At 62.9% G+C, this 53,280-nt stretch carries 64 protein-coding genes and 2 pseudogenes (1 of these 66 only partly in view); 39 read left to right on the forward strand and 27 right to left on the reverse strand.

Features of this window, described 5'->3' with window-relative positions:
- The first annotated feature begins 10 nt into the window (after positions 1-10).
- Positions 11-208, forward strand: a complete 198-nt coding sequence (locus NKH17_RS00560) for a hypothetical protein (RefSeq protein ID WP_352897853.1) — start codon at positions 11-13, stop codon at positions 206-208.
- Between the two features lies 1 nt (position 209).
- Positions 210-806: a response regulator gene (locus NKH17_RS00565; RefSeq protein ID WP_352897855.1), complete on the forward strand. Its 597-nt coding sequence runs from the start codon at positions 210-212 to the stop codon at positions 804-806.
- 29 nt (positions 807-835) lie between these two features.
- Here NKH17_RS00565 and NKH17_RS00570 read toward each other — a convergent pair whose 3' ends face one another.
- Positions 836-1,108, reverse strand: coding sequence for a hypothetical protein (locus NKH17_RS00570; RefSeq protein WP_352505415.1), 273 nt, complete (start codon positions 1,106-1,108; stop codon positions 836-838).
- A gap of 256 nt (positions 1,109-1,364) precedes the next feature.
- Between NKH17_RS00570 and NKH17_RS00575 the strand changes: the two genes are divergently transcribed.
- The 8 genes from NKH17_RS00575 to NKH17_RS00610 are packed head-to-tail and all read left to right on the forward strand — an operon-like array spanning position 1,365 to position 10,321.
- A complete protein-coding gene (locus tag NKH17_RS00575) occupies positions 1,365-2,471 on the forward strand; it encodes an NAD-dependent epimerase/dehydratase family protein (RefSeq protein ID WP_352897857.1) in 1,107 nt (368 codons plus the stop codon).
- Positions 2,468-3,547 carry an NAD-dependent epimerase/dehydratase family protein gene (locus NKH17_RS00580; protein WP_352897859.1) on the forward strand — a complete coding sequence of 360 codons (1,080 nt, stop codon included), beginning with the start codon at positions 2,468-2,470 and terminating at the stop codon, positions 3,545-3,547. Before NKH17_RS00575 ends, NKH17_RS00580 begins: the two co-directional genes overlap by 4 nt.
- Positions 3,544-4,836, forward strand: a complete 1,293-nt coding sequence (locus NKH17_RS00585; RefSeq protein WP_352897861.1) for a TIGR04295 family B12-binding domain-containing radical SAM protein — start codon at positions 3,544-3,546, stop codon at positions 4,834-4,836. Before NKH17_RS00580 ends, NKH17_RS00585 begins: the two co-directional genes overlap by 4 nt.
- Positions 4,821-5,921 carry a glycosyltransferase family 4 protein gene (locus tag NKH17_RS00590; protein WP_352897863.1) on the forward strand — a complete coding sequence of 367 codons (1,101 nt, stop codon included), beginning with the start codon at positions 4,821-4,823 and terminating at the stop codon, positions 5,919-5,921. The genes NKH17_RS00585 and NKH17_RS00590 overlap by 16 nt, the downstream gene beginning before the upstream one ends.
- Before the next feature lie 2 nt (positions 5,922-5,923).
- On the forward strand, positions 5,924-7,054 hold the full coding sequence (locus NKH17_RS00595; protein WP_352476467.1) for a CgeB family protein: 1,131 nt from the start codon (positions 5,924-5,926) through the stop codon (positions 7,052-7,054).
- A complete protein-coding gene (locus NKH17_RS00600; protein ID WP_352688586.1) occupies positions 7,051-8,145 on the forward strand; it encodes a CgeB family protein in 1,095 nt (364 codons plus the stop codon). Before NKH17_RS00595 ends, NKH17_RS00600 begins: the two co-directional genes overlap by 4 nt.
- Positions 8,142-9,251 carry a CgeB family protein gene (locus tag NKH17_RS00605; RefSeq protein WP_352476465.1) on the forward strand — a complete coding sequence of 370 codons (1,110 nt, stop codon included), beginning with the start codon at positions 8,142-8,144 and terminating at the stop codon, positions 9,249-9,251. Before NKH17_RS00600 ends, NKH17_RS00605 begins: the two co-directional genes overlap by 4 nt.
- Before the next feature lie 23 nt (positions 9,252-9,274).
- A complete protein-coding gene (locus NKH17_RS00610) occupies positions 9,275-10,321 on the forward strand; it encodes a UDP-glucuronic acid decarboxylase family protein (RefSeq protein ID WP_352476464.1) in 1,047 nt (348 codons plus the stop codon).
- A gap of 243 nt (positions 10,322-10,564) precedes the next feature.
- Here the strand turns inward: NKH17_RS00610 and NKH17_RS00615 are convergent, their stop codons facing one another.
- A complete protein-coding gene (locus NKH17_RS00615) occupies positions 10,565-12,397 on the reverse strand; it encodes a hypothetical protein (RefSeq protein WP_352476463.1) in 1,833 nt (610 codons plus the stop codon).
- Positions 12,398-12,557: 160 nt separating this feature from the next.
- Here NKH17_RS00615 and NKH17_RS00620 point away from each other — a divergent pair, with 160 nt between their 5' ends.
- From NKH17_RS00620 to NKH17_RS00665, 10 genes and pseudogenes are all read left to right on the forward strand, one after another.
- Positions 12,558-13,661, forward strand: coding sequence for an inositol-3-phosphate synthase (locus tag NKH17_RS00620; protein WP_352476462.1), 1,104 nt, complete (start codon positions 12,558-12,560; stop codon positions 13,659-13,661).
- Positions 13,658-14,254 (forward strand): histidine phosphatase family protein, encoded by a 597-nt coding sequence (locus NKH17_RS00625; RefSeq protein ID WP_352897866.1) that lies wholly within the window; start codon positions 13,658-13,660, stop codon positions 14,252-14,254. The genes NKH17_RS00620 and NKH17_RS00625 overlap by 4 nt, the downstream gene beginning before the upstream one ends.
- Positions 14,255-14,269: 15 nt before the next feature.
- Entirely contained in the window at positions 14,270-15,373 is a 1,104-nt protein-coding gene (locus tag NKH17_RS00630) for a CgeB family protein (protein ID WP_352897868.1), read from the forward strand.
- Positions 15,373-16,173, forward strand: coding sequence for a nucleotidyltransferase family protein (locus NKH17_RS00635; RefSeq protein WP_352505429.1), 801 nt, complete (start codon positions 15,373-15,375; stop codon positions 16,171-16,173). Before NKH17_RS00630 ends, NKH17_RS00635 begins: the two co-directional genes overlap by 1 nt.
- Positions 16,174-16,175: 2 nt before the next feature.
- Entirely contained in the window at positions 16,176-16,937 is a 762-nt protein-coding gene (locus tag NKH17_RS00640; protein WP_352505430.1) for a TIGR04290 family methyltransferase, read from the forward strand.
- Positions 16,930-17,862, forward strand: a complete 933-nt coding sequence (locus tag NKH17_RS00645; RefSeq protein WP_352505431.1) for a glycoside hydrolase 5 family protein — start codon at positions 16,930-16,932, stop codon at positions 17,860-17,862. The genes NKH17_RS00640 and NKH17_RS00645 overlap by 8 nt, the downstream gene beginning before the upstream one ends.
- A 20-nt stretch (positions 17,863-17,882) precedes the next feature.
- Complete coding sequence (locus tag NKH17_RS00650; protein WP_352897871.1) at positions 17,883-18,947, forward strand: glycosyltransferase family 4 protein; 1,065 nt, start codon at positions 17,883-17,885, stop codon at positions 18,945-18,947.
- A gap of 7 nt (positions 18,948-18,954) precedes the next feature.
- The gene (locus tag NKH17_RS00655; RefSeq protein ID WP_352897873.1) at positions 18,955-19,944 is read left to right on the forward strand and encodes a GNAT family N-acetyltransferase; all 990 of its coding nucleotides are present in this window, start codon (positions 18,955-18,957) and stop codon (positions 19,942-19,944) included.
- Positions 19,945-20,003: 59 nt separating this feature from the next.
- Positions 20,004-20,738 (forward strand): annotated as a pseudogene (locus NKH17_RS00660) (class I SAM-dependent methyltransferase); the annotation flags it as partial.
- Positions 20,739-20,930: 192 nt separating this feature from the next.
- A complete protein-coding gene (locus NKH17_RS00665) occupies positions 20,931-21,149 on the forward strand; it encodes a hypothetical protein (protein WP_023676213.1) in 219 nt (72 codons plus the stop codon).
- Between the two features lie 367 nt (positions 21,150-21,516).
- Here the strand turns inward: NKH17_RS00665 and NKH17_RS00670 are convergent, their stop codons facing one another.
- Positions 21,517-22,101, reverse strand: coding sequence for a sigma-70 family RNA polymerase sigma factor (locus NKH17_RS00670; RefSeq protein ID WP_254818908.1), 585 nt, complete (start codon positions 22,099-22,101; stop codon positions 21,517-21,519).
- Between the two features lie 296 nt (positions 22,102-22,397).
- Between NKH17_RS00670 and NKH17_RS00675 the strand changes: the two genes are divergently transcribed.
- The 3 genes from NKH17_RS00675 (at position 22,398) to NKH17_RS00685 (ending at position 23,396) form a co-directional block, all read left to right on the forward strand.
- Entirely contained in the window at positions 22,398-22,601 is a 204-nt protein-coding gene (locus NKH17_RS00675) for a hypothetical protein (RefSeq protein WP_254818814.1), read from the forward strand.
- A 118-nt stretch (positions 22,602-22,719) separates the two neighbouring features.
- Positions 22,720-23,067, forward strand: coding sequence for a DUF982 domain-containing protein (locus NKH17_RS00680; RefSeq protein ID WP_254818815.1), 348 nt, complete (start codon positions 22,720-22,722; stop codon positions 23,065-23,067).
- A 32-nt stretch (positions 23,068-23,099) separates the two neighbouring features.
- A complete protein-coding gene (locus NKH17_RS00685) occupies positions 23,100-23,396 on the forward strand; it encodes a DUF982 domain-containing protein (RefSeq protein ID WP_352897875.1) in 297 nt (98 codons plus the stop codon).
- Positions 23,397-23,427: 31 nt separating this feature from the next.
- On the opposite strand, the gene NKH17_RS00690 is transcribed toward NKH17_RS00685, so the two are convergent.
- From NKH17_RS00690 to NKH17_RS00700, 3 genes are all read right to left on the reverse strand, one after another.
- Positions 23,428-24,024 carry a hypothetical protein gene (locus NKH17_RS00690; protein ID WP_352897877.1) on the reverse strand — a complete coding sequence of 199 codons (597 nt, stop codon included), beginning with the start codon at positions 24,022-24,024 and terminating at the stop codon, positions 23,428-23,430.
- A complete protein-coding gene (locus NKH17_RS00695) occupies positions 24,008-24,643 on the reverse strand; it encodes a LysE family translocator (RefSeq protein ID WP_352897879.1) in 636 nt (211 codons plus the stop codon). Before NKH17_RS00695 ends, NKH17_RS00690 begins: the two co-directional genes overlap by 17 nt.
- A gap of 280 nt (positions 24,644-24,923) precedes the next feature.
- Positions 24,924-25,754: an SIR2 family NAD-dependent protein deacylase gene (locus tag NKH17_RS00700; protein ID WP_254818819.1), complete on the reverse strand. Its 831-nt coding sequence runs from the start codon at positions 25,752-25,754 to the stop codon at positions 24,924-24,926.
- 214 nt (positions 25,755-25,968) lie between these two features.
- Between NKH17_RS00700 and NKH17_RS00705 the strand changes: the two genes are divergently transcribed.
- From NKH17_RS00705 to NKH17_RS00750, 10 genes are all read left to right on the forward strand, one after another.
- On the forward strand, positions 25,969-26,748 hold the full coding sequence (locus NKH17_RS00705) for a heme-binding protein (RefSeq protein ID WP_352897883.1): 780 nt from the start codon (positions 25,969-25,971) through the stop codon (positions 26,746-26,748).
- A 104-nt stretch (positions 26,749-26,852) separates the two neighbouring features.
- Entirely contained in the window at positions 26,853-28,610 is a 1,758-nt protein-coding gene (locus NKH17_RS00710) for a methanol/ethanol family PQQ-dependent dehydrogenase (RefSeq protein ID WP_352476766.1), read from the forward strand.
- A complete protein-coding gene (locus NKH17_RS00715) occupies positions 28,591-29,460 on the forward strand; it encodes a substrate-binding domain-containing protein (protein ID WP_352645207.1) in 870 nt (289 codons plus the stop codon). Before NKH17_RS00710 ends, NKH17_RS00715 begins: the two co-directional genes overlap by 20 nt.
- Positions 29,457-29,990, forward strand: coding sequence for a c-type cytochrome (locus NKH17_RS00720; protein ID WP_254818823.1), 534 nt, complete (start codon positions 29,457-29,459; stop codon positions 29,988-29,990). The genes NKH17_RS00715 and NKH17_RS00720 overlap by 4 nt, the downstream gene beginning before the upstream one ends.
- A gap of 38 nt (positions 29,991-30,028) precedes the next feature.
- On the forward strand, positions 30,029-31,003 hold the full coding sequence (coxB, locus tag NKH17_RS00725) for a cytochrome c oxidase subunit II (protein WP_352645205.1): 975 nt from the start codon (positions 30,029-30,031) through the stop codon (positions 31,001-31,003).
- Positions 31,000-32,976, forward strand: a complete 1,977-nt coding sequence (ctaD, locus tag NKH17_RS00730) for a cytochrome c oxidase subunit I (RefSeq protein WP_352897885.1) — start codon at positions 31,000-31,002, stop codon at positions 32,974-32,976. Before coxB ends, ctaD begins: the two co-directional genes overlap by 4 nt.
- Positions 32,973-33,578, forward strand: coding sequence for a cytochrome c oxidase subunit 3 (locus tag NKH17_RS00735; RefSeq protein WP_352897887.1), 606 nt, complete (start codon positions 32,973-32,975; stop codon positions 33,576-33,578). The genes ctaD and NKH17_RS00735 overlap by 4 nt, the downstream gene beginning before the upstream one ends.
- Before the next feature lies 1 nt (position 33,579).
- Positions 33,580-33,921 (forward strand): hypothetical protein, encoded by a 342-nt coding sequence (locus tag NKH17_RS00740; RefSeq protein WP_352612694.1) that lies wholly within the window; start codon positions 33,580-33,582, stop codon positions 33,919-33,921.
- On the forward strand, positions 33,918-34,802 hold the full coding sequence (locus tag NKH17_RS00745) for a cytochrome c oxidase assembly protein (RefSeq protein WP_352969871.1): 885 nt from the start codon (positions 33,918-33,920) through the stop codon (positions 34,800-34,802). Before NKH17_RS00740 ends, NKH17_RS00745 begins: the two co-directional genes overlap by 4 nt.
- On the forward strand, positions 34,783-35,352 hold the full coding sequence (locus NKH17_RS00750) for a c-type cytochrome (protein WP_352897893.1): 570 nt from the start codon (positions 34,783-34,785) through the stop codon (positions 35,350-35,352). The genes NKH17_RS00745 and NKH17_RS00750 overlap by 20 nt, the downstream gene beginning before the upstream one ends.
- A 537-nt stretch (positions 35,353-35,889) precedes the next feature.
- Here the strand turns inward: NKH17_RS00750 and NKH17_RS00755 are convergent.
- The 9 genes from NKH17_RS00755 to NKH17_RS00795 all read right to left on the reverse strand — a co-directional run bounded on the left by NKH17_RS00755 (position 35,890) and on the right by NKH17_RS00795 (position 42,308).
- A complete protein-coding gene (locus NKH17_RS00755) occupies positions 35,890-36,816 on the reverse strand; it encodes a hypothetical protein (RefSeq protein ID WP_352969874.1) in 927 nt (308 codons plus the stop codon).
- Positions 36,813-37,208: a phage holin family protein gene (locus NKH17_RS00760; RefSeq protein WP_254818831.1), complete on the reverse strand. Its 396-nt coding sequence runs from the start codon at positions 37,206-37,208 to the stop codon at positions 36,813-36,815. Before NKH17_RS00760 ends, NKH17_RS00755 begins: the two co-directional genes overlap by 4 nt.
- Complete coding sequence (locus NKH17_RS00765; protein WP_352737253.1) at positions 37,205-37,933, reverse strand: WXG100 family type VII secretion target; 729 nt, start codon at positions 37,931-37,933, stop codon at positions 37,205-37,207. Before NKH17_RS00765 ends, NKH17_RS00760 begins: the two co-directional genes overlap by 4 nt.
- 269 nt (positions 37,934-38,202) lie before the next feature.
- Positions 38,203-38,676, reverse strand: coding sequence for a DUF2269 family protein (locus tag NKH17_RS00770; RefSeq protein ID WP_352897898.1), 474 nt, complete (start codon positions 38,674-38,676; stop codon positions 38,203-38,205).
- Positions 38,676-39,962, reverse strand: coding sequence for an SDR family oxidoreductase (locus tag NKH17_RS00775; RefSeq protein ID WP_352897900.1), 1,287 nt, complete (start codon positions 39,960-39,962; stop codon positions 38,676-38,678). Before NKH17_RS00775 ends, NKH17_RS00770 begins: the two co-directional genes overlap by 1 nt.
- Before the next feature lie 33 nt (positions 39,963-39,995).
- Positions 39,996-40,337 carry a hypothetical protein gene (locus NKH17_RS00780; protein ID WP_352969878.1) on the reverse strand — a complete coding sequence of 114 codons (342 nt, stop codon included), beginning with the start codon at positions 40,335-40,337 and terminating at the stop codon, positions 39,996-39,998.
- Positions 40,334-40,696, reverse strand: coding sequence for a hypothetical protein (locus NKH17_RS00785; RefSeq protein ID WP_352475750.1), 363 nt, complete (start codon positions 40,694-40,696; stop codon positions 40,334-40,336). The genes NKH17_RS00780 and NKH17_RS00785 overlap by 4 nt, the downstream gene beginning before the upstream one ends.
- Positions 40,696-41,916: an NRAMP family divalent metal transporter gene (locus NKH17_RS00790; protein WP_352897903.1), complete on the reverse strand. Its 1,221-nt coding sequence runs from the start codon at positions 41,914-41,916 to the stop codon at positions 40,696-40,698. Before NKH17_RS00790 ends, NKH17_RS00785 begins: the two co-directional genes overlap by 1 nt.
- Positions 41,913-42,308, reverse strand: coding sequence for a hypothetical protein (locus NKH17_RS00795; RefSeq protein WP_352897904.1), 396 nt, complete (start codon positions 42,306-42,308; stop codon positions 41,913-41,915). The genes NKH17_RS00790 and NKH17_RS00795 overlap by 4 nt, the downstream gene beginning before the upstream one ends.
- Before the next feature lie 223 nt (positions 42,309-42,531).
- Here NKH17_RS00795 and NKH17_RS00800 point away from each other — a divergent pair, with 223 nt between their 5' ends.
- From NKH17_RS00800 to NKH17_RS00810, 3 genes are read left to right on the forward strand one after another with little or no spacing between them, the layout of a single operon-like run.
- A complete protein-coding gene (locus tag NKH17_RS00800; RefSeq protein WP_254818839.1) occupies positions 42,532-42,744 on the forward strand; it encodes a DUF2934 domain-containing protein in 213 nt (70 codons plus the stop codon).
- A 6-nt stretch (positions 42,745-42,750) separates the two neighbouring features.
- Positions 42,751-42,885 (forward strand): hypothetical protein, encoded by a 135-nt coding sequence (locus NKH17_RS00805; RefSeq protein ID WP_352688544.1) that lies wholly within the window; start codon positions 42,751-42,753, stop codon positions 42,883-42,885.
- Positions 42,886-42,893: 8 nt separating this feature from the next.
- Positions 42,894-43,082: a hypothetical protein gene (locus tag NKH17_RS00810; RefSeq protein WP_352688542.1), complete on the forward strand. Its 189-nt coding sequence runs from the start codon at positions 42,894-42,896 to the stop codon at positions 43,080-43,082.
- Positions 43,083-43,141: 59 nt separating this feature from the next.
- Here NKH17_RS00810 and NKH17_RS00815 read toward each other — a convergent pair whose 3' ends face one another.
- From NKH17_RS00815 to NKH17_RS00840, 6 genes and pseudogenes are all read right to left on the reverse strand, one after another.
- Complete coding sequence (locus NKH17_RS00815; RefSeq protein WP_352897907.1) at positions 43,142-43,912, reverse strand: GntR family transcriptional regulator; 771 nt, start codon at positions 43,910-43,912, stop codon at positions 43,142-43,144.
- Positions 43,913-43,984: 72 nt separating this feature from the next.
- Complete coding sequence (locus NKH17_RS00820; protein WP_352737263.1) at positions 43,985-44,767, reverse strand: SDR family NAD(P)-dependent oxidoreductase; 783 nt, start codon at positions 44,765-44,767, stop codon at positions 43,985-43,987.
- A 96-nt stretch (positions 44,768-44,863) separates the two neighbouring features.
- Entirely contained in the window at positions 44,864-45,778 is a 915-nt protein-coding gene (locus NKH17_RS00825) for a PfkB family carbohydrate kinase (RefSeq protein ID WP_352737264.1), read from the reverse strand.
- A pseudogene (gene uxuA / locus NKH17_RS00830) lies at positions 45,775-46,970 on the reverse strand (mannonate dehydratase). Before uxuA ends, NKH17_RS00825 begins: the two are co-directional and overlap by 4 nt.
- A gap of 152 nt (positions 46,971-47,122) precedes the next feature.
- Positions 47,123-47,782, reverse strand: coding sequence for a ThuA domain-containing protein (locus NKH17_RS00835; RefSeq protein ID WP_352475758.1), 660 nt, complete (start codon positions 47,780-47,782; stop codon positions 47,123-47,125).
- Between the two features lie 11 nt (positions 47,783-47,793).
- Positions 47,794-48,891 carry a Gfo/Idh/MocA family protein gene (locus tag NKH17_RS00840; RefSeq protein WP_352897911.1) on the reverse strand — a complete coding sequence of 366 codons (1,098 nt, stop codon included), beginning with the start codon at positions 48,889-48,891 and terminating at the stop codon, positions 47,794-47,796.
- Between the two features lie 264 nt (positions 48,892-49,155).
- On the opposite strand from NKH17_RS00840, the gene NKH17_RS00845 reads away from it, so the two are divergent.
- Positions 49,156-50,064 (forward strand): dihydrodipicolinate synthase family protein, encoded by a 909-nt coding sequence (locus tag NKH17_RS00845; RefSeq protein WP_352897913.1) that lies wholly within the window; start codon positions 49,156-49,158, stop codon positions 50,062-50,064.
- On the opposite strand, the gene NKH17_RS00850 is transcribed toward NKH17_RS00845, so the two are convergent.
- The 6 genes from NKH17_RS00850 to NKH17_RS00875 all read right to left on the reverse strand — a co-directional run bounded on the left by NKH17_RS00850 (position 50,065) and on the right by NKH17_RS00875 (position 52,542).
- Entirely contained in the window at positions 50,065-50,445 is a 381-nt protein-coding gene (locus tag NKH17_RS00850; RefSeq protein ID WP_352897915.1) for a DUF1801 domain-containing protein, read from the reverse strand.
- Positions 50,446-50,553: 108 nt separating this feature from the next.
- Positions 50,554-51,024 (reverse strand): DUF1801 domain-containing protein, encoded by a 471-nt coding sequence (locus tag NKH17_RS00855; RefSeq protein WP_352897917.1) that lies wholly within the window; start codon positions 51,022-51,024, stop codon positions 50,554-50,556.
- Between the two features lie 4 nt (positions 51,025-51,028).
- Positions 51,029-51,259 (reverse strand): hypothetical protein, encoded by a 231-nt coding sequence (locus NKH17_RS00860; RefSeq protein WP_352645168.1) that lies wholly within the window; start codon positions 51,257-51,259, stop codon positions 51,029-51,031.
- An 85-nt stretch (positions 51,260-51,344) separates the two neighbouring features.
- Entirely contained in the window at positions 51,345-51,737 is a 393-nt protein-coding gene (locus NKH17_RS00865) for a VOC family protein (RefSeq protein ID WP_352897919.1), read from the reverse strand.
- A gap of 74 nt (positions 51,738-51,811) precedes the next feature.
- On the reverse strand, positions 51,812-52,222 hold the full coding sequence (locus tag NKH17_RS00870; protein ID WP_352897921.1) for an SRPBCC family protein: 411 nt from the start codon (positions 52,220-52,222) through the stop codon (positions 51,812-51,814).
- On the reverse strand, positions 52,219-52,542 hold the full coding sequence (locus tag NKH17_RS00875; RefSeq protein WP_352897923.1) for an ArsR/SmtB family transcription factor: 324 nt from the start codon (positions 52,540-52,542) through the stop codon (positions 52,219-52,221). Before NKH17_RS00875 ends, NKH17_RS00870 begins: the two co-directional genes overlap by 4 nt.
- A gap of 193 nt (positions 52,543-52,735) precedes the next feature.
- Between NKH17_RS00875 and NKH17_RS00880 the strand changes: the two genes are divergently transcribed.
- On the forward strand, positions 52,736-52,978 hold the full coding sequence (locus NKH17_RS00880; protein ID WP_352897925.1) for a type II toxin-antitoxin system Phd/YefM family antitoxin: 243 nt from the start codon (positions 52,736-52,738) through the stop codon (positions 52,976-52,978).
- Positions 52,978-53,280, forward strand: the 5' portion of a protein-coding gene (locus NKH17_RS00885) for a type II toxin-antitoxin system VapC family toxin (protein WP_352897927.1). The gene runs 123 nt beyond the window's last position; only the first 303 of its 426 coding nucleotides appear in the window; its start codon is at positions 52,978-52,980; its stop codon lies beyond the right edge, outside the window. Before NKH17_RS00880 ends, NKH17_RS00885 begins: the two co-directional genes overlap by 1 nt.

Genomic DNA, 53,280 nt, shown 5'->3' on the forward strand with positions numbered 1-53,280 from the left:
GGCGGTTCCAATGGCAAAACGACCACCTGAGACAAAGCCGGCAAAACAAATCTCGTTACGCTCGCCGGATCTGGCCAAGGTCCCGGTATCCGAAGAAATCCCGCCTCGCCTGCTCGCGCTCGCGGAACGGTTGGAAGAGGCCATGGCCCGCCAATTTGGACAAGTCCGCGCCGATAGCCGTAAATCCCGCAGGAAGAAGGAACAATGAGGTGCGCGACCTGCAAGGCTTGCATATTCTGATCGTCGAGGACGAATGGATGCTGGCGGGCGATCTTGCACGTTATTTCAGCAAGATGGGCGCCGTCGTGCTCGGCCCGGTGGCGACAGTCGAACAGGCATCGAAACATACCGATGAGGCGGAAGCCGCGATCCTGGACATCAATCTCAACGGACGACGGGTATTCCCGATCGCGGACGAACTGATGCGCCGCGGCGTGCCGTTCGTATTTTTCAGCGGTGACGAAGACATCATCATTCCGGAACGGCTTCGCCACGCCAGCAGCCTGAGAAAGTGCTCGGACGGCCAAGCCGTCTTCGACGCTCTTTTCCCGCCCGAGACGTCAGCATCGAAAGAGGGCCAGGTGCCGGAGCCGTCCGATGACGTATTCTCGCTTCTGCCGAAGCTCAGGCTCGCGGCACGTCTGCTGCTGGGAGACGTGGACGCTTCCGACCGGCTGGTCGAGCGGACGCTCGAGCAGGCGATCGGCGAGATCGACAGGAGACGATCCGGCTCCTCCACCGAGGACTGGCTCAACGGCATCATGCGAAACATCGTCAGGGCACGTGGAGCGAACCTGCTGCACTGACCGCGGCAGTTGCCGGCAATCAGACGAGGTCAGCCTTTCCGGTTGCGTTCGACGAATTTGTTGAAGCGGCTGGTTTTGCCGCCGCTGGTCTCTTCCTGGTAGAGGAAGGCCAGTTCGTTCTCGTCGAATATCCTGAAGAACTCGTCCCATTCGACAGGCTCGAACGTCTCTTCAGGCTCGCCGAAGTCGATGCGCAGTATGCCGCCCTCGCCCTTGGTGCGCACCACCGCCGGCCGGCCATCGCGATCCTCAGCCCAACGGCGGATTTCATCATGATCGGTGGTCGTCTTCGATTCAGACATTCCAATCTCCCTTCGATTCCACCGCACACCGCGAGATCCCGGTCTGCCTCGTACAACCAGCAGATGCATTGCTGCCGAGCATATGCGCGCGGTTGGTCGATTATGGCTCCTAACACCAAGCGCGCTTCGATGTTCCCGTGCCCAGCCCAAGGCGGTCGCTTCCGGAGCGCAGCGCTCGGGAACTTTGTTGAAGCAAGGGAACAAACCTTTCGCCCGGAAGTTTGGGGCGGCAAAGCCATTCGTATGAGGAGTTGTCGTGAAACGTATACTGGTCACGGGAGGCTGCGGTTTTATCGGCCGCCACGTCGCCCAGGAACTCGTTGAACATGGCTATGGGGTTTCAATTCTCGATGCGTTGCTGGACCAGGTGCATGGCGGCGAGGCAATCAGCCTGCCGCCAGGCGCCAAGCTGATCAAAGGCGACGTTCGCGATCGCGAGGCCATCGCAGAGGCGGGCGACGATGTCGACGCGATCATTCACCTGGCGGCCGAAGTCGGCGTCGGCCAGTCCATGTACGAGATCGCCCGCTATGTCGGCGCCAACGACCTCGGCACCGCCACGCTGCTGGAAGCGCTGATCAAACGCCCGATCGAACGGATCGTCGTTGCTTCGTCGATGAGCGTCTATGGCGAGGGTCTCTATGCCACGCCGGACGGCCGGCGCATCGACAATGCAAGACGACAGCCGGACGATATCCGCAATGGCCAATGGAATCCCCTGTCGCCGGAAGGCGAAGTCCTGTCGCCGCTGCCGACCGACGAGCAGAAACCGGTCGACCTCGCCTCGATATACGCACTGACAAAATTCGCCCAGGAACGCGCCGTGCTGATCTTCGGTGAAGCCTATGGCGTCGACGCCGTGGCACTGCGCCTGTTCAATGTCTTCGGCGCCGGACAGGCGCTCTCGAACCCGTATACCGGCGTCCTGGCGAACTTCGCCTCGCGTATCGCCAATGGCCAGCGGCCGCTGATTTTCGAGGACGGCGAACAGCAGCGCGATTTCGTGCACGTGCGCGACGTTGCCCGCGCCTTCCGGCTGGCGCTGGAGCAGCCCCAGGCACGCAGCCACGTCATCAACATCGGCAGCGGGCGGGCCTACGCAGTCAGCGACGTCGCCCGGCTGCTCGCCGAAGCAATGGGCGTGCCTGGCCGCCAGCCGGAAATCCTCGGCAAGGCACGCTCCGGCGATATCCGCAATTGCTTTGCCGACATATCGAAGGCGCGCGAACTGCTCGGCTTCCAGCCGCAATACCGGCTGGAGCATTCGCTCGGCGATTTCGTCGCATGGGTGCGCAACACCGTCGCCATCGATCGCAGCGCCGAGATGAAGCGGGAACTCGAAGCGCGAGGGCTGGTATCATGAGACCGGATTCACCCGATTTTCGCGAAGCGCCCGTCGCCGTTATCGGCGGCAGCGGGTTCATCGGCTCCAACCTCGCCGACAGCCTGTTGTCGGATGGCGAACCGGTGCTGGTCATCGATAATCTGAGCCGTCCCGGCGTTGAGCAGAACCTCGAATGGCTGACGCAAAAGCACGGCAGCCGTCTCACCATTGAAATCGTCGACATCCGCGAGGCCGAGGCGCTGATGCCGCTGGTGGCTGGGTCGAAGGCGGTTTTCCACTTTGCCGCGCAGACCGCCGTCACCACGAGCCTGGTTCGGCCGGACGAGGATTTCGACATCAACCTGCGCGGAACGTTCAACGTCCTGGAAGCCGCTCGCCGCAGCGGCAAACGCATCCCCGTCGTTTTCGCCAGCACCAACAAGGTCTATGGGCGGCTCGCTGACATTGCGATGCGCGAAGACGACGGCAAATATGCGCCTTGCGACGCCAGCATCCAGGCGCACGGCATTGACGAGACGCGCGGCCTTGATTTCTGCACGCCCTATGGCTGCTCCAAGGGCGCGGCGGACCAGTATGTCCTCGACTACGCCAAGTCATACGATCTTCCGACGGCGGTGCTGCGCATGAGCTGCATCTATGGACCGCGCCAGTTCGGGACGGAGGATCAGGGCTGGGTCGCCCATTTCCTGCTTAGCGCGTTCTCCGACCGGCCGATCACCATCTATGGCGACGGCAAGCAGGTGCGCGACATCCTGCATGTTGCCGACGCGGTAGCGGCCTACCGCGCGGTGCTCGACCGGATCGAAGAAATCAAGGGCCAGGCATTCAATCTCGGCGGTGGACCGGAAAACGCCGTCAGCCTGCGCATACTACTGAACGAGATTTGCGACATAACGAAACGGGACGTTTCGATCCGTTACGACCGCGAACGCACCGGCGACCAACCATTCTTCGTCGCCGACACACGCGCGATCGAGGCGGCGCTAGGATGGAAAGCGCATGTCTCGTGGCGAAACGGCATCCGCGACCTCGCCGACTGGCTGCATCGTCATCGCGTCGACCCGCATCCCGAACCGGCGAGGTACGTGGCATGAAGGTCGCTCTGGTCAATCCGTCCTGGACCTACCAGGACAGCATCTATTTCGGCTGCCGCCAGCCGCATCTGCCGCTCGAACTCGGCTATTCGAAAGCCTTGCTCGAAGCCGCCGGCCACGAGGTACTGATGCTGGACGGGCAGATCCAGAAGCTCGACAATGCCGCGCTTGCCGATCGCGTCGCCACTTTCGAGCCTGATATGACCGTCGTCAGCACCGCGCCGACCTACCTGTTCTGGCGCTGCGCACCGCCCGAGTTGCGCGTGCCAGCTGAGTTCCTCAACCATCTTGCCGGGTGCGGCGGCCGCACCGTCGCCGTCGGGCCGCATGGCTCGGCGACGCCGGCGCCGACTTTGCGCAAGCTTGGCGTCGACATTGTCGTGCGCGGCGAATGCGAGGAAGTGGTCGCGGAACTCGCCCGGCGCAACGACTGGAATGCTGTGCCGTCCACCGCCCATTTTGAGGATGGAGAACTGGTTTCGAACGGCAGCGCGCATGCGAGCTCGTTCATCGATCACCCAGCGCTCGAATGGCCATCGGACTGGATTGCCGCCCATTCGCACCACCATCACCGCTTCGACGACAACCAGGTCGGCTTTGGCGCCGAGGTCGAGGCTTCGCGCGGCTGCCCGTATAATTGCAGCTTCTGCGCCAAGATCGATTTCCGCGACGCCTATCGCCGCCGGAACCACGAAGCGGTTATCGCCGAGATCGACCGGCTGATCGCACAGGGCGTCGGCTACATCTACTTCATCGACGAGATATTCCTGCCGCAAAAGGCATTGCTGGAAGCGCTGGTCGATCGCGATGTGAAGTTCGGCGTGCAGACGCGCATCGACCTCTGGAAACCGGAACTGCTGAAACTGCTCGGCGCAGCCGGCTGCGTCTCGATCGAGGCGGGGCTCGAAAGCCTGACGGTGGAAGGCCGCGCCATGCTGGCAAAACGCTGCCGGCTGGGAACCGAGGAACTGGCTGCGTTGCTGGTCGACGCAAGGCGCCATGTGCCGTTCGTTCAGGCCAATCTCATCGGCGTGGTCGAAGACGATCCCGCGCTGGTCGACTATTGGCGAAAGCACCTGATCGACAACGGCGTTTGGGCCAACGAACCGGTGCCGCTTTATCCTTATCCGAGTTCGCCCAGCTACCGCGAACTTTGGGGCGAGCCGGACGACCTCGCCTGGGAGCGCGCGCATGAACATTACCTCGCATCCTTCCGGACGTTCAGCGACATCCAGGAGAAGCGTCCGCGTCCGCTGGCTGAATTGGAGGCCACATGTTGCGGACACTGAGCCCGCCGCGTCGCATCCTGATGACTGTCGATGCCGTCGGCGGCGTCTGGCGCTATGCGCTCGATCTGGCCAGGCAACTGGTCGCCGGCGGCGACAGCGTCGTGCTTGCCGGGCTTGGTCCGAAACCGTCCAGGCAGCAGGCCGAGGAGGCGCAGTCATTCGCTGCGCTGACCTGGCTCAACACGCCGCCCGACTGGATGACCCGCGACGAGCACGACCTCGACACATTGCAGCAGGAGCTGCTCCCGCTCATCCGTGACTACGCCATCGAAATCGTCCATCTCAACGCGCCGACGCAGGCTGCGGGGCTCGACGTGCCCTGCCCGGTCGTGGCGGTGTCGCATTCCTGCGTGGTGACATGGTTCCACGCCGTCAAAGGACAGGCGGCGGACGGAGATTGGGCCTGGCAGAAGGACCGCAACCGGCGCGGTCTCGACAACGCAGGCATGGTCGTTGCACCCAGCCGCAGCCATGCCGACATGCTTGAAACCTGCTACGGGCCGATCGCCCGCCTGAGCGTCGTCAGCAACGGTGCACGGCCCGGGCCGAAGAGCGAAAGGCGGGAATCGGTCGTTTTCGCCGCCGCGCGCTGGTGGGACGAAGGAAAGAATGCGGCGGTGCTGGACCGGGCCGCCTCCCTGACGCAATGGCCGATCTTCGTCGCCGGCTCGCTGCAAGGGCCGGACGGCCAGCATGTTGGCTTCAGCCACGCCGTTCCCGTCGGGCCGGTACCGCATGAGGAAGTGCGCCTGCTGATGGCGCGGGCCGGCATTTTTGTATCGCCGTCGCTCTACGAACCGTTCGGCCTGGCCACGCTGGAAGCCGCGATGTCGAAGACGCCTTTGGTGCTCGCCGATATTTCGACCTATCGCGAACTGTGGGACGACGCGGCCATGTTCTACGACGCGCGCGATCCGGGCGATCTCGCCAGATGCATCAGCAGCCTTTGCAGCGACGCGCAGCGCCGGCGAGAACTCGGTGAGGCAGCGGCCCGCCGAAGCCGCAGGTTTTCACTGGCAAGACAGGCGACCGCCATGCGCGGCGTCTACGACAAGGCGGCCCTGGCCACCATGGCGGATAGTTGATTATGCGGTTTTTGTTCTACACCCATTCGATCGTTTCCGACTGGAACCACGGCAACGCACATTTCCTGCGCGGCATCATGCGTGAGCTGGTCGTGCGCGGGCACCAGGCTATCGCGCTGGAGCCCGCCGACGGCTGGAGCCGGTCGAACCTGCTGGCCGAGAAAGGATCCTTCGCGATCGAACGATTCCGGAAGGACTTTCCCGAGTTGATGCCGGTCACCTATGACGCCGCCTTCGACCACGAAGCCTGGATCTCCGATGCCGATGTGGTGATCGTGCATGAGTGGACCGAGCCGGGTCTTGTCGCGCGGCTGGGCAGGGCGAAAGCGAATGGCGGGCGTTTCACGCTGCTGTTCCACGACACGCACCATCGCGCCATATCAGCCACGCAAGCGATCTCCTCCTTGCGGCTTGAACATTATGACGGCGTGCTCGCCTTCGGCGAGGCGCTGCGGGAAAGCTATCTCCGCGCCGGATGGGGCAAGCGGGTCTTCACCTGGCACGAGGCAGCCGATGACCACCTGTTCCAGCCGCATCCTGAAATCGAGCGTAGTTCCGACCTTATCTGGATCGGCAATTGGGGCGACGACGAGCGCAGCGCCGAAATCAGGGAGTTCCTGGTCGGCCCGGTACGTGAGCTCGGCCTGAGCGGAACCGTCCACGGCGTTCGCTATCCGCCGGAGGCGCTCGCCGACCTTGCGGCCGCCGGCCTGCGCTACGAAGGCTGGATCGCCAATGCCGACGTGCCGAAGGCATTCGCGGCGAACCGCATCACGGTTCACATCCCGCGGCGTCCATATCGCGAAAGCCTGCCCGGCATCCCGACCATCCGCATGTTCGAGGCGCTCGCCTGCGGCATTCCGCTTGTTTCGGCGCCCTGGTCCGATGTCGAACGCTTGTTCAGGCCCGGCACCGATTTCCTGTTTGCAAATAATGGCTTCGAGATGCGGCGTCATCTTCGCGCCGTGCTGCATGATGCGGATCTCGCCGCTTCTCTGGCGACGTCGGGCCTCGAGACCATCCGCCTGCGGCACACATGCCGGCACCGGGCGGATGAATTGTTCGGCGTGCTCGCCGAATGCGGGCACCGCCGAGCCGCCGACACGATCCTTGCAAAGGAGGCAGCCGAATGAAGATCGCATTCTACGGATCGAGCCTGCTGTCGTCCTATTGGAACGGCGCGGCAACCTATTACCGCGGATTGCTCAAGGCCCTGGCAAGGCTCGGCTATGACATCACCTTCTACGAGCCGGACGTCTACGATCGCCAGAAAAACCGCGACATGGAGGCGCCGGACTGGTGTGCCGTGGTCGTCTACGAGGCCACCCCGCATGCCATGATGCAGGTGGCCGCGCGGGCGGCGGAGGCGGATATCGTCGTCAAGGCGAGTGGCGTCGGTTTCGCCGACGACGCGCTGTTGCGGGCGGTGCTCGATCACGCCCGTGCCGATGCGCTGACCGTATTCTGGGATGTCGATGCGCCGGCGACGCTCGGCCAGTTGCGCGATGAACCCGACCATCCGCTGCATCGCGCGTTGCAGGAAATCGACCTCGTGCTGACCTATGGCGGCGGCGACCCGGTGGTCTGGGCCTATCGGGCCATGGGGGCGGCCGAATGCGTGCCGATCTACAATGCGCTCGATCCGGAAACGCATCATCCGGTCGGCAAGGATATGCGTTTCGCCTGCGATCTCGCCTTCCTCGGCAACCGGCTGCCGGACCGCGAGGCGCGCGTCGAGGCCTTCTTCCTCGACCCGGCCGGCCGCTCGGCCGATCAGCGCTTCCTGCTCGGCGGATCTGGCTGGGGCGACAAGCAGATGCCCGCCAATGTCCGATGGCTCGGCCATGTCGGCACGCGTGACCACAATGCACTGAACGTCACGGCCAAGGCGGTGCTCAACATCAGCCGCGACAGCATGGCGGCCAATGGCTTCTCACCGGCGACGCGCGTGTTCGAGGCAGCCGGCGCCGGCGCATGCCTCATCACCGACGCCTGGCTCGGTGTGGACCTGTTCCTGAAACCCGGCGAGGAAATCCTGGTCGCGCGCGATGGCGAGGATGTCGCCGAGATCATGCAAAGCCTTAGCGCTGAACGGGCCAAGGCGATCGGGGCATCCGCGCTTCGGCGGGTACTTGGCGAACATACCTATACGACACGGGCCGTTTTGGCCGACGCCATTTTCAGGCGCCATTTCGAGCGTCCGACCGTGGAGGCGGCCGAATGACGAAGCCGCTCGACATCGTCTTTCTTGGCCTCTCGCTCTCCTCATCCTGGGGAAACGGCCACGCCACCACCTTTCGGGGGCTGCTTAAAGGTCTCCACGAACTCGGTCACCGCGTCACCTTTCTCGAACGCGACGTGCCGTGGTACGCAAGTCACCGGGATCTGCGCGATCCCGATTTCTGCGCGTTGCGCTACTATGAAACGACCGACGATCTTCGCCGCAATTTTGCGCGCTGCCTGCGCGATGCCGATATCGTGGTCGTCGGCTCCTTCGTTCCCGAAGGCCCTGAAATCATCGACGTCGTGGCATCACTGTGCACAGGTCAGTTCTGCTTCTACGACGTCGACACGCCGGTCACGCTGGCAAGGCTTTCAACCGATGATTGCGAGTATATTGCCAGGCGGCAGGTCCCGTATTTCGATGTCTACTTCTCTTTCACCGGCGGGCCGACGCTTGCCCGTCTGACGGCGGAATTCGGCGCGAGGCGGGCCGAGCCGCTCTACTGCTCCGTCGACCCGGAACGGCATCACGGAACCGGTGACCCAATCCGCTGGGATCTCGGCTATCTCGGCACGTACAGCCCCGACCGCCAGGCGGCGCTGGAGGCCCTGCTGTTCGAACCGGCGCGTCGCATGCCGGAGCGTCGCTTCGTCGTTGCCGGCTCGCAATATCCGCGCGAAATCGCCTGGCCGGACAATGTCGATCGCATCGAACACCTGCCGCCGGCAGACCATGCCGCCTTTTACAGCCGACAACGCTACACGTTGAACGTCACGCGCAGTTCCATGATCGCGGCCGGATGGTCGCCCAGCGTGCGACTCTTCGAGGCAGCGGCCTGCGGCACGGCGATCATCAGCGATAGCTGGGCCGGACTGGACAGCCTGTTTCCAGGGCGGACGATTCACACGGCGCGCAGGACCGAGGACATAATCGGTATCCTGTCTGGAGAATCCGACGGCGCCCGGCTTGCCATGGCCACGCAGGCGCGCGTGCTCATCCTGGCAGCTCACACAAGCATCGCAAGAGCCCGCGAATTCGTTGCGCTGCTGGCGCAGGCCAAATCGCCACGTTCTGTTCTCGATCTGGACGTCGAGAGCGCAGCATGACCCGCAGACGGGAGAAGATAGAGATGCAGCTATCAAGAAAGGCGCAACGGACCAGGACCGTGCTTGTCGCCGGCGGCGCCGGCTTCCTCGGTTCGCATCTTTGCGAGACAATGCTCCAGGCCGGCTGGCGCGTGATCTGCGTCGACAATTTCCTTACCGGCCGCATGGAGAACATAGCATCGATCGCCGATCGTCCGGATTTTCGGCTGATCAAGCAAGACATTTGCCGGCCGTTGGAGCTTGGCGAACCGGTGGATCGCATCTTCAACATGGCATGCGCGGCATCGCCGCCGCGTTACCAGGCCGACCCGGTCCACACGACGCGGACTTGTGTGATCGGGACGCTCAATCTGCTGGAGCTCGCCGCCCGTAGTGGCGCCCGCTTCCTGCAGGCGTCCACCAGCGAAATTTATGGCGATCCCGAACAGCATCCGCAGAAGGAAGACTATGTCGGCCACGTGAACTGTATCGGCCCCCGCGCCTGCTATGACGAAGGTAAGCGCACCGCCGAAACCTTATGCTTCGATTATTTGAGAATGGGAAAAGCCGATATCCGTGTCGCGCGCATCTTCAACACCTACGGCCCCAGGATGGACCCTGCGGACGGACGGATCGTTTCCAATCTGATCATGCAGGCACTCGAGAGACGGCCGCTGACGATATTCGGCGACGGGCTGCAGACCAGGTCGTTCTGCTACGTTTCCGATCTGGTCGACGGCTTGATCCGGTTGATGGACGTCGATCCCAATCCACGCCAGCCGGTCAATCTGGGCAATCCGGGGGAGTTCACCATCCTGCAACTGGCGAGCTTGGTGAGAGGCATGACCGCAACCAAATCGGGCCTGAAATTCCTGCCGCTGCCGCAAGACGATCCTCGTCGTCGGCAACCCGACATTTCCCGCGCAAAGAAGCTTCTCGGCTGGTCGCCAAAAGTGCCGCTCAGGCAAGGTTTGATGCGCACGATCGGCTATTTTGCCGAGCTTGAGACGGCGCAGATGATCGACAGAAGACGTCAAATTGCCGCCACCGTGCGTTCTGCCTCAGGCCGGCTGCAAAACCTGCCGGCCTGAGGCGGGGAGCGTCTGGCCGCTGCATGATCGCGCGGTCGTTTCGGATTTGGTCACTTTTTCTCGTCGCGGGAACAACCCGTCCAGCTTCTGGTTCTGCCAAGGTACCGGCATGGAGACGATTGTGCATCCGAAGCGATCCGCCAAAGACATCGAGCAAATGGCCGCAAAGGAGACGGCTGCCTTCCTGCGGCGCGCCTCCATCACCTATCTGGAATGTTGCGTGAGCCTGATGATGACGCATCTTCAGCGGGAGGAGGTAGTCGCCATCCTCGAAAAGGAAGCGGACATGCTTCGCCGGCTGGACTGATCCTGGTCGAAGGGCCGCAGCTCCCCTTGGTTCTCCAGGAAACGAAGCAACATCGAGGTATAACGTCTTGCCGCGACCGCCAGCCGGATCTGTTCCCTATCATCGCCAGATCGTGCAGCCATGCTCCACAAGCCAAGCTGGAACGCAAGATAGCAGGGCTCATAGTATTGGACCAGATTGGCATCGACGGGACGGGAGGCTCTCGCTTCCACGGCCTTGCAAAGCGCCCCAGTCGCCGGGTCGGAGAGGCTGTACTCGACACGGGCGCCGGCAATGTCCCAGGCGATGTCCTGGCAGCCGATCAGATCGTGCGATCGGCAATGATCGAGGGCGTCCGTCTTGACCAGCGTTCCACTGCGCGAAAGGATGAACTCCCACGGATGAAGCCGCCCGTCGATCTCGACCCGCTGCATGGTCTTGGCTGGAGCCTGTCTCGAGAACCAGGTCTGCAGCTCCGCCGCGCGGCGTTCGCCCAGCGCTTCACTTATATTCCGCACGGCCATGTCCGCAAGCGCCTCCAGCGAGGCGCCTGGCTCCGAGGCCGGCAGATTGGCTGCGCGCCAAGCGAGATAGCGCGCCAGGTGAGCGACCAATTTTTCTTTCGAAAGCGTTGCCCGGTCCAGCGTTGTGCCGTCGATCCAGCGTTCGACCAGAAAGCCATGGCACAGCCCGGCGACTTCCGGGCCAAAGGCTGCGTCGTGCAGCCTCCTGGCGGTCTCGGCCTTGTGCATTCCGATTTCACCGAGGCCGACGAATTTGACCGACCATTTTTCCTGGCCGGCGGAAGCGAGGAACTTCCGCCGCTCGAAGCCGCGATGAACGGGCGGCCACTGATCCTGCGAGCCATAATGCAAGCGACGCCACTCTCCGGCGGATATTTCCATCAGGCTGACCGCTGTGCGGCCGATCATTCTAGCCACCCAATCCCGCAGCGCCGGCAGAGCGGATCCAGCGGGGAAAGTCCGTTCGAAATCCGCGGTGTGTTTTTGGCACACCGTCCATGCCTCACGGATGTCCGCCGACGTCTCGGGGCCCGGGCCACCCAAATGACTTGGGAACAGATGGATGCGCCTGGTATCGATGCCCAGCGCTTGTAGCCATGCGACGACGGCATGGAACGAGCTGCCGGACAGACCCGGGCCCTCATCGACGATGGCAAAGCGGGCCGACGGCTTCGTCATCCAGCCGCTGATCAGCTCCGGATCGGCGGCAAGCCGCCTGCGAAACGGGTGGCCGGTCGGACGGACGCTGACGGGTGCTGGCGCGCCGATGGCTGCAGCCACCATCGCTGCAAGCCCAAGGCCGATGCTGCGGATGCCGATTACGCATGTGTTCGCATCGAGACCCGACTGCCGCGCGGCGACGAAATAGCTCTCCGGATAAAGCGCGTAGTGAGCGTAGCCCTCAGCCGCGCCGGTCAGAATGTCGCCATCGCATTCGAGTTCGGCCAACATTCGCGGCACTTCGGCATCGACCGGGCCGTCGACGGCGAATCCGGCCCTCCACGATCTGCCCACGTCCCGGGCCAAGCCGACCAGGAGATTTGCGCCCGCGATCCTTTGTGGGGAATTCCTGTCCGTGCCCCTGGCCTCGAATTCCGCGTCGGCAAGGCCCTGGACCAATTCCGAGACCTTGATGAACAGGCCGACCAGGGCTGCGTGCCGTCCGATCCCGCTTGGCATGTCCGCGATGTGCCCGGCCGCATCGCAAGCCGAGGCGAGAACATATCGCGCGCTCTCAGTTTGCTTGTGGTCGCCATAGACGATCATTGTCTCGTCCCGGTTGGCCTCACCCCCCGGCTGCACAACTCGGCGGGCGCTACTTTGATCCACCGTCGGTTGCACGATTTTTACAGCCGGCAAGGAACAATCCGGGAGGAAGGCGGTTTGGCACGAAGAACTTACCTTCAACAGCATAGGCAGCGGTTTCGTGGGATCGAAGAAAGTTCGGATCGGAATAGTCGGCGTCGGTAACTGCGCCTCCTCCCTTGTTCAGGGCATCACCTATTACCGCGACGCAAGGAGCAATGAGCCCATACCCGGGCTGATGCATGCCGATCTTGGCGGCTACCATGTCAAGGACATCGAGGTGGTCTGCGCTTTCGACGTCGCCAAGGGCAAGGTCGGACGTGATGTGGCAGACGCGATCTACAGCGCGCCCAACAATACTTTCCGCTTTGCCAACGTTGCGCCTACCGGCGTTCGCGTCGAACGCGGACCGACGCTGGACGGCATCGGCAAATATCTGCGCGACGAGATCGAGGAGTCCGACGAGCCGGTCGCCAATGTCGGCAACATCCTCGCCGAAAGCGGCGCCGAGATCCTGGTGTCCTATCTGCCTGTCGGTTCGGAGGAGGCAACACGCTTTTACGCCGAGTGCGCGCTCGAGGCGGGCTGCGCCTTCGTCAACTGCATACCAGTCTTCATCGCCTCGCGGCCGGAGTGGCGCCGGCGCTTCGAGCAGCACGGGCTGCCGCTGATCGGCGACGACATCAAGAGCCAGGTTGGTGCGACGATCGTCCACCGGCTGCTCGCCAACCTGTTCCGCGAGCGCGGCGTGCGCATCGATCGCACCTACCAGCTCAATTTCGGCGGCAACACCGACTTCCTCAACATGCTGGAACGCGAGCGGCTGGAATCAAAGAAGATCTCAAAGACGCAATCCGTCACCAGCCAGATCGACGTCCCCCTGGAGCCCGGCAACATTCACGTCGGGCCGAGCGACCATGTCCCGTGGCTGACCGACCGCAAGTGGGCCTATATCCGGGTCGAAGGCACGACCTTCGGCGGCGTGCCGCTGAATGCCGAGCTCAAGCTGGAAGTGTGGGATTCGCCCAATTCGGCCGGAGTCGTCATCGATGCGGTGCGTTGCGCCAAGCTGGCGCTCGACCGCGGCATCGCGGGCGCGCTGACCGGCCCCTGCAGCTATTTCATGAAATCGCCGCCCGAGCAGTTCACCGACGCGGAAGCCCGCCAGCGCACGCTCTCTTTCATCGCCGGCAAGGACGAGCCGATGCTCGATGCGGCGGAATGACGACGACGTTTTTTCTGGTGCGCCACGCCGCGCACGACAATGTCGGCTGTTATCTTGCCGGGCGGATGGCCGGCGTTTGCCTCGGCGAAGCCGGCAGGGCACAGGCCTCGCATCTGGCTGACCGTATGGCACGCGAGCCGGTAGCGGCAATCTTCTGCAGCCCGCGCGAACGCACGCAGGAGACTGCCAATCCGATGGCGCTCGCCTGTAATGCCGGTGAAATCGTGATCCGCGAGGAACTCGATGAGATCGACTTCGGCACTTGGTCGGGAAAGACCTTCGAGGAGCTGAACAAGGATGCCGACTGGCGAGCGTGGAACGACCAGCGTCAGCAGGCGAGAACGCCGAGCGGCGAGACCATGCTGGACGTGCAGCAACGCGTCGTCTTGCTGATCGAACAGGTCCGCGGCACCTACCAGAACCAGTGCGTTGCACTGGTCAGCCATGCCGACGTCATCAAGGCCGCGGTGTGCAAAGTGCTCGGCCTGTCGCTGGGGAACTGCTTTCGCTTCGATATCGACCCAGCGTCGATCACCACGGTTGTTTGGGGGGAGTGGGGGTCGAAGCTGATCAGACTCAACGAAGCTGCCTGACGAGGAATTTGCCGGATGCGCATGGTCATTTTCGGTCTTACCGTGACATCGTCGTGGGGCAACGGCCACGCCACGCTGTGGCGCGGATTGATCCGGGCGATGGCCGGGCTGGGCTGGTCCATCACCTTCTTCGAACGCAACACCCCCTATTATGCCGGTACACGCGATCTCGACCAGTTGGATGGCGGCAACCTTGTCCTTTACCCGGATTGGAACGACATCCAGCGCGTTGCCGAGCAGGCGATGAAAGAGGCCGATGTCGTCATCGTCACCTCCTATTGTCCCGATGCCGTGAGCGCGTCGCGCCTTGCTCACCAGGCCTGTCGCGGGCTGAAGGTCTTCTACGATCTGGACACGCCGGTGACGCTGGCTCGGATCGAACAAGGCGAGCCTCCGGCCTATTTCGGACCGGAAGGGCTTCGCGATTTCGATCTCGTGCTGAGCTACACTGGAGGAACCGCAATCGACGCATTGAGGTCGATGCTGGGTGCACGCCGCGTCATGCCGCTCTACGGCCACGTCGATCCAGAGCGACACCGGCCCGCCCCGCCCAGGCCGGAGTTCGCCGGTGACCTGTCCTATCTTGGAACCTATGCGGCAGACCGCCAGGCCGGGGTCGAGAGGTTGCTGGTCAGCCCGGCTGCGCGCCTGCCGGATCACCGTTTCATTATTGGCGGCGCACAATATCCGCAGGAATTCCCGTGGAGCGACAATATCTTCTTCGTCCGGCATCTGCCGCCGGCCGACCACCCCGCCTTCTTTTCATCATCACGACTGACCCTGAACGTGACCCGCGAGGCGATGGCCGAACGGGGCTGGTGTCCTTCCGGCCGGCTGTTCGAAGCCGCCGCTTGCGGGGCTGCGATGGTGAGCGACACATGGCCCGGACTGGAGGCCTTTTTCCGGCCCGGTGAAGAGATCGTCGTGGCCAACAGCACCGACGACGTGGTCGCGGCGCTCGACCTGTCCGACGCCGAGCTTGACGCGATTCGCCGCCGTGCGCGCGAGCGGGTGCTGGACGAACACACCTCGGCGCGGCGCGCGAAGGAATTCGACCGCATCCTGTCCGATGCACTGCACGGCTCCACGCATGGCGAGCCATTGAAGGAGGCAGTTTGATGTTGGGCATCGTGCCCGCAGCCGGACGGGGAAGCCGCATCCAGCCGCTCGGCTTTTCGAAGGAGCTTCTGCCGGTCGGCAGCCGCATCGACGGCAACACCGAGCGGCCTTGCGCGGTCAGCGAATACCTGGTGCGCCGCATGGTGCGCGCTGGGGCCGACAAGATCTGCTTCGTCATCGGCTCGGGTAAGTCGGATATCCTGGAATATTATTCTGCCGGCTATGCCGACGCGGCCGCTCTGTTTGTGGTGCAGCCCTCTCCGGTCGGCCTTTGCGACGCCATCTTCCGCGCCGCACCGCTCGTCGCAGCCGACGAGACCGTTCTGGTCGGGTTGCCCGACACGATCTGGTTTCCCGAAGACGGCTTCCTGGCCCTCCCGGACGACGGCCTGTCCTTCCTGCTGTTTCCGGTGGACCAGCCGGAGTTCTTCGATGCCGTCGTTGTCGACCCGGACGGCCGGGTGAAGCAAATCCAGGTCAAGCAACAGAATGCCGCATCGAACTGGATCTGGGGTGCGTTCAAGATGCCCGGCCGCACCCTTCATCAGCTCGCCGCGCTGTGGCGGGAACGGGACCGGTGCGACGAATACATCGGCACACTGGTCAACGCCTATCTCGCCGCCGGGGGCGAAGCCTATGGCATCAAGGCTGGCACCGCCTATGTCGACGTCGGCACCTTCAACGGCTACCGCACCGCATTGCGGCTGCTTGAAAGCGCCGCCGGTACCAAGGACGACCAAGCCGCCATTACGCTGCCCGGCCACCAGCACGTCCCTATCCTCGCAGGCGAAGGAGGCTAGCCATGCTGCATTCCGATGCCGAGATCCGCCGCCGTATCAATGCGCTCGGCCCATGGTTCCACAATATGGAGCTGGCCGGCATCGAAACCGCTCCCGACCATTTCCTTGGCAACTATCCGCTGATCAAATGGCGCAAATTCGCCGGCGCGATTCCCGCCGATCTTTCCGGTAAGGCGGTGCTCGACATAGGCTGCAATGCGGGTTTCTACTCGATCGAGATGAAACGTCGCGGCGCCGGCCGCGTGCTAGGCATCGACTTCGATGAAGCTTACCTGGCGCAGGCGCGCTTTGCCGCCGAGGTCGCAGACTGCGACATCGAATTCCGGCAGCTCTCGGTCTACGACGTTGGCGCCCTGCATGAGCGGTTCGACATCGTGCTGTTCATGGGCGTGCTCTACCATTTGCGCCATCCTCTGCTCGCACTCGATCTGATCCGGGAGCACGTCGCCGACGACCTGATGATCTTCCAGTCGATGCAACGCGGCAGCACCAACGTGCCGGCGCTCGAGCAGAACTATCATTTCTGGACCCACGACCTTTTCGACCGGCCGGAATTCCCAAAGCTGCATTTCATCGAGCATCGTTACGCCGACGACCCGACCAACTGGTGGATTCCCAATCGCGCCTGCACCGAAGCCATGCTTCGCAGCGCCGGCTTCAAGATCGTGCTGCAACCGGAACAGGAGGTCTATTTCTGCCGCACCGCCGACGTGCCGGCCGGCGGCGGCGCCGTCTACCCGTCGAAAGGACAGATAAATGATTGAAGCCGCGATGATCTGGAACGAGCCCAACAACAAATCCCACTGGGATCCCGAGCTCGACCCCGACTGGAGCCGCTTCGCCGCTACGGCAATCCTGGCCGCCGACGCAATCGCGGCGGAGAATCCCGCCTTGACCAAGGTGCTGGGCGGCATCTCGCCGATCGATGCCGGCTTCATGACCCGGATGAAGGAATTCGGCGTGCTCGATCATGTCGACGCGGTCGCCGTGCACGGCTTTCCGCTCGACTGGAACCTCTGGCAGATCCACGAATGGCCGCAGAAGGTCGGCGAGATCTCGGCTGTAACCGATCTTCCGGTATGGGTCAGCGAGGTCGGCGTGTCGACCTTCGGCGCCGAGGAGGTACAGGTCTGGGGCCTGCGCCGGACCGCGGAATTGCTGATCGGCAACGCACCGCGCATCCAATGGTACAGCCTCTACGACCTGCCGCGCGAGTGGGAAGCGACGACGCGCCATCGCGAGGCGGAAGGCTCGTCTTACTATCGCCATTTCTACATGGGCCTGCTTCGCCAGGACGGCACGCCAAAGCCCGCGCTCGAGGAGTTCCTGCACCACACGCCGGCATTAGGACTGGTGCAGTGGTTCCATTTCGAAGATCACCGGCTTGATGACGCCGTTGCCTGGATGAAACGCCTCGGTGTCACCAATCTGCGTACCGGGCTTTCCTGGGCCGACAGCTTCAGGCCGAACGCGCTTGACTGGTTCGACCGGCAGATGGAGGCGCTGGCCGACTTCGACGTGACCGTTACTTTCTGCTTCACGCCGGAGCATCGCGGAATGATGCCGCACCACAGCAGTCCGCCGCTGGTGCCGGAGGAATTCGCCGAGTTCTGCGCGGCAATGACGCGCCGCTATGCCGGCAGCATCGCTGCCCCTTCCGTCGGCAGGCTACGCGCCTCCGCGGCGTGAGGAGCTTCGGCTCTCCAGCCATGACGCTCACCGTCCTCAACGTCGCCTATCCCCTCGCCCCGGTCGGGCCGGATGCGGTCGGTGGCGCCGAGCAGGTGCTGTCGATGCTCGACCAGGCGCTCGTACAGGCCGGACACCGCTCGATCGTGATCGGCTGCCAGGGCTCGAGCGCTGCGGGCACTCTCATCGAGACGCCGGCCGAACCGGGCGTGCTCGATGAAGCGGCGAAGTGCCGGGCGCAGCGTGCTCATCGCGCTGCAATCGCTACCGCACGCGCTCGCTGGCCAATCGACGTGGTTCATTTGCACGGCATCGATTTCGACGCCTATCTGCCGGGCGACGGGCCGACATTGGTGACCCTGCATTTGCCGCTCGACTGGTATCCGGCCGACGCTCTCAATCCGACACGGGAGGATCTGTGGCTGCATGCGGTATCAGCGGCTCAGCAAAGAACCGCGCCGCCGGGAGCCAGGCTCATCGAACCGATCCCGAACGGAGTGGACATCGACGCGCTCAGCGAGCGGCAGGCCAAGCGCGACTTTGCCCTCGTGCTCAGCCGCGTCTGCCCGGAAAAGGGCATCCATCTGGCGCTGGACGCAGCCAAGAAGGCCGGTGTGCCGTTGGTCATCGGCGGCAAAGTCTACCCTTACGAAACCCACACCGCGTATTTTCGCGACGAGGTCGAACCTCGGCTGGACGACCGGCGCCGCTTCCTTGGTCCGGTCGGCTTTGTCGCCAAGCGGCACCTGCTGAACACAGCCCGATGCCTAGTCATCCCGAGCCTTGCCGCGGAAACCAGTTCGCTGGTCGCCATGGAGGCGCTCGCCTGCGGCACACCCGTGGTGGCCTTCCCGAATGGCGCACTGCCGGATGTGATCGAGCACGGCAAGACCGGGTATCTGGTCGGGGACGTCGACGAGATGGCGCAGACCATCCTTGCCGCGTCCGGCCTGGATCCCGAGACCTGCCGGGCCGAGGCGCAGCGGCGCTTTTCACTCGACCGCATGGTTTCCTCCTACGTGGACGCCTATCGGGCGCTGGCACGGCTCGGCACAGACAGCGGGCAGCTCGCGACGGCGAAGTGAGCGGAACATGCTCCGCGGTGAGATCATCGACGATCCGGCCGGCCTCGAAGCCCTTGAGCCGCACTGGTGGGAACTCTGGTCGCTCAGCCCCTCGGCGACGCCGTTCCAGTCTCCCGCATGGTTGCTGCCATGGTGGCGGACATTCGCTCCCGGCGAGCTAGCGACGGTCGCCGTCTGGCGTGGCGACGATCTGGTCGGCCTGGCGCCACTCTATCTGGAACGCCAGGGCGCCGGCGCGCGGCTGCTTCCGCTCGGCATTTCGTTGAGCGACTATCTGGACGTCCTCTGTATTCCCGAAACCGCCGAACCGGTCGCCGTCGCCATCGCCGACACGGTTCTTTCTCTCGGCTGGTCGCAGTGGATCTTGCAGGACCTGCCTCCCGGCGGCGCTGGCCTTGCCATCAGGCATGCCGCGCTCGAATCGTGCCAAGCCGTCAGTCATGCTGCTTGCCCGGTGCTCGCTCTCGCCGGCGACCAGACGCTTCAAGGCTGTGTTCCGGCGCGGCGGAGGCGCCAATTGCGCCGCGCCCACAGGGCCGCGTCGAGACGCGGCAGGGTCTCCATCGAACCCGCTTTGTCCGATCCGCAGACATTCCTCGATCACCTGATCCGCCTTCACCGAGCACGCTGGGCCGGACACGGCGACGGCGTTCTGTCCGATTCCCGCGTGGAGGCATTCCACCGTCAGGCGCTGCCGCAGCTGGTCGCACAAGTGCTTGCCCGATGCTGGCTCATCACCATCGGTGACGTGATCGTGGGCGCCTATTACGGGTTCCATGATCGGGGCCGCGCTTACGCTTATCTCGGTGGCTTCGATCCGGACTATGCCGATGAAAGTCCCGGCGCGCTGCTCATCGGCCAGGCGATAAGGCAGGCGATCTGCGAAGGCGCGGAAGAGTTCGATTTTCTGCGCGGACAAGAGGCCTACAAATACAGCTGGGGCGCCGTCGACCGGTGGACGATGCGCAAGATCTGGACGCGGAGCAAAGGTCAATGAGCGCGACCCAGCCAGGACCTCGGCGGTCGACGTCAGCAAGGCGGGTGCTGGAGGACTGCATGGCAGACGGTGCCGGCGTCGAAGCCGTCATCGCCAGGCTGGCTCTCCGTTTCGAGACAGGAATCGAAGCCGCAGAACTGGCGAAGATTGCACAAAACACGCATTCGGCCGATCCGCGAAAGACGGCAAAACTACGACGGATTGCGGACCTGCTTCAGCGCAGGCCTGAGATCTTCGCCACGCTGCGCAAAACAGGTGCTGCCGTTCGGCACGAGCGTGGCGATGGCGAGACCGACGATGCGGTCGTCAACCGGCTGGCGGCAGGGTTTGACGCGGCGGCGGCGATCTCCCCGGCGGCGAGCGTCCAGCTGTCGTCGCTGGGCGATGAGGAAAAGCTCGCGGCCGCTACGGCTGAAATCGTTGCATGGCTGGAGAGGCGAGGCTTTACCGGAACCGGCCGCGACATACTGGATATCGGCTGTGGCATCGGTCGGTTCGAACAGGCGCTCTCCGCTCTGTCGCACCGGATCGTCGGCAGCGATATATCCCCGGCGATGATCTCGATCGCCCGCCGGCGATGCGCCGGGCTCGGCAATGTAGAATTCCGCCCTACCCGCGGTTTCGATCTTGCCGATTTTCAGGATGCCAGCTTCGACCGCGTGCTGGCCGTCGACAGCTTTCCCTATCTGGTGCTGGCCGGCCTCGCGGAACGACATTTCGTGGAAATCGCACGCGTGCTGAAGAGGCCAGGCATGGCCGCGCTTTTGAATTATTCATATCGCGGATCGCCGGCGCTGGATCGCGCCGACGTTCATAACTTCGCCAATGAAAATAGCATGCAAGTTGTCGTCGACGGCGAAAAGCCGTTCCGGCACTGGGATGGCGATGCCTTCCTGCTTACGATTTCCGGCGGAACATTGCGGCCCAACGCAGGTTCGGATGCCGAACGGGAAAAGCCGCTATTCGACAGCAGGAAGGAGGACGAGATGGCGTCCGGCAGCAAGAAGCACATCGGTCGCGGCAGTCACGGCAAAGGCGCCGGCGCTGGCGCGATGACCGATCTTCCCAAGGACAAGATCGGAGAGAACGCCGTTCTGTCCAACAGAGACAAGAAGCAGCACACCAAGGAGCGTGGGCTCGACGGCAATCGGGTCAAATCCGAGCAGTACCAGGATCATTCAGCGGATCGGCGGCCTGAAGACTGATCGTTGCGGCAGCATATGGCTTGCAGCCGGTGAGCAATTGAAACGCAGCGAGAGCCCAACCGCTGACGAAGCTGTGCAAGGACCGAAGCCGGTCGCATGGATGGCCTGCAAATTCTTGCAAACTCGCACTGTTGCCACCAGAGTGAGATGAAGGGACCAACATTTGCCAAGAGAACGCGATGTCTCGCGCAAGGGAAGATTCCGTCGGCACGCGCGCCGATCTGACGATAGACCGGAAAATCGCTTCCTTGCTTGCGGCAATCGAGCAGGAAAGGGTTCCTGACCGGCTGACCAAACTTGCGATCGAATTGCAGCATGCGCTTGTCGAAAGACGCTTGCGCGGAACCAGTAACTAACGTGACATATATTAGCGGCGCCTCTCGGCTTCGAAGTCCAGTTGTCCTTCGGACAGATAGCTGCGCCTTTCCATCAGGGTTTGCGAGGAACTTTCGCCTAGGTATTCAAGCACGCCGGCGCGGGCCCTGTTGAGCCGGCTCTTCACGGTTCCCACCGCGCAACCGCATATTTCGGCGGTTTCCTCATAACTGACGCCCAGCACGCCTATCAGCATCAGAACCTCGCGCTGATGCTCGGGAAGGCTCTGGATGGCCTGGTGGACTTCCTTGCCCTGTACGGACCATTCCTGCGTCGCTTCCGAGATCGGCCGCAGCGAAGCACAGTCGAGCAGGCCAGGCGCTTCCCTCACGGCGGCCCTGACACGCGTGTAGTAGGTGTTGCGCATGATCGTGAAGAGCCATGACTTCATACGCGTTCCAGCTTCGAACTTGTCAATGTTGGCCAGGCCCTTGGTCAGCGTCTCCTGGACCAGGTCGTCGGCATCATCGGGAGTGCGGCAGAAGGTGCGGGCGAAAGCCCTCAAAGCGGGTATGAGGTCGACGATGGAAACGTCTTCGGTTTCGCGGGTCGCTAAGGCGTAGGCTGTGGGTGGCAATGGTCCAGCTCCCGTCCAGAATGAGTTCGCGAGCGCAGACCAGTTAAATGCATTGGGCGAAAGATCGTTCCGGTTGGCGAAAATCACCCGACTCCAGAAAACCGGAGAGGGCTTGGCTGAGCAATCCCGGCCGACGGCGATATTTTTGACGGAACAACCATCGGGATCGCGGAGTTCAAAATCAAGGTCGTCCGACAATTCGGGCGGCGCCATTTGGCGCGTCGAAATGCGATTCGCAGCGAGCCTTGGCCGCGACCTCAAGGGCGGCCTGCCACCTCAAGAAACAGGAGGAGTCCATGACCGGAAACAAGCACGCCAAAGGCAAAACGCCGGCCGATAGCGATCTTGCCAACGATCCCGGCATCGGCAGTTCCAGGGGCACGATCAAGGAGGGCGACCGGCTCGATCAGGGCACCAATACGTTCGAAGGCGATGTCGAGAACGACACCACACCGCAAGGCGGTATCAATCCTCGGCAAAAGATGCGGACCAACAAGTGACCGGCCGCGCACGATCGAACAAACCTGCTGCAACCCGTGCAGCAATCCCGCGTTAAAGAGCATGAGCCTCGGGTCCGCCCCGGGCGTTGATGCGACAGGCTCTTTCGCGGAGACACAGATGACAAAAAAATTGTTTGGCCGCCCCGTTCCAATTCTCGTCGGCCTTGGTTTCCCTCGCTATGTCGAAAATATCTGGCAGGCCTATGACGTCTTAAATGAATGGCCGAGCCGCGGTCCGGCGCACAAGGCGGCGTTCGACGCCTGTCGCGCCGGGCTGGCTGACGAGGTCGACGTCGAGACGGTGCGCGCGGCGTTCGATAAATTCGCCCGCAAGGCGGGCATTCTGGCCTACGATATCGCAGCCGAAACACCAGCACGCGCCAAAACAGCTGCGAAGGCCTACGACGTTTGGCTGAAACGCCCGTCGGACAGTCGTGTAGACCCTGAAGACACGCAGCTTGCTTGAAGCGACACCTTGCTTGAACCGGGAGGAACACGGTGCAGAGAATAGAGTTCGATACACCTGTTTGCATCTATTTCGGCAAGCCCGGGCGATCGCGATTGGTCAGTTCCGTTTTCGAAGCAGTACATTGCCTGAAAAGCGAGAAATGGCCGGCGCGCAATGCCCCACTGGCGCTGGCGGCCGCTGATGTATTGAATCGCGCCCGAACCGGTGAAATTACGGCCGGCAAAGCGCGGCAAGCGTTTGTCGACGCCGCGTGGGAGGCAAACATTCTGGTCGAAGGCGAGCCGCATGACGGGCATGCCACGACAGCACAGCGGGTAAACCTGTAGGTGCCTCCCGCAGTTCCGTGCAAAGCCCGCTTTATCGCGAATGATTGGCGTTCTCGGCCTTTTTCTCGCGCTGTTGCCTGAGGATTTCGTCGGTTCCGACCAGCTTCTTCGATCCGCCGGGAATCGCGGTGGACACAACCGCCGGTGGGTCGCTTGCCGGGAAGGAATCTTCCAGGCCTGCCTGCAACTGGTCTTCCAGCGTTTGCGGCTCTTCAGAGCGGCCGGGGGTCCTTCGGGTATCTACGCTCTCCAGCGGCTGTGTCATGTCCGGTGAAGACCTGACTTCTCGAATCCAGCCATAGAGCTGTTCGATGGCAAATTCCTTCATCGTGTCGAAATCGGCCTTTTCGTCACGCAATGCCTCGATTTGGTCGACCATGGTCTTCTCGAAACGTTCGAGGCTATCGCTTCCGCAAGCCCGGCAGAGACGCACCAGCGCCTCGCGCAATATGAGTGGCGCAAAGTGCGCCGTGGCCTCAAGCCTGAGCTGCTGCAAACGCTCCGGGGTAGCGGCTTGGAACTTCGACATGCTCGACCTCTTCGCCTTGTGGAGCATGTCAACGAAAATTGTCGGCGGATGTTCCATCGGCGGCCGCGGCATCGCTCGATCCTCAACGGTGCGCGCCACCACCGACTGCCATGCGGATACCGAGACCGACGACGACGCAGCCTGCCACCCGCTGCTGCCAGAGCCTTACCTTCGGTCGTTTCATAATCCAGGCCCCGAGCGTGCCGGATGCGAGTGCATATGTGCCCAGCACCAGCACACCGGTCATTTTCTGGGTGCCACCGAGCAGCAGCAATTGCAGCGTGACCGATCCGCGAGCAGGATCGACGAACTGCGGAAGGAATGCCACCATAAAGGTTATCGGCCAAGGATTTATCAGATTGGCGATCATTCCTTCGCGTGCGGCCACAAGCGGTCCGACATTGCGCGCCTCCTCGACGGCGACGCTGGCTGACGGCAACAGCACCAGACGCGATCCAAGCCAAACGAGATAGGCTGCACCCGCCCAGCGAAGCATGGCAAAGGCAAGCGGCGATGCCTGGAGCAGCGACGATATGCCGAGGGCAAGGAGCGGCAGCTGGACCATACCGGCGCCGAGGGTCATTCCGAGGACGGTGAACAGGGCAATATCACGGCCCTGCCCGATGCCGCGCGCAATCACCAGCAGACTGTCGGGCCCCGGCGGGATCTGCATCAGGATGACCGTTCCGACAAAAGCCGTCCACGAAGCGGGATCCACGCCGCTACTTCGCCCCGGTTTCGTAAGATGCCTTCGCGCTGTCCTTCAACCGGCCGGCATCTCGCATCGTCTGAGTGCTTCGTCCCTCGTCAGGCCGCACCTGCGGGCAAAAAAATCGATCTCATAGGCCAACTCGGCCGACAGGTCGTGTTTGGCATGCATTCTTCGCTTGTGTTTGCGTGCGCCCATTCAGGCTCGGTCCCGGATACGTTAGTCCTCCCGAACTCACATCGGATCAGTCGGTTCCACTGCCGGACCAATCCGCTTTCCGCAGGTTTTCTCACGCGCTGTCTGGCCGGCCCACCCTATCCTTGAGTTCGTTCAGGAACGCGAGCAGCGCGTCCTCAGGATCGTCGGCCTCTTCGGTCAGCATATCGATGCCCCAGTGGCCGAGAACAGCCTCCTGGACGATGCTCGGCTGCGACATGAAGATGAAGGATTTCGGGCGGCTCTTCTCGTAGCCCGACCGCCGCCAGGTCTGCCAAAGCCTGTGCAACAGCAGACGGATGTTCATATCAGACATGCTGTAGCCGATGAACAGGATGGTGCGCCCCAGCGCGTCGGCGCGAAACTTAACGTCGAGCGGCGAATCGAACGAAAGCCGGTCGAAATAGTCGGTCTCCGCCAGGACCAGCGATTTGTCGTCGTCGAAATCGCCGTGGAATTTGATGATCTGCGTCACCTCGCCGGTCGTCTTGGGCAAGTCCTTTGCGTTGGCCACCTTCACAAAGGGCCGGCCATGAATCTCGAAGGCAACCTCGAGGTTGCGATCATAATTGGTGGTGTAGATGATCGGAAAATCGAGCGATACGATGAGCTTGTGGATTGCCGACCGCCGTACTTCTTCCCGCGAGACGCTCCATTCACGATCCATCCAACTGCGCAAAGGGCCGAGGCTCCCCTGCTTCAGCCGGTAATATTCGGCAAGCGCCTGATAGCTGGCCTCCGGTGCGCCGATCATGTCCTCGTCAAGGCCGAGCTCGTTTTGCATGTGTTCGATGAGCTTTTGCCAAGACGGCAAGCCGACGCTCATCGACACCCCGGCTCCAACGAACAAGATAGCTCGTCGCTCTTTCACCGATTGAGCCAGTTGCTCGACTGCGGACAGCATTCGACACAACTGCCAGAAGTGCCGCTCTGTTCCGACGGCGCCTGGACCATCGCAAGAATAACTCCGATTTCCGGTTGAGTGCCAACACCCAGATCGGCTGTCCCGAGTTCCGGTCCCCGAGTTTGTCCGACCGGATCCGATATTTATTTCGTTCCCTTTGGCACTTCTGCGCCTCCTACGCGTTGGAGAGTGTTCAACAAAGACGGCGCAGCTAATGGATCGCCATCGGATTGTCTCGGTAGCATTATGTCTGTTCCTGCTTACGATCGCCGCCGTCCAGCAAAAGGCTTGGGCTCAAGCACCTTGCCCGGCCGACCATGACAAGTTGCTGGCCGCCCTCAAGGCCAACGTCAAATCCAGCGGCGGTCCCGGCAATGGCGGCTTCGACACTAATGAATGGGCGGCAGTCGTGGCTCGCGACGGAACTGTCTGCGCCGTCGCCTTCAGTGGGCCTACCGCCGACGCCCAGTGGCCTGGCAGCCGGCTGATCGCCGCCGAAAAAGCCAATACCGCCAACGGGCTCAGCCTCGCCCACATGGCGTTGTCCACCGCGAACCTCTATGCGCCGGTGCAGCCCGGCGGTCCTCTATTCGGCCTGCAGGCCACCAATCCGGTCAATCCAGCGGTGGCCTATGCCGGCGATCCTTCGACGTTTGGAAGCTCCAGCGATCCATTGCTGGGAAAGCCTATCGGCGGTGTCGTCGTGTTTGGCGGCGGCCTGGCTCTCTACGACGGCAAGGGGATCGTCGGGGCCTTGGGGATAAGCGGCGATTCCTCCTGTGCCGACCACAATGTCGCCTGGCGTGTGCGCGCCGCGCTCGGGCTGGATAAGGTACCGGCAGGCGTCAACCCAAACCGCAAGGACGCTATCATTTACGACCTCGATCCCGGCGGCAAGAGCGCCTCCGGCTGGGGCCATCCATTGTGTGCCGGAAGCGAGGCGGACGTGGCGGCGGAGCTTGGCGCCGGGGTCGGCGGCTCGATACGCAAATGAGGAAAGGGCGACAGGTGGCGGCGAAAACTCGTGTGTCAGCCAAAGGCGGAAACAGGCCAATGGCTGCGAGGCTGGGATGGACGCTGCTGGCGGGGTTTGCACTGATGACGGCGGCGGTTGCTCAGTCTTTATCAGGCCCTGCGATAAATCCGCCGGCCGCAGCTGCTCCGCCCGACGACGGCCAGTGGGCGATGCCGGCAAAGAACTACGCCTCGACCCGCTACAGCGAACTTGCGGAGATCACCGAAGACAACGTCAAAAACCTGCAGGTGGCCTTCACCTTCTCGACCGGCGTCAACAAGGGTCAGGAGGCTGCGCCCCTGGTCGTCGGCAACGCGATGTACATCGTGACGCCGTTTCCCAACATCCTCTATGCGCTTGACCTTACCAAGCCCGGCGCGCCGATGAAGTGGAAATTCGAGCCCAACCCCGAGCCCGCCGCACAGGGAGTTGCCTGTTGCGACGTGGTCAACCGTGGTGCGGCCTTCTTCGACGGACGCATCTATTTCAACACGCTCGATGGTCATGCCATCGCCGTCGATGCGGCCACCGGCAAACCGGTCTGGAACACCCATATCGGCAACATCAATATCGGCGAGACCATCACGATGGCGCCGCTGGTGGTGAAGGGGAAGGTACTGGTCGGCAATTCCGGCGGCGAAATGGGCGTACGCGGCTGGATCAAGGCGCTCGACGCCGGCGACGGGCACGTCGTCTGGACGGCCTACAATACCGGCCCGGACGCCGAGGTGCTGATCGGCCCCGATTTCAAGCCGCATTACGACATGGACAAGGGCAAGGATCTCGGGGTGACATCGTGGCCGCCCGACGCCTGGAAGATCGGCGGCGGCAATGTGTGGGGCTGGATCTCCTATGACCCGGACCTCAACCTGATCTTCCACGGCACCGGAAATCCCGGTCCGTGGAATCCGGATCTGCGGCCCGGCGACAACAAATGGACCGCCGGCATCTTTGCCCGCGATCCCGACACCGGCGCAGCCAAATGGTTTTACCAATGGACCCCGCACGATTTGCACGACTACGACGGCATCAACGAACAGGTGCTGCTCGACATGACCTGGCAGGGCAAGCCCCGCAAGGTGCTGGTCCGACCGGAACGCAACGGCTACGTCTATCTGTTGGACCGCACTACGGGCGAAGTACTGTCGGCAGTGCCGTTCGGGCCTGTCAATTCCAGCAAGGGCGTCGACCTGAAGACCGGCCGACTGATTGTAAATCCGGATAAGAAGACCGGCACCGGCAAGGTCGTCCGCGACATCTGTCCCACCGCATCGGGCCTCAAGGACTGGCAACCTTCGGCGTTCTCGCCCAAGACCGGCCTGCTCTACATCCCGCATAATAACATGTGCATGGACGAAGAAGGCGTCGAGGTGAATTACATCGCCGGCACGCCCTATGTCGGCATGAACGTGCGCATGATTCCCGGGCCGGGCGGCAATCGCGGTGCATTTACTGCCTGGGATGTCGCCGCCGCCAAGCCAGCGTGGAGCCTGAAGGAGAACTTTCCGGTGTGGAGCGGCGCCGTCGCCACCGCCGGCAACGTCGTATTCTATGGCACGATGGAAGGCTGGTTCAAGGCGGTCAGCGCCAGGACCGGCGAACTGCTTTGGCAGTTCAAGACGTCGTCCGGCATCATCGGCCAGCCGATCACCTATCGCGGCCCGGACGGGCACCAATATGTTGCGGTTCTTTCGGGCGTCGGTGGCTGGGCCGGTGCGATCGTATCCGGCGATCTCGACCCGCGCGACGCCACCGCCGCGCTCGGCTTCGTCAACGTCATGAAGGATCTGAAGGATGTAACCACGCCGGGAGGTACGCTGTATGTGTTCCGGCTGCCTTGAGACGATCGGCCGCGTTATGTGCTCACGGAAAACGCGTTCGCGGCGGCTTGCCGCCGCGGTTGGCGCACTGGCGCTCTCGCTTGTGGCCGCCGTTGCCGATGCGCGCGAGTTGAGGATCTGCGCAGATCCCAACAACATGCCGTTCTCCAATGCCGCCCGGGAAGGCTTTGAAAACAAGATTGCCGAACTCGTCGCCCGGGAGCTGGGTGCGACTGTTTCCTACACGTGGTGGGCACAGCGGCGCGGCTTCGTCCGCAACACGCTGAAAGCCGGCCTGTGCGATCTGGTGCCCGGCACGCCCGCCAATCTCGAGATGCTGCGCACCACGGCGCCCTACTACCGGTCTTCCTACGTCTTCGTGACACGCAGGGATGCGCCGGAAATCGCGTCCTTCAACGATCCTCGCCTGCGCGATCTGCACATCGGCGTCCAGCTGATCGGCGACGACGGCGCCAACTCGCCACCCGTCCAGGCGCTCGGCAGTCGCGGCATCGTCGGTCATCTCGTCGGTTTCCCCGTCTATGGCGACTATTCGGCGCCGAACCCGCCAGCGCGCATCATTGAGGCGGTCGCGAATGGCGACATCGACATGGCCGTCGTCTGGGGACCGTTGGCCGGCTACTTCGGTGCCAGGCAAAAAGTACCGCTGCGGATTACGCCGGTTGCACCGCGCATCGACGGTCCGCTGCTGCCGATGATCTACGACATCTCGATGGGCGTGCGCCACGACGACGATGCGCTGCGCAGCGAGGTAGACGCAGCGCTCGCCAAACACCGCGCCGAGATCGATGCAATCCTGGCGGCATATGACGTGCCTCGCCTCGACGTCGCCGGGGCGGCAGCGCGATGAACCGCGGCCTTCCATGCGTGCTGTCGGCGATGCTCGTTCTTGCCGCTTGCCAGCGTGAGGAACGCGACACGCGTCCACAGTCGGCGCTCGGCTCGGGCGACCAACCGGCAGCCGTCACAGCCCTCGAGCCGGGCGGCCAGCGGCCAGCCTCGTCCAACAACAAGGCCGGAGTGTTCGAGGCCAACGCCTTCCACCTCAGCGAGGGCAAGCGTCTGTTCAACTGGTTCAACTGTTCCGGCTGCCATGCCAATGGCGGTGGCGGCATGGGCCCGGCGCTCATGGACCAGAAGTGGCTCTATGGCAGCTCGATCGAAAGCATCCACGCCACGATCAGGGACGGTCGGCCAAACGGCATGCCGAGCTTTCGGGACAAGATCCCGGACGACCAGATCTGGGAGCTTGCCGCCTTCGTCCGCGCGTTGAGCGGCAACGCGCCAAAATCGGCTGCGCCGAGCCGCGACGACGACATGATGCCCCATCCGTCCGAAAATCGCCTGCCGGATGCCGCGACTTTGGGGAAGTCGCCGTGAACCGCCTTGTTTGCAGCGTGTGCTGCGGCGCAGCCTGCATGCTGCTCCTTGCAGGATGCAGCGGCTGGCAATCCGCGCTTGACCCAAAAGGCCCGGCCGCGGGCGAGCTTGCATGGCTGATCTGGTTCTTCACAGCACTGTGCACGGTGGTCTGGCTTTTGGTGATGGCCGTGCTGATCCTGCCATTGGCCCGACGCCCCGCGCCGGTCGGCGATCCGCTTGTCCTCGACGCTGCCGCCGAGCGCGGCAAGATGCGAATTGTCGTCGCCGCACTCGCCGCTACCGCCCTGATCCTGGTCGGCCTGACGCTGCTGAGCTACTTCGCTAACCGGACGCTCGCCGCCATCGGCTCGGATGCGGCGCTGACGATCCGGGTGACCGGGCATCAATGGTGGTGGGAGGTGCGCTACGAAAACGATCAGCCGAACCGCATCCTGACGACCGCCAATGAAATCCACATCCCGGCGGGCGAGCCGGTGCGGCTTGTAGTAACCTCGACCGACGTCATCCATTCCTTCTGGGTGCCGAACCTCTCGGGCAAGCTGGACCTCATTCCAGGCCACGAGAACGTTCTCGATCTGAAGGCTGACAAGCCCGGCGTCTATCGCGGCCAGTGCGCCGAGTTCTGCGGCGCGCAGCACGCCAATATGAGCACCTTCATCATCGCCGAACCTCGGCCCGTCTTCGACGCGTGGCTGAACGATCAGCTGCGGCCGGCAGCTGCCCCCTTGTCGACCGAGGCCAAAACCGGCCACGACCTGTTCCTCAAACGGCCATGCGTGATGTGCCACAAGATCGGCGGCACCATCGCCGGCGGTACAGTCGCTCCCGACCTTACACATATCGCAAGCCGGCGGACGCTCGCTGCCGGAACGCTGGCGATGAGCCGCGGCAATCTCGCAGCCTGGATAGCCGATCCGCAAGGGATCAAGCCAGGTGCCCACATGCCCGTGGTGGGACTGAACGGGGACGAGCTGAATGCGATAGTAGCCTATCTCGAGGGCTTGAAATGAGCAGCGCCGACCTAGCCCATGGGCGAGACCTCGCCCAGCAACGCGCCGCAGCACAAAAGGGTGACCTGGCTCCCGAGCGCGACGGCCCTCGCGATACCGGCCTCGACGACGCCAGCCTCGAGCGCTGGCTGGCGCGGACATGGCAGACCGTGCCGGGCATCATCGGTGCGCTCTCGAGCGTCGACCACAAAATTGTCGCGCGGCGGTACCTGATCACCGCTTTCGTCTTCCTGTGCCTCGGTGGCCTCAGCGCCGTTGCCATGCGCATCCAACTGTCGGGGCCGGAGCGCGGGCTGATCGGGCCGGACCGCTACAACCAGCTATTCACCATGCATGGCGTGACCATGATGTTCCTGTTTGCAGTGCCGATCGTTCAGGCGACCGGCATCTATCTCGTGCCGCTGATGGTCGGCACCCGCAACATCGCCTTTCCGCGCCTCAATGCATTCAGCTTCTGGATTTATCTCTCCGGTGGCCTCTTCGCCTGGGTGTCGTTTGCACTCGACATGGCGCCCGACGTCGGCTGGTTTTCCTACGTGCCGCTGTCCGGTCCTGAATTCGGGCCAGGCAAACGTTCCGACGTGTGGGCGCAGATGATCACCTATACCGAAGTGTCGTCGTTGGCGGTCGCGATTGCCACCATCGTCACCGTGCTGAAGCAACGCGCGCCGGGCATGTCGCTGGACAAGATTCCGCTCTATGTCTGGGCGATGCTGGTCACCTCTTTCGTCATCGTGTTCGCCATGCCGGCGGTCATGATCACGTCGACCTTCCTGATCCTCGACCGTCTGGTCGGCACACATATCTTCAATCCCGCCGAGGGTGGCGACGTACTGCTGTTCCAGCACCTGTTCTGGTTCTTCGGCCACCCCGAAGTCTACATCATTTTCCTGCCGGCCACCGGCATGGTGTCCTCGATCATCGCCGCTTTCGCCCGGCGTCCGGTATTCGGCTATCTGGGCATGGTTCTGTCGCTGATTTCGGTCGGCTTCCTGTCGTTCGGCCTGTGGGTTCACCACATGTTCGCAACCGGCCTACCCAAGCTCGGCGCGAGCTTCTTCACCGCCTCAAGCATGCTGATCGCCATCCCGAACGGGCTGCAGATCTTCTGCTGGCTGGCGACATTGTGGGACGGACGCCCGATAATCAGGACGCCGCTGCTGTTCGTGTTCGGCTTCTTCTTCACGTTCGTCGCGGGCGGCCTGACCGGCGTGATGCTGGCGTCGGTGCCATTGGACCTGCAAGTACACGACACCTATTTCGTTACCGCGCATTTCCACTACGTGCTGATCGGCGGGTCGGTGTTCCCGCTGCTCGGCGCGACCTATTTCTGGTTCCCCAAGATCACCGGCCGGATGATGAGCGAGCGTCTTGGACGCTGGCACTTCTGGCTTGCCTTCATAGGCTTCAATGCGGCGTTCTTTCCGATGCACATTGTCGGCCTGTGGGGCATGCCGCGCCGGGTCTACACCTATCCGGTGGAGCTCGGCTGGGGCAACATCAACCTGTTCATCACAGCCGGCGCGGTCGTCCTGTTCCTAAGCTTCGTTCTGTTCACCATAAACCTGGTGTACAGCGCCTCGAGGGGCGCCCCGGCCGGGGACAATCCCTGGAATGCGGGCACGCTTGAATGGGCGACAAGCTCCCCGCCGCCGAGCTATAATTTCGCTCGGATTCCGGTGGTTACCCACTCCGAGCCGCTCTGGGCCGAACGTGACACGCTGCCTGTCGCGACCGGGCTTCGCGTCGACGTGCGCGAACTTGTTATTTCGACCGTGGCAGAAGCGTATCCAGATGTGCGCGAGAAGTCCGCGACGCCGTCGATCTGGCCATTGTTCGCCGCGCTCGCCGTCGGCGCCACCTTTCTCTATTCGATCTTCAGCCCGTGGGCGGTGGTCTGGGGAGCCGGGCCAATCGCCATCACTTTGATCGGTTGGTTCTGGCCGAAAGGCGATCCGGAGGATGAGGAATGAAACAGCGTCCTGCCGCCGATCTTTCCAAACTCCCGACCTTCGGGATCGGACCGCGCAGCCCGACCTGGTGGGGCACTCTCGCCTTCATGGCGCTGGAGGGCACCGGCTTCGCGCTCGCCGCAGGCGGCTATCTTTACCTCGCCTATCTGTCGCCCGAATGGCCATTGGGCGTGCTGCCGCCCAACCATTGGCCGGGCACCATCGTCACGCTGTTGCTGCTCGCCAGCGTGGTGCCCAACCACATACTGAACCGCTACGCCGAAGCCTGTGCCATGGTGCCCGTGCGCATCGGCCTGATCGTCATGACGCTGCTCGGTATCGCACCGCTTGTCGTGCGGTGGTTCGAATTTCCGGCCCTCAACATCTATTGGGATACCAATGCGTACGGCTCAATGCTGTGGGTCCTGCTCGGCCTCCACACCACACACCTGATCACCGACGTCGGCGACACGCTGGTGCTGACGGTCCTGATGTTCACGCGCCATGGCTACAGCGGCCGGCGTTTCGGGGATGTTGGCGACAACGTCTTCTACTGGGATTTCGTGGTCGCGACCTGGATCCCGATCTATCTGTTGATCTATTGGATGCCGAGGCTTGACTGAGATGCGTGCGCTTCGCTTGGGCACATCATGGGGCGGGCTGTTGTCCGGGCCTTTGGCCTGGGCGGTGTCGACGCAGCTGAATTACGCGGTCGTGGAGTGGCAGTGCGCCCACGGCATTCCTGTCATACCGGTCGTTGCGCTGATGCTGACAGTGCTGGCCTTGCTCGGCGGGGCGCTGTCGTGGCGGGCGCGACAGCAAGGTGGCGCCGCCTTTAAACCGGACCGTGCGCGCGGCACTGAAGATTTCGTCGCCAATATCGGCATTCTCAGCGCGTTGCTGTTTGCGCTGGTAATCGTCATGCAAGGCGCCGCCTCGCTCATTCTCGACGGCTGTCTGCGATGAGCTTCGACGCGCTCTTCTCGACCTCGATCTGCTACGGTGCCGGTGCCCCACAGGCCGGCTGGACGCTGGCGTTGCCGATCACGCTGCCGCTAACCATGGTCGCACTGCTTTACGCAGCAGGCGCCTTTCGGTTGTGGCGGCGGAGCGCCCGCAGCCGCCCGTTGCGGATGCGGCAAGCCCTGCTGTTTGCGATCGGCTGGGCCATTTTGGCGGCAGCACTGGTCAGTCCGCTCCATGCATTGGGTGAGCGCGTTTTCACCGCCCACATGATCGAGCACGAGCTGTTGATGGCGGTGGCGGCACCGCTGCTGGTCGCCTCCCGTCCGGCGGCGGCGATGATGTGGGCATTGCCGATCAAGCTGCGGCTGGCATTTGGCGCAGCCGGGCAGGCGAAGGTGCTTCGAACCGTTTGGGCCGCCATCAGCCGCCCCGTTGCCGCGACCTTCCTGCACGGCGTCGCGATATGGGCGTGGCACGTTCCGGCGCTGTTCGAGGCGGCGCTTGCGCAGGGTGTCCTGCATTATGCGCAACATGCCAGCTTCTTCGGTACAGGGCTGCTGTTCTGGTGGGTGCTGCTGCCGCGTTCAGGCCGCGAACAAGCCTATGGCAGCGCAGTCATGCACCTCTTCTTCACCTCGCTTCACACCGGCCTGCTCGGGGTGCTGCTGCTGGTCTCGCCAAGGCTGTGGTATCCGGCAAACGCAGCCGGTGCGAAATTGTGGAACCTTAGTTCGCTCGAGGACCAGCAGCTCGCCGGTCTGGTGATGTGGGTTCCGGCCGGCCTGATCTATGGCGGCGCGGCTTTGCTGGTGGCCGGCCTGTGGATCCGCTCGAGTGGACAGAGAAGATGGGAGACGTCGCATGCGCTCCAAGCTATCTAAGCTGGTCATTGGTGCCGGGACGGCAATTGCCGTGCTGGCCGCAGCTTGGGCGGCGCTGACATTGTGGCCGGAGCGCCTCATCAGTGTCGCGCATAAAACGCACAATGCCACCAGCAGCATCGGCGTGCGCGCCACATCGCGCTTCACTCCGTCCGGACCCATACTCGGCGCTGCAGCAATTGTCGTGCTCGTTGCAGCCCTGGCCGGGATCGCGTTTTACTTCGAGCAAAGCCGTCGAGTGGAGCAGAAGGCCGACAATGCAACCGGCGGTGTTGGCGCCCGCGCCATACCTATCATGATGGCCAATGGCTGTGCTGGATGCCACACGATCACCGGCGTTCCCGGCGCGCAGGGAATGGTCGGTCCACGCCTCGACGCCAGCTTGGCCACGCGGGTCTATATCGGCGGCGTATTGTCCAACAACCCGCGAAACATGGTCCGTTGGATACGGGCCGCAAGGGAGATCAATCCGCACACGGCAATGCCTTCGACCAGAATTTCCGAGCAGGAGGCGCGGGATATCGCCGCCTATCTCTATTCGATGAAATGACATCGTTGCTCGCCTAGTCGAGATCAAACCCTGCCGGCGGTCTACCGATGCCGGTTTGCAGGGATCGGCAATCGTCACCGCCTTCGGCTCGATGCCTTAGTTGCCGTCGAACCTTTCGGAACCGGCCCGCATCGGCGAGGCTGCCCGCGATCACGTCGGACATCGCCGAGCGCCGCTATGCCCGGTAATCTGCTGTGCGGATTGTTTCGCGGGCATCTCGGATATGAGCTTCTTTGGCGAGTGGGCCGAGTGCAATCTCGACGTCGTCGTCCCAGTCGAATTGACGGGGTGGTTGTTTTTTCAGAATTGGACAGTGCTGCTGAGAATTGCGTGCCACGCCGTGGGCAGACACGCCTCATGGAGCCGAAGAACCGAACGGATTCAGAGCGAAGATCGGAACGGACCGGAGCGCCTCGGCTAATGACTTGAGCGCCGCGATCACATTTGTCAGCGGAAGGTTGCGGGCTCCTAGCCGACTTCGATGTTCCAACCGCGAGGCGATCGCGGTCGGAGTCGCCACGAACGACCGCAGCGCAATCACGTCGTTTCGGGAGACTCGTTCGATTTGCGAGCCTCGTAGGTCTCCGGCAAACGATCGCGAATGGCTTCCTCGGTTTTGCTTGCCGTCTTTTTCACGACTTTCTCGACGCGGTCGACCAACGTCTCGGCGTCGCCACTGGAACCCTGTCGGTCAGCCTCTTCCTTTACAGTCTCATATGCTTCGGCGGCGACCTGCTTGGCTTGCTCGACGCCTTCCTCAAAGACTTCCTCGGCACTGTCACGAAGTTTGTCGCGGTATGGGCCGAGTTGCGCGTCTTCCGCGGCTGTGTGAGGCAGCATCACGCCGATGGCGGTGCCCACGGCAAGGCCCACCGCGGCCATTGCCAGAGGTTCGCGCTGGAACAGGTCCTGCGCCGACTGCCGTACCCGCCCCGATATATCGGTGGCTGCCGAGCCGAACTGCCCGACCGTGCTTCCTAACCTTTCTTTGGCGCCGCTCGCAACGTCTGCCACAGCCTCAGTCGCACCGCCTGCCACGGACGCAACCGAACGGGCGGCATCGGAGAGCATGGAGCCGGCGGAACCTTCGCCCTCGGCACCGTACTCATCGCCGCGTGAGTCCTGCCAGGCCCCCAAGCCCCTCTGGTCAGAGAAGTTTCGGGTGCCGTCAGGTTCCCTGCCGGTCGAATAGGCCCCAAGTGCTGAACTGTCTACCGACGTGCCCTTGCCTAGCATCAGCCAGGCCAGGCCCGCGCCGACCAATGTAAGCGGCAACGGATTGTCCCTGACCTGAGTCTTAAGATTGCTGAGCATGGCGGATCCCTCGCCGCTGAACATCCCGGTGAATTCGTCGATCAGCTGACCTGGTGTCATCTTGCTCCGGATCGAGTCTGCCGTGTCCGTTATCTTGGCACGGGCAATGTCGGCATCGCGTTCGAGTTCGGCTGCGGATTTGTCGGTCATCTTATCTGGTCCTTGATCACGCGTGCGTCGCGTTTAAGTTGGTCTTGTGTCCGGTCTGGGGTCAACTCTGAGGGAGCCATGCTTGCCTTGCCGGAGCGCAGGAGTATGACGCCCAGTACTGCCACCACGACGCCGACGAGCAGCGAGGACCATCCGGCTCCCAGGCCGGCGCTCGCCAAGGCAATCACCAGCGCCTGCAAAAGCACCATCAGGGCGGCAAGCAGGCAAATGACGCCTCCCATTACCTCCACGGCGCCGGCGCCGGCCTTGCTTAACTTTTCTGACATTTCAGCCCGCAACAGCCTGCTTTCGGTTTGAAGCAGTGTTGTGACCTGCTGTGCCAGATCGCTGACAAGGGTTGTCAGGCTGCGAGTGTCCTGGTTGTCAGTCATGGGTTTCGCTCCAGGCTTGCATTGGCCCAGTCATCGCCGGACTGATCGGATCCTAACGGGGCTGGTTCAACTGGCTCTGCCGATCGCCATCCCGACTCATTCGAGCTAGGACCCGTCTCGGGCGCCCGGCCTGTTCCCGACTGGCCCGGTGCTCCGGTTTGGGCAGAGGGTGGCGAGCTCTTGATGAACCGCCCCAAAGCCAGGCCTGCCAATACCGAGCCGGCGATCAGCGCCCCCGAGTTTTCGCGGCCGAACGACTGAATTTCGCCAAGCACCTCGTCGAACGGTTTATCCTTCAGGGACGAGGAAAGCCGCTCGAGCCCGCCTGCGGCGTCAAGGGCGAATTTCGAAGCGGTCCGTTGATCATTGTTGGCAAGATGCTCGCTTGCCGCGCGCAAAGCGCCGCTGAAGGCCTTGAGACTGGCGCTCATGTCGCGCTGCGTTCCCTCCGCCTTGTTGAACAATGCTTGCTTTGCTTCCGATGCGTAATCTCCGGCTTTCCTGGTGATCTCGTCACGCGCATCGTGGAGCGCTTCCGTCGCGGTCTGCTTTTCCCGTTGTAGTCTTTCCGAAAGCTCGCTTCTGGCTGTCTCGAAATCGGCCGTCTGACGGCCTTGATCGTCTTTGTCCTGCATGGTGTCTCCTAGTGGAATCCGAGGAAGGAGAGGATCGCAAGCACGACGACGACAAGGCCGATGAGATAAATAACACTGTTCATGGCGCAATCTCCTCCACTGCGCACCGAACTTGCATGTGCTTCCCGTGTTCCCCTCAGGCGTCATCTTTTTGTAAGCGAAGCCTAACCAGCCTCAAGACGGGATCTTGTCCTGTGCCGATGGGCGTGAGCGCGCGGTTGGAAATGATACGAGACCGGACTCCGGTGCGACTTACAGGTCGAGACGCACGTCCGCTCCGGCAGATATTCGCGGTGCAGGGGCCGGAATTTTCCGCAGTGCTTTGACTGGGCATTATCGCAGTGGGACCTGCCTGCGACCTACCACTCGATCGCTGGCCGCGCGATCATCAGCCAGAAAATCCCGAGCACGGCAGCGAAGGCGGGGAAGCCGAAGGCGAACCACAACCAGAACAGCCTATGATAGCGCGGCGGCAACGGCGCGCCTGCAGCGGCGGCTTGCGATGCCAGCTTGCGCATCTCCATTTGCATCCAGACGACCGGGAGCCAGAACATTCCGGTGAAGATATAGAGCGCGACCGAAAGTACGATCCAGCCCTCCGACAGCGAGTAGCCTGCCTGCCAGGCGAGCGCGGCTCCAGTCAAAGGTTGCGCGACCACGGCCGTCGCTGTGAAAACGAAGTCGGCGACGACGACGATACGGGCCACCGCCGCAACCGTCGCGGCATTGCCGGTCCTGTGGGCGAGCAGCATGAAGAAAGCGATGCCGGCGCCGGTGCCAAGCAGCACAGATGCGCCGATGACATGCAGAAATTTCAGCAGGAAATAGAGCATCAGCGCTCCTCCAGCACTGCCAAGGCCACAAAGTGCAGCACCAGGATCGGCAGCACTTTGAGGAACGGCCCAAGCGGGTCGTTCCACAGATCGGGGCTCAGGAAGCTTCCGACGACCAGATAGAAAAGCGAGAGCGCGATGCCGCCATAGAGGCCTTTTCGCGCCGCCGGCCGCCAGGCTATGAGCACGCCGATGGCGATGTCGGCAAGAGCGCCGGCGATCACGATCGGTGCCGATAAGATGCCGGCCCCCGTGCCTTGCATCAGATCGACGCCGCTGCCGTAGCCGGTTGTCAGCGACACAATTCCCGTCATGATCCAGAAGACGGGCAGGACGACGAAGATCGCCGGCTTGATGAAATACAGCCGGGCAAACCATTTCTCCTGCACCGTTGCCGGATTGAGCGCGAGGAAGCCCGCCAGGGTTTGCGGGCGTATGCCGGTCGCGGCGGTCCAGTCCGAGGGATCTCCAACCGCTCCTCGGGCGATCTCCCTGGCCGCGTTGGTGCGCATCGGTGGACGCCAGCCGAACATCGCGGCAAGGTCGCCTAGGCCGTAGAGAAGCCTTGCAACAGGCGCCGGCAAGACAAACCTGGCTGCCGGAGCCCAACCGAGCCATCGGCGATAACTGCCGACGACCTCGTCCATGCTCAGTTGTTCGGGACCGACAAGTTCCAGCACGACGCGAGACGGACTGGCGGGATCGAGAAGGAAAACGACCGTTGAGACCACATCGTCGAGTAGTACCACCTGGAGCCGGCCGGTGCCGGGCATGGACGGCAGCACTGGCAGCGAAGCGAGACCCCGAAACAATGCGCTGGCCCCAAACACCGGCCGGCCGAGCACGACGGACGGGCGCAGGACCACCCAATCCAGATCAAGCGTCATAAGCGCCTGGTCCCCGGCCAGTTTCGTCGCCGAGAACGCCGAAGGCTGCGCCCGATCGACGCCGATCGCCGAGAAGTGGATCACCCGGGCAACCCCTGCCCGCGCACAGGCGAGAAAGAGTGCGACCACCGCATCGCGATGGACTTCGCGCGTCTTTTCACGGGGGCTGTCCTGCAGAACGCCGGCACAATTCACGACGGCGTCGACACCCCTGAGATGCGGTAGCCAGTCTTCGGGCTGCAGCGCCACTGCCATGTCCAGCACCAGCAATTGGCAATTGCCGGCCCGGTTTGCACCGGGGCTGCGGACCAATCCGATTACTTCATGCCCTTCGGAAAGAAGGCGTGCAACGACGGAGGCACCGATCAGGCCGGTCGCGCCGGTAACCAGGACTTTCACTGAACCCCATTCTCCGACGGCGGCAAGTGTCGTTCATTCCGGTTTATCGCCCTCGATACTGCCCTTCATAGCGGAAAGTTCTTCCATCGTGCACAACAGTCGCGGCTGCGTCGGGTCGGAGATGTCGAGCTTGTCCCAGGGAATGCGGTGCATGCTGTCGCGACTGCGCAGTCGAAAGACTTCGAGGACCGCCGTGCCGATAGCCGAAGCGGAAAGACGCTCGAACGCCGCGTAGATGCCGACATGATACTCGGTAAACACGAGGTCGTCGCCATCCGGTTCGGCGCGTATCTCCTCGATATGGCCGATGCTTTTGCCGCGCTGCGAAAGCACATTTCTGCCTGCCAATTGCTCAAGGTTGACGGTGGCCATCATCCGGCTCCCGGGATACGCCTTATGACATGGTCGCGCAGCCAATCCTGCCAGTCGAAAATCGCGGTTTCACGCACGTCGATGTCGAATTCGATGTCGACGCCGATGTCGCGCACCTTGTTCCAGGCGATGCGGTGCGGTTCGGCATGGCGCTTGCCGCCGAGCCTTGCCGCAAGGCGCGCCATCCAGCGCCCGGATCGCTCGCCAAGCCGACGCGCCAGCGTGATCGAGCCGAGCTCAACCGCAACGATTTTGGGTGGCTTGCCCGGCCTGACCTCGGCTACCAGCCCGTCCACCTTGCCGATCTTGACCTGCTCACGGTCAACCACTTGCTTGTCCAGGATGTCGCGCAGCAAATCCATCACGTGCCTCCGAATATCTGCAAAGGAATGGTCACGATCGCGAGCACGAAACCGAGCGCAATGATGAAGATGACCGCGGCATTCGCGATCATGCCATTGCGGTGCTCGCCGACATAACGCTCGTCATTCAGCAGGAAAAGGAACGGCACCACGGTCAGCGGCAGGCTGGCGGCCGTCAGCGCCATGGAAAAGATGGTTAGCTTCAGCGGGTCGAGACCCAGGGCGATCGGAATGGCGGCGAGAAACAGCGAGACCGTGTAGACGGTGCTGAAGCCGGGATCGTCGCGCGGTTTCAGGTCCTCGCCCCAGGTCCAGCCGAAACCCTGCGCCACTAAGTACGCTTGCTGCAGCCCGATTTCGAGCGCAGCGCCGAAGCAGGCTATGCCTAGTGAAGCAACGAACAGGACGAATCCCCAGAAACCAAAGATCTGGATCAGCATCAGCGGCAATTGATGGTAGTCGTCGACCTGCTCTATGCCGTGCGCCGCCAGCACGAGCGCCGCCACGATCAGCACGCCGATCGAGATTGTGCCGCCAAAACTCATTCCCAATCCGGCAATGGCCCGATTGGTCCCGAGATAGCTTTTGTCCCACTGGTCCTCGATGGCTCCCGACGAATAGAACATGAACAGGTAGGGCGAGACCGACGCACCAAGAATACTGACCGCCATGAACCAGTAATTGGCCGCGTTGTGCTCGGGCAGAGTGGGCACGGCACCGGCCGCGACCTGCCCCCAATCGGGCTTCAGCATGACGGCGCCAACCACGAAGCACAACGTGACCAGGCCGAGGATCGAGACGCCCTTTTCAATGAAGCCGAACGTGCCTTTCCAGAGGAACAGCCATGCCAGAAAGGCGACCGGCAGGGCCCACCACTGAAAGCCGATGCCGGTGGCGAGCTCGAGCGCAATGGCGACACCGCCGATCTCGGCTGCCATGACCAGGAAGTTGACCAGCAAAGTCGCAAGCAACGGCCACAGAAAGGCGGTGAAGCCAAACCGTTCCCGGATCCCGTCGGCGATGGTGTGATGGCTTACAGCGGCGAAGCGGCCGGCCATCTCAACCAGGAAGATGATGCAGATCGTGCCCAGGAGGACGGCCCAGATCAGCTGGAACCTGAACGCTGCACCCGCCTGTGCGGCGGTTGCCATCGATCCGACCTCGAGAAAGCCACCGACGCTGGTGACGATGCCCAGCGATATTTCGAGCAGCTTCTTCATGGTTTCGGCGCGAAATATTTGGCGTAGGATGCATTCAGAGCGGCGGTGGCAGCCTGGATATCCTGCTGCACCTGTTCCGCCTCCGATCGGTTGCCGTCCTGCACCGCCGTCGCGGCGCGTGTCACCGCCGCCGACAGCTGTCCGACTACCGCCGTCAGACCGGCTTGCTCGCTGGGCTCAGGCGACTTGGCGGACTGGATTTGCGCACCGGCATCGACGAGCGCCTTGCCGACCGATTGCAACGTGCGCGACGTATATGTCGAAGGGGCTGCCCCGGCGGCCCAGGCACCCAGGACCAGCGATGCGGTCTGTGCGGCCGAAGCCGCGGTTTTCGACTGCTGCTCGATCTGGTCGGAAGGCGAGCATGCCGTCAGCACAAACGTTGTCAGCAACAGGCATAGCCGGTCTGGTCGAAGACCGATAGCTGCAATGGCATCTACAATACGTGCTTGTAGCGTTGCTGCCACACGATTGTTCTCCCCGGCACCAGGCGACTTCGGCGTGCAATTTCATCTAGGGCGCCCGGTGGTCACGTCAACTGAACCGTCGGGAACTGCCTGGCAACGCGGAACAAACCTTCGATCGCCGGATTAGGGATATCAGGAGGCAAAGGTCATGGACAAGGAAGAGCGTATCAGGCAGCGGGCCCATGAGATATGGGAGCGCGAAGGCCGTCCGCAAGGACGCGAGCGCGAGCATTGGGACCAGGCCGTGCAGGAGATCGAAGCTGAGGGCTCCGAAGCCGAACGCGGTCCGGTCGTGCCCGATCCAACAGTTGAGACCGGCTCCGATCCCGAGGTGCGCGGCAGCAAGCGGCGGGGGAAGTGAGCCCCAATGCCTCGTCTCGTCGCCTGGATCGTGGTCGTACTGGTCGTGCTCTTCGCCGCATGGCTGATGCTTGGGCGCGACAGGACCAGCACTGGTGGCGAAACTCAGCCCTCGCCACATGCAATAGACCAGAATGGATAGGAGCTGACATGACGGCTAGGGAAAGCCATCCCGAACAGGACCCTGCGGAAGGATCGCGATCGACGATAGAAAAGCAGCTCCGCAAGGAGCAAGGCGGCGAGGCGAAGAATCGCGAAGCCAAGCCAACTTCCGACAAATCCGGCAGCAAGGCCAAGTTGCCTCCGGAAGCGCCGAAGAAAGGCTCAGGCCTGGACTGAGCGGCTGGTTTCACGTTTCCACGTCGTCATTCCTCCTCGCTCCGTCCCGCGAATGGTTGTCATTCGGGCAGATCGCCGGCAGCCGCTTCTGTCCTCTTTCCAGCCGAGCCCGGTGCCTTGAAATAATGGGGATAGCGTTCCCGGACGATTGCGAGCACCTCGAAGATGCGGCGAAGATGCGTTCGCATCGCCTCTTCCGCCGCAAGGGCGTCGGCCTGCTCGAGCGCCTCGACGATCCGCCGATGCTGGCCGAGAACCACCGACATGCTGTCGAGGCGCGGGAAAGACAAGAAGCGGAAGCGGTCCATGTGCAGCTTCGCCGCGCTGATGTCGGCCCAGATTCCGGGGAAGCCGGCATGGCTGGCGATGTGCTGGTGGAACAGCTCGTCCGACTTGAAGAAGCGCCTGTCGTCCGAGATGGAGGCGAACGTCTCCTGGACCGCCAGTTCGCCTTTGAGCATGGCGAGTAGTTCGGCGCGGCGCGGGCTCTCGACCGCACGTTTGACCAGGCCGATTTCCAGCGACTCGCGCAGGAACTGCGATTTCTCGAGATCGGCGATCCGCAGCGGCGTCACCATGCTGCCGCGCTGCGGATAGATGTCGATCAGGCCAAGTCCGGCCAGCCGGGCGAGCGCCTCCCTGACCGGCGTGCGGCTCACGCCGAGGGCTTCCGACATCGCCTTTTCGGAAATCAGCTCGTGCGGCTTCAGGCGGAAGGTCAGGATCTGGTCGAGCAGGACCTCGAACGTCCTCGCCGCGACTGAAGCGCTGGGGCCGGTTTCGCCAAGCCGCCCCTCGGTGATGGTCCGCATTCCCAAAAGCCCTGCCATCGGCAAATTCCCTTAAAGGCTCGGCAGCTTCAAGCCGTTCATGAAATGGCTGCGCAAGCAGCAGCGCCGACGTTATTCCTTGCGCGGGGAACCGCCGATGCGCGCCAGCAGGCCGCCATCGACGCGCACGACCTCGCCGGTGACGAAGGAGGCATCGTCGGACAGCAGGAAGGCAACGACGGCCGCAATCTCTTGCGGCTGGGCGGTGCGGCCGAGCGGATGCATGTTGTCAAGGATGCGCAGGATCTCGTCGGGCTTATCGTTGAGCTTGACCGCATCCCGCAGCATCGGCGTGTCGACCGCGCCCGGAGCCACGGCATTGACGCGCACGCCGAGCGGCGCATAGTCGACGGCCATGGATTTGACCAGCCCGATCAAGCCGTGCTTGGCCGTGCTGTAGGCCAGAACCCCTTCCTGGCTGGCCAAGCCTTGCACCGAGCTCATATGGACGATGGCGCCGCGGCTTTGCCGCAGCAGCGGCATCGCCGCGCGGGAGAGCAGATAGGCAGCCTTGAGGTTGACGTTCATCACCTCGTCCCAAAGCGCCTCGTCCGTGGTCTCCACCGTTCCGTAACGCTGGATGCCGGCATTGTGGGAAAGCATGTCGAGCCCGCCGAACGCGGACCGGGCAAGCTCGACGGCGCGGCAGCAGGCTTCAGTGTCGGCGGTCGAGCCGAGCACGGTGTGCACGGTCACGCCGCGCGCCGCAAGCTGCGCCGCGACCTCGTCCAGCTGATCGCCCACACGGTCGAAGAGGATCAGGTCGACACCTTGCTCGGCCAGCCTTTCGGCGACAGCACGGCCGATGCCCATGGCCGCCCCGGTGACCAGTGCGCGTTTTTTGAACTCAGGCATTTCTCCTCCCACGAACAGTTGTAGCGGCTGCCATGGTAGTCGATCAGCGACGCATGACGTACCCTTTTCGCTGAGCCGGCCCGAGCGTATTCGGCGTCATGTCGATCCTTGCATGAAGGCCAGTGTTTCCGCGCGCGTCGGCGCGCCGAGCCGTCCGCCAAAACGCAGGCACTTCAGCGCGGCGGCAGCACTTGCCACTGCTATCGCCCGCTCTTCGTCCCAACCTTCGGCCAGGCCGAGAGCGAAGGTGCCGTGAAACACGTCGCCCGCCGCCAGCGTGTCGACGGCTTCGACTCGCGGCGACGGCAGATGACGGACATCATTGCTGCTCGGGTGCTGGAACGCGGTGCCGTTCGCCCCATCGGTGATCGCGACGAAGGCGCCGGTCCGTTCGCCCAGAATAGCGACGGCGGAACCGGCGGAGATCTCTGGACCGCAAAGGATACGCGCCGCGGGCAGCGAAGCAACGACATGCGATGCGAGCGGCAGCAATCGGTCGAGCACCGGTCGCGACGCAATATCGGCGTCGAGGATCGCCGGAATGCAGCATTCGCGGGCCTTCGCCAGCGCCATCGCGGCGGCTCCGGGCCAACGAACGTCGACCAGGACGGCGTCGAAGCGGGAAAAATCCACGGGCGGAAGACGGTCCGGATCGGCTTGCGTGACGGAATCATAGAAGGGCACAATCATGCGCTCGCCGGCGGCATCGACCAGGATCGTGGCAATGGCCGAGCGGCCATCTTCAACCCTGCGCACCAACGAACAGTCGACCCGCTCCGCCTCCATCTGGGCGATGACATCGCGGCCGACGGCATCGTTGCCGACGCTTGCCCATAGCCAGACCTGCCCGCCCTGGCGGCTTGCCGACGCGGCGGCACTTGCCGCCATGCCGGCGGCGATCTGCACGGCCTCGCTCGGCAGGAACTTGCCGGCGCCGGACGGCAGGACATCGAGGCGCAAGATCGTGTCGTAGGTGAGCGCGCCGACGCAGAGCAGGCGGGGCGCCCTCATTGCAGCCTATAACCGCGCTGATGGGCAATCGCCGTCATTACGCCTCTCAGTTCGGCAAGGCCGCGAAGACGGCCGATCACGGGGTAGCCGGGATGGGTGTGCCGCGTGGCGTCATCGATCAGCTCGTGGCCGTGATCCGGGCGAAACGGCAGCAGCGCCGGTTGCCCGGCGTCGCGGCGGCGTTGCTGCTCGTCGAGCAAGATCGAGACCACCGAAACCATGTCGACATCCCCGTTCAGATGCTCGGACTCCATGAACGACCCGTCCGGATCCTTGCTGACGTTGCGCAGGTGCACGAAGTTGATCTTGTGCGCAAAGCGCCTGGCGATGGCGGGCACGTCATTGGCCGGATTGGCGCCCAGCGACCCCGTGCACAAGGTAAGGCCGCTATGGGCCGATGGCACCGCATCCAGGATAAAGGCGATGTCGTCGGCGTTCTTGACGATCCGGCACAGGCCGACGAGATCGCGCGGCGGATCGTCCGGGTGGATCGCCAACGTGACGCCCGCCTCTTCGGCCGCCGGCAGCACGTGTTCGAGAAAACGGACGAGATTCTCGCGCAGCCGGTCGTGAGACAGGCTAGACTGCTCGGCCACCACTTCGCGCAATTCCGCTATGTCATAGCGCTTGAAGGCGCCCGGCAGGCCGGCCATGATGTTGGCAAGCAGACGCTCTTTTGACGCATCCGGCGTCGCCTCGAACCATTCGCTTGCCCGCTGGAGAACATCGGACGCATAGTCTCGCTCAGATCCCTTGCGCTGCAGCATGTAACAATCGAACGCGGCAAGCTCGTGCATGTTCATGCGGAGCGCCCGTCCGCCGCCCGGCAGCGGCGCAGCCAGGTCGGTCCGGGTCCAGTCGAGGATCAGCATGAAGTTGTAGCAGACCGTGCGCACACCGCAGGCGCCGAGATTGCGTAAGTCTGCCTGAAATTGTCGTAGAGCCGGTCGAGATCGCCGCGGCCGAGCTTGATGTCCTCGTGCACGGGCACGCTCTCGACGACGCTCCATTTGAGGCCCATCGCCTGATCCGCCTCGATAAGCGCCTGGCGCTGCCTGATGGCGTGGATCGGCCAGACTTCGCCGTAAGGAATGTCGTGCAATGCCGTCACGATGCCGGTCGCGCCGGCCTGCCTGGCATGGGCAAGCGTTGCCGCGTCGCTCGGGCCAAACCATCGCCACGTCTGCTCCATTCGACCTCCAGCTACGCCATTCCCAATGAGACTGCGGGTGTATTGGATACTACCATGGCAATCAATTGCTTACCGCGGCCCAGTGCTGTGTCCGCGTTCGGGCGGCCGCCCTACGAGAGATTACAACGATACGTGGCGTTCAGATTGAACGGCTACGCAAGATCCGGGTTTCGGCTGGCCCAAAGCATGCCGCGCTCGAACATCGTACGCATTTGCGGCACCGCGAACTCGTCGGCGGTGTGGCCGAGTGCGCTGTAGAAGACGCGGCCCTTGCCGTAGCGGCGCTTCCAGACAACCGGCATGACGACGCCGGCGATGAAATCGAGATGCTCGCCGGTGAAAGTAGTCGTCGCCAGCACCTCGTTTGTCGGATCGACATGCATGTAATACTGCTCTGAACGGTAGGCGAAGCCGTCGATGCCCTGCATGACCGGATCGTCTGGCATGGTGATATCGACGTGATAGTCGATGATGTTGCCGGGATGGGCGACCCACTGGCCGCCGGTCATGAACTGGTATTCCGGCTCGTTGCGGAAGCTGTCGCACATCGTGCCGTGAAAGCCCGCAAGGCCGGTGCCGGCCCCGACGGCGTTGGTCAGGTTTTGCAGTTCCGGCTTTTCGATCGTCGACATGGTGATCACCGGGACAATGAGATCGAGCTTGCCCAGTTGCGGATCGGCAAGCGCCGAAGTCCCCTGCTCCAGCTGCACGTCGAAGCCGTTGCCGGCCAGCATCTCCTTGACGATGTGGGCGCTACGGGCCGGCGTGTGGCCTTCCCAGCCGCCCCAGAAAATCAGTGCCGTCTTGCTCATCGTGTCATCCCCTATTCCAGAATTCCGAAAGGCAGATCGGCGTGCATTGGCGCCGGCCGCGCGCAGCCATATCTCAGGTCGATACGCCGCCCTGTCTCTGCTGAAGAGATGATCGATTCCATGATTTCCAGGACATGGAGGGAAAGATCGAGGCTGGCGCGGTGTTGCCTGCCCGAGACGATCGCCTGCGCCATGTCGGCGAGGCCGAGGCCCCGGTAATTGCCGTCGCCATAGGAATGGATCTGATCGGCCACCGTCCAGTCGCCCTTGCGCTGGCTGGTCCTGATGTCGCTCTGGAACTGATTGGGGTCGGAGACGATCATCGAGCCGGCGGTTCCGTAAAGTTCGATGTGATTGTGTTCATGCTTCCAGACGTCGAAGCTGGTGGTGATCGAAACCGCCGCGCCGTTCTCGAATGTGAGCAGGCCGGAAATATGGGTCGGCACCTCGACGTGTATCGTTTCGCCCTGGCGCGGTCCGGAACCGATGGTGCGGGTGGGATAGGATGCCTTTGCCTGCCCGATCACGGATTTTGCCGGACCCAGGAGATTGACCAGGCAGGTCAGATAGTACGGTCCCATGTCGAGCATCGGCCCACCGCCGGGCTGATAGTAGAAATCCGGATTGGGATGCCAGAGCTCGTGGCCGGGCACCTGCATGAAGGCAGAGCCGGCGACGATGGTTCCAACCGCATCCTCATCGACCAGGCGCCGCGCCGTCTGGTGGGAGCCGCCAAGAAAAGTGTCGGGTGCGCAGCCGACGCGCACGCCCTGTTCGCGCGCGGCCGCGACCAGCCGCTCGGCGTCGCTGAGCGTCGTCGCCAGCGGCTTCTCGGAATAGACGTGCTTGCCTTGCCCGACAGCCTGCAGGCCGACCGGCACATGATGCTGCGGCGTCGTCAGATTGAGCACGATCTCGACGCGCGGATCGGCCAACAGCGCGTCGACCGGCATCGCAGCCAGGCCGTAGGCCGCTGCCTTGGCCTCGGCTGCCGCCCGGTTGATGTCGGCGACGCCGATAATGTCGAGCACCGGGAATTGTGGCGATGCTTTCAGATAGGCATCCGAAATGTTGCCGCAGCCGATAATGCCGACACCGATCCTCCGCATAGGCTTCTCCTCAAAAGGCGGCATTGATGAAACAGCAGAACTCGTTTGTCACCCCCCTTTCGGCCGGACGCGGTTGTCCCGTGACAAGTACATACCTCGAGAGCCTCAGAACCGCCGCCCGATCACAATCGCGCGCTTATGCGCGAGCCGCTTGCTTTCGAGGTCGAACGGCCGGTACTCAGCAACACTGCTTCCTGTAGCTTGCTCGACATTTTGATGCCGGCTTTGAGCACAGCACAGATTTTCACCCGTAGAAGGACGCACATGACCCGCCCGCAAGGAACCATCGCACCGATCCTGACGCCGTTCGAAAACGACGGCTGCATTGCCCGCGACCTCTGGATATCACACGCCAAGTGGGTGCTGGATCAGGGAGCGCATTTCCTGTCGCCGTTCGGCACCACGGGCGAGGCCTTGTCCGTCTCGTTGCGCGAGCGCATGCAAGCGCTGGAGTGGCTGGTCGAGGCCGGCATTTCGCCAAGCCGGCTTATGCCCGGCACCGGCGTCACAGCACTTGCCGAGACCGTCGAGCTGACCGCGCACGCCGTCGGGCTCGGCTGTGCTGCGGTGATGGTGCTGCCGTCGTTCTTCTATACGGCCGCCGGTGACAACGGACAGGCCCGTTATCATGGCGAGCTGATCGATCGGGTGGCGAACCCGGCGATGAGGATGATCCTCTACCACATCCCGCAAAATTCCGGCGTAGCGGTGAGCCCGGCGCTGACCGCCCGATTGAGCGAAGCGTTTCCCGATGTCGTGGTGGCTTACAAGGACAGCGCCGGCGACTGGAACAACACCGCGGCGGTCATTGCGGCAGCCCCAAGGGTCGCGGTGTTCCCGAGTTCGGAAGCACAGCTGACGAAAGGCCTCGCCAACGGTGCTGCCGGCTGCATCTCGGCGACAGTCAATCTGAATGCCGCAGCGATCCGGGCCCTCTACGACGCAGTGCTGGCGGGAGAGGACACTACCGACGCGGATGCCGCCATCAGGGCGTTCCGCAAAATCATCCAGGACGCCGGCCTCATCACTGCGATGAAGGCAGTGCTGGCGGTACGGTCCGGCGACAGACGCTGGCTGAACCTGCGCGCGCCGCATGAGAACGCGACGCAAGCCACCGGCGAAGCCGTGCTCGCCGCTCTCGGCCCGCTAGCCGACCATATCGGCCGGAGCTGACTATCGGGCCGTGTTCAGGGCGGCAGCAGCGCGTATCAGCGCCTTGAACGCATTCTCATCTATGTCTTCGCCCTCACGGATATCGATGGCGCGCCTGGTGTTGCCTTCGAGGCTGGAGTTGAACAGGCCGGAAGGGTCCTGCAGCGAGGCGCCCTTTGCGAAGGTCACTTTCACGGCGTTCTTGTAGGTCTCGCCAGTGCAGATTATTCCGGCGTGCGACCACACCGGAACGCCTCGCCACTTCCACTCCTCGACCACTTCCGGGTCGGCCTGCTTGATGAGGGCGCGGACATGGGAAAGCGTCTTGCCTCGCCAATCGCCCAGCTCGCTGATCCTCGCATCGATCAGCTGAGAGGGAGAGTTGCCTGCACTTCTTTCCATTGAGTCACTCTTCATCATCATTGTCGCTTTCCCTTGGTTGTTGCCGCTCGCCCGTCACATGAATACCGCTAGTCGGCACCGGATTTGCCGGGATGACTGGCATTCCACTCACATTCGCTCGCCTGGCAATTGGCTGGCTTGCTTTATCCAGTCGGCGAGTTGAGCTTCGTCGAGCAGGTCGTCCTCGTAGATATCGAGGTAGCGCACGTCCTTGTGCTTGGACTCACCGGGTGGGACGGGACGCAGCGACGCGCCGCGGAAGAAAGCCAGCTTGATGTACTTTGTGAAGCAATGGAAGTTGAGGAACCACCCCTGACCCTCTACGCCGTAGAAGGGCGAGTTCCATTTGACGGCCTTGCGCACGTCAGGGACGTTGCGCACGATGAGCGCGTCGAGGCGACGCCCGATGTCGCGTTTCCAGCCCGGCATGGCCGCGATGTAGGCCTGCACAGGAGCGTCACCATCACCCTTCGGGATCTGCGGGTTGCCGCCTGCGAGGAGGACCGGCTTGGCGGCTGCAGGCTTGGCGGCGGACTTCTTCGCGACCGCCGATGACTTGATGGACGTCTTGTTGGCCATGCATTCACTCCAATGCGCCGGTGCCCCCCGCGCTGCGCCGCTTGGGCGCGTAAGGCAGCACGAACATGTACAGTCCGGTAAGCAGGAGCAAGCCGAGTGGAAACAGCGGCAAGAGGTATACCCAGTAGGAGGGTTCCTTGCCTACTCCCAGGCTGATGAAGATGGCGGCGACGACCGCCGCAAAGATGATCGACAGCCAGCGGTGGATCTGCCGAACCCATTTGTTCCAATCCATTGAGACCTCCTCTGAAGACGAACCGAGCGGATCGGGCGGCCCGTTTGGCGCTCCCGCCGGGCAGCCACGCCACTGAATGCGTGCCTTACCAGCGCGCCAGCTGTGTGATTTGAATGAGATTGCCGCAGTTGTCGTTCAGCTGGGCTATGATCGAGCCGGTTACTTCGGTCGGCGGCATGGTGAACTTGGCGCCGCGCGCTTTGATGCGCTCGTAGTCCCCCTTGACGTTATCGGTGAAGAACATGACCGCGGGCTGGCCCTGCTGGAAAATGGCTTGCTGGTAGGTCTTTGCAGCGGCGTTGTCATTGAGCGCGAGTTGCAGCTCGGCACCGTCCGGCTCGTCGGGTGATGCGACGGTCAGCCAGCGAAACGGCCCATTGCTGAAATCGGCCTTCTTGGTAAAGCCGAGCGTTTCGGTGTAGAAACCCAGAGCCTTTTCCTGGTCATCCACGTATACTTTGGTCAACTTGATCTTCATTGGCTTGCCTCCATTATCGCTCCGCCATCTGCCGCCCTGTAACAGAGCCCTTGCTTGAATAGCGCTGGCGGATCTCAGTCCGTTCGCGCCAGAATCTGCTCCAGATCGTCAAAGAACCTCGGCCAGCCGACTTTGGCACCCCGGAAGTAAGGCTGCTGATCCGGCCGAAAGCCGGACTGTTCCATGCGCAAGCGGGCGCCGGTGCTCGTGGGGGTGATCGTCCAGGAGACGACACTCTTGAGATCCTTGGTATTCCACGTGTAGGTCAGCGTTCTGTTCGGCTCGACCGTCTGGACCTGACATTCGACAGAGCCCCAGGCCGCGTGAAGGTTGAAACGGTGGTCCGCGACAGGTTTGAAGTCGTTTTTCATAAGCCACTCCTCGATCAAGTGTGGTTGCGTGAGCGCGCGCCAGATCTTCTCGGGCGGATAAGCGATTTCCCGTTCGACAATGACGGAGAGCGTTTCGGTCGCTATTTCGTTCACTGGTCCATCCTTTTGAGCAGGTCCTCGAGGTCGTCGAACCGGCTCTGCCAGAACCCGGTCATCTGGCTTGTCCAGTCGATCAGGGGGGCAAGCGCAGCGAGCTGCGCGCTATAATGGGTCTGCCGTCCCGCATGGCGGTCGCGCACCAGCCCCGCCCGCCGCAAAATCCCGAGATGTTTCGACACGGCCGGTTGCGAGATCCCGGCCTGAGCCGTCAGCGCGCCGACTGTCTGCTCTCCCTCGCGACACAGTCGCTCAAAAATAGCGCGCCGAGTCGGATCGGCAAGCGTTCTGAAGAGCACATCGTGAGCGTTTGGCATTGGGATAGATAACCCTTCGGCTATTGATCAATGCATAACCACCGGGATATGTGTGAGTCAAGCGGGAAGCGGCATAATTCTCGTTGCAGGAGCGGTCACTTGCTTCGCTCACGCAGCCAGTTGCTTATTCGCCGTGCACTGGAATTGTCACACGTGATGCGCTATATGACCATCTACATGGTCAGGAGCTGACATGGGCGCGGTCAATCTGGCGGACGCCAAGGCACATCTGAGTGAGCTCATCGACCGGGTCGAGGCTGGAGACTCGATCGACATAACCCGGCGTGGCAAGCCGGTCGCCAGGCTCACGGCCGTGGCCCGCCCTCGCAAACGGATCGACGGCGTCCTGCTCCAATCCCTGACCGCAACCATGCCTCTGCAGGCTCAGGCTGCCGCCGATCTGGTGCGATCGATGCGAGATGGCGATCGCTATTGATGTCCTATCTCGATACTTCGCTGATCCTCGCGGCGCTATCCAACGAAGCCATGACCGCGCGCGTTCAGGGCTGGCTGGCGGAGCAGGACCCAGCGCAACTTGTGATCAGCGACTGGACCATCACCGAGATGTCCTCCGCCATGGCGATCAAGCTTCGGACCGGACAGATCGACTTGGAGCAGCGCGCGGCTGCGCTCGCGATGTTCAATAAGCTGGTCGCTGAGAGCTTCACCGTGCTGCCGGTGACGGGCGGGCATTTTCAGGTCGCCGCGAAATTCGCCGATCAGCATATGCTCGGGCTT

The organism is Mesorhizobium sp. M1334, assembly GCF_040317995.1.
Lineage (GTDB): Bacteria > Pseudomonadota > Alphaproteobacteria > Rhizobiales > Rhizobiaceae > Mesorhizobium.

Excerpts from the sequence above, each read along its gene's own strand:
- NKH17_RS00590 (WP_352897863.1), top strand. The coding sequence starts at position 4,821 with ATGTTGCGGACACTGAGCCCGCCGCGTCGCATCCTGATGACTGTCGAT.
- NKH17_RS00760 (WP_254818831.1), bottom strand. The coding sequence starts at position 37,208 with ATGACTGACAACCAGGACACTCGCAGCCTGACAACCCTTGTCAGCGAT.
- NKH17_RS00615 (WP_352476463.1), bottom strand. The coding sequence starts at position 12,397 with ATGATCGTCTATGGCGACCACAAGCAAACTGAGAGCGCGCGATATGTT.
- NKH17_RS00680 (WP_254818815.1), top strand. The coding sequence starts at position 22,720 with ATGACAAAAAAATTGTTTGGCCGCCCCGTTCCAATTCTCGTCGGCCTT.
- NKH17_RS00560 (WP_352897853.1), top strand. The coding sequence starts at position 11 with ATGGCAAAACGACCACCTGAGACAAAGCCGGCAAAACAAATCTCGTTA.
- NKH17_RS00720 (WP_254818823.1), top strand. The coding sequence starts at position 29,457 with ATGAACCGCGGCCTTCCATGCGTGCTGTCGGCGATGCTCGTTCTTGCC.
- NKH17_RS00610 (WP_352476464.1), top strand. The coding sequence starts at position 9,275 with ATGCAGCTATCAAGAAAGGCGCAACGGACCAGGACCGTGCTTGTCGCC.
- NKH17_RS00645 (WP_352505431.1), top strand. The coding sequence starts at position 16,930 with ATGATTGAAGCCGCGATGATCTGGAACGAGCCCAACAACAAATCCCAC.
- NKH17_RS00845 (WP_352897913.1), top strand. The coding sequence starts at position 49,156 with ATGACCCGCCCGCAAGGAACCATCGCACCGATCCTGACGCCGTTCGAA.
- NKH17_RS00785 (WP_352475750.1), bottom strand. The coding sequence starts at position 40,696 with ATGGATTTGCTGCGCGACATCCTGGACAAGCAAGTGGTTGACCGTGAG.
- NKH17_RS00595 (WP_352476467.1), top strand. The coding sequence starts at position 5,924 with ATGCGGTTTTTGTTCTACACCCATTCGATCGTTTCCGACTGGAACCAC.
- NKH17_RS00780 (WP_352969878.1), bottom strand. The coding sequence starts at position 40,337 with ATGATGGCCACCGTCAACCTTGAGCAATTGGCAGGCAGAAATGTGCTT.
- NKH17_RS00580 (WP_352897859.1), top strand. The coding sequence starts at position 2,468 with ATGAGACCGGATTCACCCGATTTTCGCGAAGCGCCCGTCGCCGTTATC.
- NKH17_RS00655 (WP_352897873.1), top strand. The coding sequence starts at position 18,955 with ATGCTCCGCGGTGAGATCATCGACGATCCGGCCGGCCTCGAAGCCCTT.
- NKH17_RS00650 (WP_352897871.1), top strand. The coding sequence starts at position 17,883 with ATGACGCTCACCGTCCTCAACGTCGCCTATCCCCTCGCCCCGGTCGGG.
- NKH17_RS00770 (WP_352897898.1), bottom strand. The coding sequence starts at position 38,676 with ATGCTCTATTTCCTGCTGAAATTTCTGCATGTCATCGGCGCATCTGTG.
- NKH17_RS00735 (WP_352897887.1), top strand. The coding sequence starts at position 32,973 with ATGAAACAGCGTCCTGCCGCCGATCTTTCCAAACTCCCGACCTTCGGG.
- NKH17_RS00855 (WP_352897917.1), bottom strand. The coding sequence starts at position 51,024 with ATGGCCAACAAGACGTCCATCAAGTCATCGGCGGTCGCGAAGAAGTCC.
- NKH17_RS00635 (WP_352505429.1), top strand. The coding sequence starts at position 15,373 with ATGTTGGGCATCGTGCCCGCAGCCGGACGGGGAAGCCGCATCCAGCCG.
- NKH17_RS00790 (WP_352897903.1), bottom strand. The coding sequence starts at position 41,916 with ATGAAGAAGCTGCTCGAAATATCGCTGGGCATCGTCACCAGCGTCGGT.
- NKH17_RS00815 (WP_352897907.1), bottom strand. The coding sequence starts at position 43,912 with ATGGCAGGGCTTTTGGGAATGCGGACCATCACCGAGGGGCGGCTTGGC.
- NKH17_RS00675 (WP_254818814.1), top strand. The coding sequence starts at position 22,398 with ATGACCGGAAACAAGCACGCCAAAGGCAAAACGCCGGCCGATAGCGAT.
- NKH17_RS00710 (WP_352476766.1), top strand. The coding sequence starts at position 26,853 with ATGACGGCGGCGGTTGCTCAGTCTTTATCAGGCCCTGCGATAAATCCG.
- NKH17_RS00820 (WP_352737263.1), bottom strand. The coding sequence starts at position 44,767 with ATGCCTGAGTTCAAAAAACGCGCACTGGTCACCGGGGCGGCCATGGGC.
- NKH17_RS00740 (WP_352612694.1), top strand. The coding sequence starts at position 33,580 with ATGCGTGCGCTTCGCTTGGGCACATCATGGGGCGGGCTGTTGTCCGGG.
- NKH17_RS00600 (WP_352688586.1), top strand. The coding sequence starts at position 7,051 with ATGAAGATCGCATTCTACGGATCGAGCCTGCTGTCGTCCTATTGGAAC.
- NKH17_RS00665 (WP_023676213.1), top strand. The coding sequence starts at position 20,931 with ATGGCGTCCGGCAGCAAGAAGCACATCGGTCGCGGCAGTCACGGCAAA.
- coxB (WP_352645205.1), top strand. The coding sequence starts at position 30,029 with ATGCTGCTCCTTGCAGGATGCAGCGGCTGGCAATCCGCGCTTGACCCA.
- NKH17_RS00640 (WP_352505430.1), top strand. The coding sequence starts at position 16,176 with ATGCTGCATTCCGATGCCGAGATCCGCCGCCGTATCAATGCGCTCGGC.
- NKH17_RS00860 (WP_352645168.1), bottom strand. The coding sequence starts at position 51,259 with ATGGATTGGAACAAATGGGTTCGGCAGATCCACCGCTGGCTGTCGATC.
- NKH17_RS00630 (WP_352897868.1), top strand. The coding sequence starts at position 14,270 with ATGCGCATGGTCATTTTCGGTCTTACCGTGACATCGTCGTGGGGCAAC.
- NKH17_RS00805 (WP_352688544.1), top strand. The coding sequence starts at position 42,751 with ATGCCTCGTCTCGTCGCCTGGATCGTGGTCGTACTGGTCGTGCTCTTC.
- NKH17_RS00865 (WP_352897919.1), bottom strand. The coding sequence starts at position 51,737 with ATGAAGATCAAGTTGACCAAAGTATACGTGGATGACCAGGAAAAGGCT.
- NKH17_RS00625 (WP_352897866.1), top strand. The coding sequence starts at position 13,658 with ATGACGACGACGTTTTTTCTGGTGCGCCACGCCGCGCACGACAATGTC.
- NKH17_RS00825 (WP_352737264.1), bottom strand. The coding sequence starts at position 45,778 with ATGAGGGCGCCCCGCCTGCTCTGCGTCGGCGCGCTCACCTACGACACG.
- NKH17_RS00715 (WP_352645207.1), top strand. The coding sequence starts at position 28,591 with ATGTGTTCCGGCTGCCTTGAGACGATCGGCCGCGTTATGTGCTCACGG.
- NKH17_RS00840 (WP_352897911.1), bottom strand. The coding sequence starts at position 48,891 with ATGCGGAGGATCGGTGTCGGCATTATCGGCTGCGGCAACATTTCGGAT.
- NKH17_RS00705 (WP_352897883.1), top strand. The coding sequence starts at position 25,969 with ATGGATCGCCATCGGATTGTCTCGGTAGCATTATGTCTGTTCCTGCTT.
- NKH17_RS00585 (WP_352897861.1), top strand. The coding sequence starts at position 3,544 with ATGAAGGTCGCTCTGGTCAATCCGTCCTGGACCTACCAGGACAGCATC.
- NKH17_RS00850 (WP_352897915.1), bottom strand. The coding sequence starts at position 50,445 with ATGGAAAGAAGTGCAGGCAACTCTCCCTCTCAGCTGATCGATGCGAGG.
- NKH17_RS00605 (WP_352476465.1), top strand. The coding sequence starts at position 8,142 with ATGACGAAGCCGCTCGACATCGTCTTTCTTGGCCTCTCGCTCTCCTCA.
- NKH17_RS00810 (WP_352688542.1), top strand. The coding sequence starts at position 42,894 with ATGACGGCTAGGGAAAGCCATCCCGAACAGGACCCTGCGGAAGGATCG.
- NKH17_RS00835 (WP_352475758.1), bottom strand. The coding sequence starts at position 47,782 with ATGAGCAAGACGGCACTGATTTTCTGGGGCGGCTGGGAAGGCCACACG.
- NKH17_RS00570 (WP_352505415.1), bottom strand. The coding sequence starts at position 1,108 with ATGTCTGAATCGAAGACGACCACCGATCATGATGAAATCCGCCGTTGG.
- NKH17_RS00875 (WP_352897923.1), bottom strand. The coding sequence starts at position 52,542 with ATGCCAAACGCTCACGATGTGCTCTTCAGAACGCTTGCCGATCCGACT.
- NKH17_RS00745 (WP_352969871.1), top strand. The coding sequence starts at position 33,918 with ATGAGCTTCGACGCGCTCTTCTCGACCTCGATCTGCTACGGTGCCGGT.
- ctaD (WP_352897885.1), top strand. The coding sequence starts at position 31,000 with ATGAGCAGCGCCGACCTAGCCCATGGGCGAGACCTCGCCCAGCAACGC.
- NKH17_RS00800 (WP_254818839.1), top strand. The coding sequence starts at position 42,532 with ATGGACAAGGAAGAGCGTATCAGGCAGCGGGCCCATGAGATATGGGAG.
- NKH17_RS00755 (WP_352969874.1), bottom strand. The coding sequence starts at position 36,816 with ATGACCGACAAATCCGCAGCCGAACTCGAACGCGATGCCGACATTGCC.
- NKH17_RS00880 (WP_352897925.1), top strand. The coding sequence starts at position 52,736 with ATGGGCGCGGTCAATCTGGCGGACGCCAAGGCACATCTGAGTGAGCTC.
- NKH17_RS00750 (WP_352897893.1), top strand. The coding sequence starts at position 34,783 with ATGCGCTCCAAGCTATCTAAGCTGGTCATTGGTGCCGGGACGGCAATT.
- NKH17_RS00700 (WP_254818819.1), bottom strand. The coding sequence starts at position 25,754 with ATGCTGTCCGCAGTCGAGCAACTGGCTCAATCGGTGAAAGAGCGACGA.